This is a genomic window from Methylosinus sp. is20ea (genome assembly GCF_059718135.1).
This window is the reverse complement of sequence record NZ_AP046088.1, coordinates 395188-451768: the sequence shown is the minus strand read 5'-3', so window position 1 is coordinate 451768 and position 56581 is coordinate 395188. Positions and strand designations below refer to the sequence as shown.

Below are 56581 nucleotides of genomic sequence, written 5' to 3'. Positions count from 1 at the left end.
CGCTGCGGAGCGACCTCATGCCGGCCCGACCAGCCAACTGGTCCATCTGCTCCATGAATTGGCGGCGCGCCTCGAGAGCGCGTTGCGTCCGCATGACATAGTGGTCTTTTCGTCGCGTGACGAATGGCTTCTCCCGGAGGTCGTTCGGCGCACGGTGGCGGAGATAGACATTGGATATGCCGGGCATTCCCTATCGTTGAAATATCGGCCTTTCCGCCCCAATGTGGTCGACGCCGGACGGGAGGAATCGAGAGGCCCCTTCATCGTTCGCGCCTCGAAACTCGTCGAGGCGGGCCCCGCGATTCTCCGATTTTCGCCGCCGCCGACCGTCGGCCTGCGATTGGAGAACGCCGGCTTGCATATTCCACTCTTGTGCGAGCCCGAGCAAATGGCGTCGTTTTTCGTTCATGAGACCGCTTATCGGCGCTTCCGCAATGGCGAGTCGCCCGAGTTCTGGCGGGACATGTTGACCCGCTTGCAGAGCGGAACGGCGGATGTCGCGTCGCTCGGCCGTTTCGTCGTTCTTCCGCCGGAGAGCTGCGCGCTGCAGGGCTGGACCGGCGCGCCGCTCGCGCGCTGGATGATCGAGCTCGACGGAGCGAGCGCGGCGCGCGCCTATGCGGCGTTTGTCGACGCTCGAGCCCCGTCGCTTCGACTTTGATCCGACTGCGCCGGCTCGCGTTTCACGCGAGCAGCGCCTCGGCCGCATCGGCCACGCCAGCGGCGGTGATTCCGAAGCGCGTGTAGAGCGCATCGGCCGGCCCGCTGGCGCCGAAGCCGGTCATGCCGACGAAGGCGCCGCGCTCGCCGATCCAACGGTCCCAGCCGAGCCGCACGGCCGCCTCCACGGCGACGCGCGGCGCGGCGCCCAGCACGCGGTCGCGATAGTCTCGAGGCTGCGCCTCGAACAGCTCCCAGCAGGGCATGGAGACGACGGCCGCGCGCTTGCCGCGCGTCCACAGAAGATCGGCCGCCGCCAGCGCGGTCTGCACCTCGGAGCCGGTGGCGATCAGCGTCACCTGACGTCCGCCGCTCGGCTCGCGCAGCACATAGGCGCCGCGGGCGGAGAGATTCTCGCCGATCGGCCGCTCCAGCGTCGCCAGATTCTGGCGTGACAGGCTCAGCAGAGAAGGCGTCGTCCGCGCATTGAGCGCGATCTCCCAGCATTCGGCCGTCTCGATCGCATCCGCCGGGCGGAAGACATAGAGATTGGGCATGGCGCGCAGCGAGGCGAGATGCTCGACCGGCTGATGCGTCGGCCCGTCCTCGCCGAGGCCGATCGAATCATGCGTCAGCACATAGACGACGCGCTGGCCCATCAGCGCGGAGAGGCGGATCGCGCCGCGCGCATAATCGGAGAAGACGAGGAAAGTGCCGCCATAGGGCACGAAGCCGCCATGCAGCGCGATGCCGTTCATCGCGGCGGCCATGCCGTGCTCGCGCACGCCATAATGAATGTAGCGGCCCGAGAAATTCTCCGCCGAAACCGAGCCGAGCCCTTTGGTGATGGTGAAGTTCGAATGGGTGAGATCGGCCGAGCCGCCGATCGTCGCGCTCGTCGCCGCATTGACGACGCCGAGCACGGTCTCCGAGGATTTGCGCGTCGCGACCTTGGGCCGCTCGGCGGCGAATGTCTCGCGCAGCGCGCGCAGCGGCGCGGCGATCTCCTGCGCGATGTCGCCTTTCAGAAAGCTCTCGAATTCGTCGCGCTTGCCGGAGGCGGCGAGGCGCTGCTCCCAGGCGAGCCGCTCGCTTGTCCCACGGCGCCCCGCGGCGCGCCAGGCGTCCAGCGTGTCGTCGGGAATCTCGAAAGGCGCATAGGGCCAGCCGAGTTCGGCGCGAGCGAGCTCGATCTCCGCCCCGCCGAGCGGCGCGCCATGCACGGATTCCTTGCCCTGCTTGCCCGGCGCGCCATAGCCGATGACGCTGCGGCAGGCGATGAGCGACGGCCGCTCGTCCTGCTGCGCCTGCGCGAGCGCATCGGCGATCTCCGCCGGCGCATGGCCGTCGACGCGCTGCACATGCCAGCCAGAGGCGGCGAAGCGCGCCAGCTGATCGGTCGAGGTGGAGAGCGTCGTCGGCCCGTCGATGGAGATGCCATTGTCGTCCCACATCACGATCAGGCGGCCGAGCTTCAAATGGCCGGCGAGATCGATCGCCTCATGGCTGACGCCCTCCATCAGGCAGCCGTCGCCGGCGATGACATAGGTGCGATGGTCGACGAGATCGTCGCCGAAACGCGCCGCCTGCAGCCGCTCAGCAATGGCGAGGCCGACCGCGGTGGCGAGCCCCTGGCCGAGCGGGCCGGTCGTTGTCTCGACGCCGATCGTATGGCCGAACTCGGGATGGCCCGGCGTCTTCGAACCGAGCTGGCGGAAGCTTTTCAGATCGTCGATCGTAACGCCCGGATAGCCGAGCAGATAGAGCAGCGCATAGAGCAGCATGGAGCCATGGCCGGCCGACAGCACGAAGCGGTCGCGGTCCGCCCAGTCGGGCGCGGCGGCGTCGAATTTCACGAATTGCTGGAACAGAACCGTCGCGACGTCGGCCATGCCCATCGGCATGCCGGGATGGCCGGATTTGGCCTTCTCCACCGCGTCCATCGCCAACGCGCGAATGGCGTTGGCGGCGCGGCGCTCATCCTCGGCCGCGGCGACTTCGGCGACAGTTTCCAAAACATTCGACATCTGGTTCGTTTCCTCAGGCTTCGCCACGTTTGCGTTTCATCAGCTCCAATATCCGCGGCGTGAGTATGAGCTGCATGGCGAGATCGAGCTTATTGCCCGGAATGACGATGGAATTGGCGCGCGACATCCAGCTGCCGGCGATCATCGTCACGAGATAGGGAAAATCGACGCCGCGCGGATCGCGGAAGCGGATGACGACGATCGATTCGTCCGGGCTCGGGATCGAGCGGGCGACGAAGGGATTGGAGGTGTCCACCGTCGCCGCGCGCTGGAAGTTGATGTCCGTCTCCGAGAATTGCGGACAGATGTAATACACATAATCGTGCATCCGGCGAAGGATCGTCTCGGTCACGGCCTCGGTCGTATAGCCGCGCGTGTTGCGGTCGCGATGGAGCTTTTGCGTCCATTCGAGATTGATGACCGGCACGACGCCGATCTTCAGATCGGCGTAGCGCGCGACATTGACCTCCTCGGTCACGACGGCGCCGTGCAGTCCTTCGTAGAACAAAAGGTCCGTGTTGGCGGGCAGCTCGCACCAGGGAGTGAAGGTTCCGGGCGGCGAGGCGAGCACGGCGCCCTCGTTCGCGTCATGCACATAATGGCGATATTGGCCGGTGCCCGTCTCGCCATACTCCTTGAACAGGGTCTCGAGCTCGCCGAGCAGATTGGCCTCCGGGCCGAAATGGCTGAAATGGTCGTTGCCGCGCGCCTGCGCCTCGCTCATGGAGGCTTTCATCTGATTGCGGTCGAAGCGATGGAAGGAATCGCCCTCGACATAGGCGACCTCCACTTTCTCGCGTCGGAAAATCTGCTCGAAGGTCTGCTTGACCGAGCTCGTGCCCGCGCCGGACGAGCCGGTGATCGAGATGATCGGATGCTTGATCGACATGGCGACGCCCACCGCAGGCCGGCAACTGGTCCAGCTTTTTCGTTTGGAGCGAATTCTGATCGCTCGAACGGCTCCGTTCGAGCGGAAAGCGCCCCAGCTCACATGCGTTTCACGCGCCGGACGGTCCCTCGGGGAGCGCGGCCGGCGAAATGGCGCGACCGCATCTCTCGCCGATGCGGCCACGCTGCAATTCTCCTACAAGAAAAGGCGGGCGTTTGCTCGGTCCCCGGAAAAAAAATCTCGGGCGCCGCCCCGCGCGGCCCCAAGGGTCGCGGTGTGTTTCCGTTAAAATATATATTTCAATGAATTAGACATTTACGGCGGGGCGGCGGACGCGTTCCGGCGGCGGCGGCCGTCCGGCGTCGCCGGGGCGCGGTCGGTTGACGTCTCGGCCGCGTCGATTACAGAGAGTTTTCCGGCGCTCACGCCCCCGTTCGACAAGGTGATTTCATGACTGCGACCTATGATGTTCTCGGCGTGGGCAACGCCATTGTCGACACTCTGGCCCGCGCCGAGGACGATCAATTGGTGGCGGCCGGCCTCCACAAGGGCGCGATGCAGCTCGTCGACGAGGCGCGCGCCGCCGAAATCTACGCCGCCATGGGGCCGACGACGGTCATGTCCGGCGGCTCGGCCGCCAACACGCTCGTCGGCGTGGCCGGCCTGGGCTTCGCCGCGGCCTTCATCGGCAAGGTGAAGGACGACGACGCCGGCCGCGAATTCGCCCATGACATTCGCCAGGCGGGCGTCGCCTTCGACACGCCCTTCGCCGCCGACGGCGCCGCGACCGCGCGCTGCCTCATTCTGGTGACGCCGGACGGCCAGCGCACCATGAACACGTTTCTCGGCGCCTGCCAGGCGCTCGGCCCGCAAGATGTCGACGAGGCGCTCGTCCGCGCCTCCAAGATCCTCTATCTCGAAGGCTATCTCTGGGACCCGCCGGCCGCCAAGGAGGCGTTTCTGAAGGCGGCCAAGGCCAGCCGCGCCGCCGGCAACCGCGTCGCCCTCTCGCTCTCGGACGCTTTCTGCGTCGATCGCTATCGCGGCGAGTTCTTAGGGCTGGTGCGCGACGGCCTCGTCGATATTCTCTTCGCCAATGAGAGCGAATTGCATTCGCTCTATGAGACCGCCGATTTCGCGACCGCGGTGAAGGCGCTCGGGGCGGAGACCAATCTGCTCGGCGTCGTCACGCGCTCGGATAAGGGCGTCGTCGTCGTCGAGGGGACGAAATGCGTCGCTGTTCCCGCCTTCCCGGTCAGGGAAGTGGTGGATACGACCGGCGCGGGCGATCTCTTCGCCGCCGGCTTCCTCGCGGGCCTGGCGCGCGGCCTTCCTTATGAGGGCGGCGCCTCGCTGGGCGCGCTGGCGGCGGCGGAAGTCATCGCCCATGTCGGCGCGCGGCCGCAAAAGGATCTGCGTCAGCTCGCCCGCGACCACGGCCTGCTGGCCTGAGGGCGCCAACGTCATGGCCGCGCTTGTCGCGGCCATCCACGCCAGGACATTGCGACACCGCTGGGAGTGAAGACGGCGTTGTTCCGCGCTATTGTCGGCTTTCCGAGCCGTCGCGGCGTGGATGGCCGCGACAAGCGCGGCCATGACGCTGGAAATCGCCCTTTGGCGCTGCGTCCTTCAGCGCTTTATCGCCGCCAATTTGTCGGCCAGCGCCTGCGCCTCCTGCGCCAACGCGGCGAAGAATTTCTCCGTTTTCGCATGTTCGGCGAAGCAGCGGCGGAAGGCGGTCGAGCCTTCCTCTTGCAGCTTCGAATATGCCTCGAAATCCTTCTCGTCGGCGCGGCCGGAGGCGGAATAGGAATCCATCGCCTTCTTGGCTTTGGCCTGATGCTCGCTCCAGATTTTCTCACAGGCCGGCGAGGAATCGATCTTTGCCTTGGCCGGAGCCGAGGCGATATAGAGCCGCCCTTCGCTGGCGATGGCGACGATGATCTCGTCGGGCAGCGTTCCGCCGCCGTCGTCCTGGCTGCGCAGATCGAGGAGGGCGGTCGCCAGCGTCGCTGCGGAGGGCTTGGCGATGGGGAGATCGGCGTATTTCTCGACGCCCGCATCCGGGCTCACCGCCAGAGTGTAGAAATAGGGCGAAGCCAGCGCCTCGCCGAGCGACTGCGGCGGCTTCTCGCCCTTCAGCCAATTTTTGCGATGGGCGCGCAAAAAGGCCTCGGCGAGGCCTTGCGTGGAGACGGTGAGCTGCGATTTGTCGTCGTCGCCGGAGAAGGCGAGGCCGTCGAGCTGATCCGCGCCGACGCCCTCGAATAGCGTCTCTATGCTGTATTTGCCGAGCTTCTGAAAACCAGGAACGGAGACGGGGCCGATGATCGCCTCCATCTTCTGGCCGAGGTCCTCGAGCGTTTTCCGCTCTTGCGCCTCGGCCGCTCCGGCGGCTTTGCCGGCCGCCTCCAGCTTGCGCAGCTTGGCGGCCGAGCGATCGCGGAGGGAAAGATAGGCCTCCTCCGGCGTCGCGGCCGTGGCGGCGAGGGGCGTGAAGGCGAGAAGAAGCGCGAGCGAAGCCGTTTTCGCCATCATCGATCTCACCTCATCCAGTGAATGGCCAGCAGCGCCACCAGCACGACCGCCAGCATGAACCAGCGATCCGACCGCCGCCGCGCCCGCGCCAGCCCTTCGAGCGAATCTTCCGAGAGGCGCAAGCCCTTCGTGCCCGCGGAGGCCAGCATTTCGACGGCCGCCTCGGCGTCATTGAGCAGCTTGGGCAAGCGTGTCGTGAATTTGGCGACGTCGATCGCGGCGCGGCCGGCGTCCTCGAGCTTGGCCTTGGGGCCGAGATTATCCTCGATCCAGCCGCGCACGACGGGGTCCGAGGTCTTCCAAATATTCAGCGTCGGATCGAGCGAGCGGGCGACGCCCTCGGCCACCACCATGGTCTTTTGCAGCAGCACCAGCTCGGTGCGCGTGCGCATGTCGAACAGCGCCGTCACCTCGAAGAGCAGAGTGAGCAGCCGCGCCATGGAAATGTCTTGCGCATTCACCGTATGCAGCGGCTCGCCGATGGCGCGCAGCGCCTGCGAGAATTCCTCGACCGAGTGAATCGGCGGCACATAGCCGGCCTCGAAATGCACTTCGGCGACGCGCTTGTAATCGCGGGTGATGAAGCCGAAGAGGATTTCGGCCAGAAAACGCCGCTCCTTGAAGCCGAGCCGGCCCATTATGCCGAAGTCGATGGCGACGAGCCGTCCCTTGCGGTCGACGAAGAGATTGCCCTGATGCATGTCGGCGTGGAAGAAGCCGTCGCGCATCGCCGTGCGCAGGAAGGACTGCAGCACTTTGCGGCCCAGATCCTTCAGATCATGGCTCATGGCGGCGACGCGCGCGATGTCCGACAGCGGCGCGCCGTCGATCCATTCGAGCGTCAGCACCTCGCGGGTCGTGCGGTCCCAATCGACGCTGGGGGCGCGAATGTCGGGATCGTCGGCCACATTGTCGCGAAATTCCGAGGCCGCCGCCGCCTCCAGGCGGAAATCCGTCTCGAGCTTCACCGAGCGGGCCAGCGTGTCGACGACCTGGATCACCCGCAGCCGCCGCGCCTCGGCCGAGAAACGCTCGGCGGCGCGGGCGAGAATATACATATCCGCGAAGTCGCGGCGGAACTGGCGCTCGACATCCGGCCGCAGCACTTTCACCGCGACCTTGCGCTCGCCCTCGGCATAGGCGACGCGGGCCGGATGGACCTGGGCGATGGAGGCCGCCGCCACCGGATCGCCGAAGGACAGGAAAATCTCATCCACCGGCTTGCCGAAGGCCCTTTCGATGATCTCGACCGCGGCCTTGCGGCCGAAGGGCTCCATGCGATCCTGCAAAGCGGTCAGCGCGTCGGCGATCTCGCCGCCGACGACATCCGGGCGCGTCGCCAGGAATTGGCCGAGCTTCACATAGGACGGACCGATCTGGGCGAAGGCGCGCACCAGCGCCTGCGGCGCGCCGCCGCTGCCGGGCCTGGCGATGAGATTGCCGATGCGCAGCAGAAATTGCGCCGGGACAGGCAATAGGGCCGGATCGACGCCCTTGAACACGCCTTCGCGCGCCAGAATGAAGCCGGCGCGCGCCAGTCGGAAGAGATGCCCGAAGCCGATGAGCACGAAGAGCCGCCGTTCGTCTCGATAAGGAAAGATCAGAGCTTCCAGCCGGAATGGATCGCCACCACGCCGCCGGTCAGCCGCTCGAAGCCCGTGCGGCGGAAGCCCGCCTGACGGATCATCCGCTCGAATTCCTCCGCGCGAGGGAATCGCTGGATCGACTCGACGAGATAGCGATAGGGCTCGGCGTCGCCGGCGACGAGCTTGCCGATCGCCGGGATCACATTGAAGGAATAGGCCTCGTAGATCTTGTCGAGGCCCGGAATCGCGACCTGCGAGAATTCCAGGCACAGGAAGCGCCCGCCGGGCTTGAGCACGCGATGCGCCTCGGAGAGCGCGACATCTATGCGCGGGACGTTGCGAATGCCGAAGGCGATCGTATAGGCGTCGAAATGTGCGTCCGGAAAGGGCAGGGACTCGGCGTTGGCCTGGACGAACTCAACCTTGTCGGAGAGCCCGCGCTGGACGGCCCGGTCGCGGCCGACATCCAGCATGTCGCCATTGATGTCGAGCACGACGATCTCCGCCTCCGGCCCGGCCGCCTTGGCGATGCGGAAGGCGATGTCGCCCGTGCCGCCGGCGACGTCGAGATGGCGGAAGGGGGCGCGGCGGGAGGGCCGCACCTTGGCGGCGAACACATCTTTCCACAGCCTGTGCATACCGCCGGACATCAGATCGTTCATAATGTCGTAGCGGCGCGCCACCTTGTGGAAAACATCGTCCACGAGGCCTTGTTTTTCGTCCAATCCGACTTCGGAGAAACCGAAATGGGTCGAGGTCTCGTTTGGCGATGTCATATTCTCTCGCGTCCCGTGGCGTTCCGGGCGATATAACGCGCCTTTCGGCCCATGGCTATGGCTGGGGCCGAAAACCATCCCCCTGGGGGAGGGCTATCGCATTCACACATCTCAAAAGGCTCCAAGGTCGGCTTATAAGGCTCCGAGGTCGTCTTATAGGGCTCCAAGGTCGTCCTGGCCGGGCTCGTCCCGGCCATCCACGCCGAGCGGCCGAGATATCTTTGGAAGCGCCCGCCATCTGCAAATATCGGCTTCTTGCGTCAGGCGCCGTCGCCGCAGGGTCCCGTCAGAACGCGGCCGGAGCGCCGACGCTGCGCCAAATTAACTAGTAGAGGCAATGTCTTGGCGTGGATGGCCGGGACGAGCCCGGCCAGGACGTCGCGGGTGAGTTGGAAGATATGTGAATCTGCACGCCCCTCGAGGGGGAGGTGGCTGCGCGCTGCCCAAAACGCTCAAACGTGTTATCGATGAGGCGAGGCTCGGCTCCATCCGCCATGGAACGCGGGGGCGAGCAGGGGAGGGCGGAACGGCGTCGTATGTCAAATCAGATCAAAGTCCTCGACCATGGTTTCGTCCGCCTCGTCGACCATATGGGCTCGGACCTCTCCATCGTGCGCGCCGCCCGCGTCTCCTATGACGCCGCCTGGCGCGCGGGCGAGAACGAGGGCTCCGACAAGAAGCTCATCGATTACCTCTGGAAGAACCGCCATACGACGCCCTTCGAGGCGGTCGAGTTCCAATTCGAGGTGACGGCGCCGATCTTCGTGCTGCGCCAATGGCACCGGCACCGGACCTGGACTTATAACGAGCTTTCCGGCCGCTACCGTGAATTGCCGGAGACCTATTACCTCCCCGATCCCGAAAACATCGGCGAGCAGGCGGTCGCCAATAAGCAGGGCCGCCAGCCCGGCGGCGATCTCGAGGCGCGGCGCGCCGAGGTCGAGAAGCTGCGCGCCGGCTTCGAGGCCGCCTTCGCTGCCTATCGCGAGCTGCTCGCCGCCGGCTGGCCGCGCGAGCTGGCCCGCACGGTTCTGCCGCTGTCCACCTACAGCCATATGTTCGCAAAGGTCAACTTGTTGAATTTGCTAAAGTTTTTGTCGCTCCGCGCCGATCCTCACGCGCAATATGAGATCCGCGTCTACGCCGAGGCGATGGAGAAGCTCATCGAGCCCATCGTCCCGGTGGCCGTGGCGGCTTGGAAATCGAGCAGGCTCTGAGCGCCGATGCCCGAGCTGCCCGAGGTCGAGACAGTCCGGCGCGGCCTCGAGCCCGTCTTCACCGGATCGGCGCTCGAGCGCGTGGAGCTGCGTCGCGGCGATCTGCGCTTTCCCTTTCCGCCGGGCTTCGCCGCGCGGCTCGCGGGCCGGCGCGTCGAGGCGCTGAAGCGGCGGGCGAAATATCTTCTGGGCGAGCTGGATAGCGGCGAGACGCTCATCATGCATCTCGGCATGAGCGGCTCCTTCCGCATCGACGCCGATGACCCCGAGGGCGCCTATCATCGCGCCGTCACCACCAAGCCGGCGCATGATCATGTCGTGTTCCGTTTCACGAGCGGCGCCAGCGTCACCTATAACGACCCGCGCCGTTTCGGCTTCATGCTGCTCGTCCCGCGCGGCGAGATGGCGACGCATCCGCTGTTCAATGGTCTTGGCGTCGAGCCGCTCGGGCCGGAGCTGACGCCGCAGCGTCTCGCCGAGGAGTTGCGCGGCCGCAAGGCGCCGCTCAAAGCCGCTCTGCTCGATCAGCGGATCATCGCCGGCCTCGGCAATATCTACGTCTGCGAGGCGCTGCACCGCTCGCATCTCTCCCCCTTGCGCGCCGCCGGAACGCTCGTCGACGCCAAGGGAAAGCCCAAGCGCGGTCTCGCCGATCTCGTCGCGGCGATCAAGCAAGTGCTGGGCGAGGCGATAGAGGCGGGCGGCTCCAGCCTGCGCGACCATCGCCAGACGGATGGCTCGCTCGGCTATTTCCAGCACTCTTTCCGCGTCTATGACCGCGAGGACGCGCCCTGTCCGACGCCGGGCTGCCATGGCCATGTCTCGCGCGTGATCCAGAGCGGGCGCTCGACCTTCTTCTGCCGCGAGTGCCAGACGTGAGCGCGCGCCAGTCCTGCGCAAGCGGCGGCGCTTAAAAGCGCGCTCATGCTAGCGGATGATTCCTGCGCTCCGTCCTCGCCGATCGACGCGCCGGCCATCGGGCGCATCGGGCGAGACTTTCATGGAACAGGCTGACGTCCTCCCTCCTTTCGTCGAGCTCGCCGGGACGAGCGTCCGACAGAAGATCGTCGACATTGGCGCGCGCCATATCAGCGGCGAGCCGGTCTATGCGCCGCTGCTGCGCGGCGGCGAGGCGACCATCGTCGGCTTCGAGCCCGATGAAGCGGCGGTCGCCGATCTCAATGCGCGCAAAAATCCGGGCGACGTCTATCTGCCTTACGCCGTCGGCGACGGCGGGCGCCATACTCTGCACATATGCGCCGCGCGCGACATGACCTCGCTGCTCGCGCCCAATCCGGCGGCGATGGAGATGTTCCACGGCTTTCCGATCTGGTCGGAGGTGGTCGCGACGCAGGAGATCGACACGGTGCGGCTCGACGACGCGCCCGAGACGGAGGGCGCGACCTTTCTGGAATTGGACGTGCAGGGCGCGGAGCTGATGATCCTGCAAAATGCGATCGAGCGGCTGCGGCGCGCCTATGTTCTTCACGTCGAGGTCGAGTTCCTGCCGCTCTACCAGGGGCAGCCGTTGTTTTCGGAGATCGAGCTGTTTTTGCGCGCGCAGGGCTATGTTCTGCATCGCTTCACGCCGATGATGAGCCGCGTGCTGCGGCCGCTGAAGCTCGGCAATGATCTTTTCGCCGGCATGAGCCAGATCGTCTGGAGCGACGCGATTTTCGTGCGCGACTTCATGCGCCTCGAGCTGCTCGCCGACGACGAATTGATCGGCGTCGCGCAGATCGTGCATGATTGCTATCGCTCGGCCGATCTCGCTCTGCGTCTGCTCACCGAGCATGATCGCCGCAGCGGCCGCAATCTGGCGCGCGCCTATATGTTCGGATTGCGCCACAGCTCGTCCCGCGAGGCCGCGGCCGTGGCGTGAGCAGGCGCGGTTGATCTTGCCGGCCGAACTCGCGATAAGGGCGCGGCGAAAATCGTTGCAACCTCTCCGAGACTCGTAATGGCGTTCGACAATGGCCCCATCCTCCGCGTCACCGGCGTCTCCAAAACCTACGCCGAGACCGTGGCCGTGAAGCCGCTGAGCTTCGCGCTGCCGGCGGGCTCGGTGACGGGGCTGCTCGGCGGCAATGGCGCCGGCAAGACCACGACGATCGGCATGGTCATGGGCCTCATCGAGCCGACGACGGGAACAATCGAAATCTTCGGCCGTGATTTTTTGAAAGATCGCTATCACGCCCTCGGCCGCATGAATTTCGAGAGCCCCTATGTGGACATGCCGCATCGCTTGACCGTGCGGCAGAATCTCATCGTCTTCGGCCGGCTCTATGGCGTGCGCGGCGTCGCCGACAAGATCGAGGAGCTGGCCGCCGATCTCGCCTTGAAAGAATTTCTCGATCGCCCGAGCGGGCGCCTCTCCGCCGGGCAGAAGACGCGCGTCGCCCTCGCCAAGGCGCTCATCAACGAGCCGGAGCTGCTGCTGCTCGACGAGCCCACCGCCTCGCTCGATCCTGACACGGCCGATTGGGTGCGCGCCCATCTCGAGGATTACCGCCGCCGCCGCAATTGCGCGATCCTGCTCGCTTCGCACAATATGGCGGAGGTGGAGCGTCTGTGCGATCGCGTGATGATGCTGAAGGAGGGAAGCCTCGTCGACGACGGCTCGCCCGCCGAGCTGCTCGCGCGCTATGGCCGCGCCAATCTCGAGGAGGTGTTTCTCGATGTCGCGCGCGGCCGCGGCAATGGAGGCGCCGCATGAGCGCGGCTTTGGAATTTTCTTTCGCGCGCGTCGGCGCGATGACCCTGCGCTATTCCTATCTGCTGCGCTCCTCGCTGCCGCGCATGCTGGAGATGATGTATTGGCCGACGGTGCAGATGCTCACCTGGGGCTTTCTGCAGACCTATCTCCTGCGCGCGCCGGGCGGGCTCGCGGGCGCCGACGCTTCGACGATCGCCGCCGGCTCGCTCATCGGCGCCGTGCTGCTGTGGGACATTTTGCTGCGCGGCCAGCAGGGCTTCTCCTTCTCCTTTCTCGAGGAGATGTGGTCGCGCAACCTGCCCAATCTCTTCATGAGTCCGTTGCGGCCGGCCGAATTCGTCGCCTCCATGATGGCGATGAGCCTCATTCGCCTCTTCGTCGGCATGATTCCGGTGACGATCCTCGCAATATGGTTCTTCGGCTTCAATCTCTGGGCGCTCGGCTTCGCTTTCGTGGCGTTTTTCGCCATTCTCATCATCTTCGCCTGGAGCGTCGGCCTGTTCGTGTCGGGGCTGCTGCTGCGCTACGGATTGGGCGCGGAAAATCTCGTCTGGTCGCTGATGTTCGTCATTCAGCCGCTCGGCTGCGTCTATTATCCGGTCGCCGTGCTGCCCTCCTGGCTGCAGCCGATCTGCTGGGCCTTGCCGCCCACCTATGTGTTCGAGGGGCTGCGCGGCGTTCTCGTCGACCATGCGCTGCGCGTCGATCTCATGATTTATGGACTGGCGCTGGACGCGGCGCTGTTCGTCGCCGCCTCTTTCGCCTTCGTGCGCCTGCTCGCCGCGGCGCGGCGCGCCGGGACGCTGTTGCAGACCGGCGAGTGAGAGCGGCCGCTCTCGTCGGCGCTCGATAACACCGAAATAGCAAGTTCGGCGCGCCCGGCTCCCGGCCGGGCCAAGCGCGCAATTTCGGTTGCGGCCGAGCGCCCGGCGCTCGATAATGGATCGACAGTCCTCGCGGGGCGAGCCGTTCTGTCGAAAGTCGATGGGAACAATCGTTCGATGCGAATTCTGATCGTAGAAGATCAACCCGATATTTCCACGCTGATCGCCGATCGCGTTCGGCGAGCCGGCTATATTCCCGATTGCGTGGGCGCGCTGGCCGACGTTCCCGACGCTCTCGAGGCCTGTGATTATCCGGTGATGCTGCTGGACAGGCGCCTGCCCGACGGGGACGGCCTGTCGATCGTCGCCGAGGCGAAGCGGATTCGTCCTGGAATCCGCATTCTGGCGGTGACGGCGGCCCGCTCGATCGAGGAGCGCGTCGACGGGCTCGACTCCGGCGTCGACGATTATCTGACCAAGCCCTTCTCGCCCGAGGAGCTGCTCGCGCGCATTCGCGCCAGCCTGCGGCGGCCGGGCGGCGATCCGGCGCCGCCGGTCACGATCGGCAGGCTCTCCTTCGATCTCAATTCGGACAACGCCTCCATCGGCGGGCTTCCCTTCGTCGTGCCCAGGCGCGAGCTGATGCTGCTGGGGGCCTTGATGCGCCGCGCGGGGCGGGCGGTCACTTTCTCGACGCTGCTCGAAGAGGTGTATGGCTCGGACGAGCTCTCGCACATTGGCGCGCTGAAGATGGTCGCCATGCGACTGCGGCAGCGTTTGAACGACCAGGCCGCCGGCGTCGAGATTCATGCGCCGCGCGGCATAGGCTATCTCATCCGGGAAGCGCGCGGGGCATGAGGCTGCGGTCGCTCTCGTCGAGATTGATCGTCTATGCGATCATCGGCTCCATTCTCGGCTATCTGACTCTGCCGACGGCTTTCATCGTCGGCGTTCTCGCCATGGGCGCGCACGGAGGGAGCGAGAGCCTCGACGAATTGACGCGGCCCCGCGTGCGCGAGATGGTGGTCGCGGCGCTGCGCAAAGACGCCAATGGCGTAAGATCGATCGCCATGACCGACGGGCTGCGGAATTTTATGTCCGCCAATCCCGATTTTCATTTCGCCGCTTTCGATCCGCGCTCCGGCGTGGCGCTGTCGGGATCGGCGCCGGAATTGGCGGAGGCCTTCGAAGGCGTCGGCCGTCTGAAGCTGGTTAGATCGACCGTCGATCTGCCCGTCGGCGGCGCGACGCGCAAAGTGGAAACCGCGCTTTTCAACTCTCCGATCGGAGAGGTCGTAGTCGCGACCTATGGCGCGAAATTGCAATGGCGCGACTTTTTTCTCCTGCCTTACTATATGACCTCGCTCTATGGGGCGATGATCTTCCTGCCCCATTGGGCGTTGATGTGCCTCATCGCGCTCTTCGTCGTCAATCGCGGCCTCGCGCCTTTGCGCGCGGCCGCGGCGAAAGTCGCGAAGATCGACGTGAACTCGTTGAAGGAGCGCATCGCGCTCGAAGAGGCGCCGTCGGAGGTGCGACCCTTCGTCGAAGCGGTCAACAATGCATTCGCGCGGGTGCAGGAGGGCGTCGACCGTCAGAGGCGCTTCTCCGCAAATTCCGCCCATGAATTGCGCACGCCGATCACCATTTTGCGCGCGCGCGTCGGCAAGATGGAGGAGGGCTCGCTCAAATTCGAGATCGAGCGGGACGTGCTGCGCGTGCAGACGATCGTCGAGCAGATGCTGCTGCTCGCGCAGATCAAGGAACGCGGGCGGATCACGCCGCAGAAGTTCGATCTCTACGATGTCGTGCTGTCTGTCGCCGCGGATTATGTGCCGATCGCGATCGACAATGATTGCGAGATTCAGCTCGAGGCGCCGTCGCGCCGTGTGACGGCGCTCGGATTGCGGTGGAGCGTCGAGAGCATCGTCACCAATCTCATCGCCAATGCGGTGCGCGCGGAGCCCGCAGGCGGCGTCGTGATCGTTCGCGTGCTGTCCGAATGCGCGATCGAGGTCGTCGATCACGGGAGCGGGGTGGCCGACGCCGACCGCAATCGCATTTTCGAGCCCTTCTGGCGCAAGGATGACGCGCCCCCCGGCACGGGGCTGGGCCTATCGATCGTCCGCGAGCTCGTCGAGCTGCTCGGCGGCGAGGTCTCCGTCGAGGAGACGCCCGGCGGCGGCGCCACCTTCAAAGTGCGGCTCCCCGAGGCCGGAGCCGAGCCGGGCGAAGCGGCGGAGGTCGCCGCGGGGCGGGAGGTTCAGCTGTCGCTCGACCAGCGTTGCGAGCGGAACGCCTGAGCGATCGCCTCGGCGCGGGCCTCTGGAGTGGCGGGCTCGATCGCGGCGCAGGCGTTTCGCGCCGTCTCCAGCAGCACGGCCTTGGAATAGGCCTCGCCGGCGCGCCCGGCATGGGCGGAGAAATCGCAGCCGCAGACGCTCATCAGCCGCTCGAATATCTCCGGCGCGTCGAAGGCGCCGAGCCGCTCCAGCATTTGCGCCACGGGACCGGCGCGCACTTCCGAGGCGCGATGCACGCGCTCGCATTCGGAAAGCGCCAGCAGAGCGAGCTCGAGACAATCGGCCGGGACGCCGAAACGCGCGACGATCGCCTCTATGCGCGGGCCGCCGCGGTCGATGTGCTTGTAATGGAGCGGCAGATGCTCGCGCGGCGAATCCGCCTTGCCGACATTCATGACGAGCAGGGCGAAGCGCACGGCGAGCGGCGCGTCGATCCGCCCGGCCTCGTCGAGCGAGCGCAGCATATGCGCGCCGAGGTCGACCTCCGACTGCCCCTCCGATATTTGCGGAACGCCGAACAAAGCGTCGACTTCGGGCAGGATCGCCTGCAGCGCGCCGCAGATGCGGAGGATGCGCAAAGCCTTGCCGGGCGCCGGGCCTGACAGGCCGAAGAGCAGCTCCGGCCAGATATCGGCCGCGTCCAGGCCGGCGAGACCGCCGTTCTCGACCTGATCGGCCAAATGATTCATCGTCTCCTCGCCCGGATCATTGTCCGTTTCGGCGAGGAGGGCCGCCATGCGAAGAATGCCGAGGCCGGGGTCGGTCTGCCCGAAATCGGGCTCGGGAAAATGTTCGGACGCCATGAGATATCGCGGGTGAGAGGATCGCGGGTGAGAGGATGCCCGGAGCGACAAGCAAACAGCTTGCCGCGCCAGGGACCGTCACGCGCGGCCGGCCACGGCGGCGCCCGTCAGCCCGGCCTCGCGATCCGTCGGCGGCTGCGTCGGCGAGATTCGGCGCCGCGCGTCGGCGACCGTGCCGGCGTAGAGCGTCTCCGGCTCGTGCAGGCCGGCCGAGAGCAGCGCCCGGCGCACGCTCGGCCGCGCCCCTGCGACGCAGACCTGCGTTCCCGCCCGCCGCAATCGCGCGACAAAGGTTTCGAGCGCGCGCGCCGCCGTGCTGTCGACGAGCGGCGCATCGGTGAAATCGAAGATGAAGACGCGCGGATAGCGGCCGATCTCGTCCAGCGCGGCGCTCACCGTCGTCGAGGCGCCGAAGAAGATCGCGCCGCTGATCTTATAGACCATCACCTGCGCGTCGGAGGCGGCCGCCGGGTCATAGGCGGGGCGGTTGCCGCCGTAATCATCGGCCTGATCCTCGTCGAGGAAGCTCTCGCCCGTCTGCACTTCCACGCTTTCGGCGAGGCGATGCAGGAAGAGGAAGGCGCCAAGCGTCACGCCGACGCCTATGCCGATGGTCAGATCCTCGAAAATGGTGAGCAGAAAGGTCGCGAGCAGCACGAGAGCGTCGCCGCGCGAGGCTCTGAACAGAGCGACGAACTCCTTTTTCTCCGCCATGTTCCAGGAGACGACGGCGAGCACCGCGCCGAGCGAGGCGAGCGGGATGAAGGCCGCGAGCGGCGCGGCGACCAGCATGAAAGCGAGGAGAAACGCCGCATGCAGCACGCCGGCGATCGGACCCTTGGCGCCCGAGCGCACATTGGTCGCCGTGCGGGCGATGGTTCCCGTCACCGGAATGCCGCCGAAGATCGGCGCGACGATATTGGCGATCCCCTGCGCCGCGAGTTCGCAATTGGAGCGATGGCGCCGCCCGCTCATGCCGTCGGCGACCACGGCGGAGAGCAGCGACTCGATCGCGCCGAGCAGGGCGATGGTGAGGGCGTCGGGCAGCAGCGCGCGCAGCCGCGCCAGATCGAAGGCGGGCGCCGCCGGCGCCGGCAGCGTCTGCGGCACGCCGCCGAAGCGCGAGCCGATCGTCTCGACGTCGAGATGCAGAGCCGCCGTCGCCGCGGCGCAGAGCGCGACGGCGATCAGCATTCCGGGCCAATGCGGCCGAAAGCGCCGCAGTCCGAGAATGACGGCGAGCGCCAGCGCCGAGACGGCGATCGTCGTCGGCCGGAAGCTGCCATGCGCCTCCCATAGCGCCGCGAGCTTGGGCGCCAGCGCGGCCGGCTCATGCGGAACATCGAGGCCGAGAAGATCCTTGAGCTGGCTGGCGAAGATAATGACGGCGATGCCCGCGGTGAAGCCGACCGTCACCGGAAAGGGGATGTATTTGATGTAAGTGCCGCCGCGCAGCAGGCCGATGGCGAGTAGGATGACGCCCGCCATCATGGTGGCGAGCGCGAGCCCGTCATAGCCTTCGCGCTGCACGATGGAGAAGACGAGAACGATGAAGGCGCCCGCCGGGCCGCCGATCTGGAAGCGGCTGCCGCCGAGCAGGGAGACCAGAAAGCCGCCGACGATCGCCGTATAGAGCCCGCGGTCCGGGCTCAATCCAGAGGCGATGGCGAAGGCCATGGAGAGCGGCAGCGCGACGATCGCGACCGTGAGGCCGGCGACGGCGTCGGCGCGCAGATCGGCGAGGCCGTAGCCCTCGCGCAAAATGGTGACGAGCTTGGGCGTGAACAGCTCGATGAAGCTCGGCTGGCGAAAACGTCGATCTCTCAACATCTGCTCCTTTGTGCGAGGAGCGGCGGGATCGTCGGCGCGAAGTCGGCGGTCGTCGTCGCGGTTGTCGTCTCAGGTCGTCGGATTGGGCGGACCGGGGCGGCGCATTCTGACGCCGCGTCCGCCGCCCTCGCTGCGGGCGTTCTCGCCGATCAGCTCGACGCCGGCCACGGTCAGCGCCTCCACGACCTTGGTGAGCGTCTCGATCACGCCGCGGACATTGCCGTCGCTCGCCTCCATGCGCTGAATCGTCGGCAGGGAGACGCCGGAAAGCTCGGCCAGCTTTTTCTGATCTATGCCGAGCAGCGCCCTGGCGGCGCGCAATTGTGCGGCGGTGATCATCTCATATGCTCACGCTTTATATATTAGCAGACATGTTTTACATCGCCAAGATGATGTTTTAAACATCATCTTGGCCGTTTTGCAGCGCGGCCCCGCCCCGCGCGCGCGCCCTGGTTCTCGCCGGACCCGCGCGCATGTTAGCTTGGCGGATATGAACAAACCCGTGCAAATCGACGAGAGCTGGAAGCTGCGCCTCGGAGCGGAGTTCGAGCAGCCCTATTTCGGCGCGCTGCGCCATTTCGTGCGCGAGGAATATGCGCGAGCCAAGGTCTATCCGCCGGCCAAGCAGATTTTCCGCGCTTTCGACGAATGCCCCTTCGACGCTGTCGAAGTGGTGATCCTCGGACAAGATCCCTACCACGGCCCCGGCCAGGCCAATGGCTTGTGCTTCGCCGTCGGCCGCGACATTGCGCCGCCCCCTTCGCTGCAGAACATCTTCAAGGAGATCGAGGCCGATCTCGGACGGAAGGTCTCGCGCGATCCGGACCTCTCGCGCTGGGCGCGTCAGGGCGTGCTGCTGCTCAACGCGACGCTCACCGTGCGCGAGAGCGCCGCCGGCTCGCATCAGGGCAAGGGCTGGGAGCGCTTCACCGACGCCGCCGTGCAGGCGCTCTCGCGCGAGCGGGAGGGGCTGGTCTTCCTGCTCTGGGGCAATTACGCGCGCCAAAAAGGCGCGGGCGTCGATCGCTCCAAGCATCTCGTGCTCGAGAGCGCGCATCCTTCGCCGCTCTCGGCGCGCAATGGTTTCTTCGGCTGCAGGCATTTTTCCAAAGCGAATGCCTATCTCGTTGCGAAAGGGCGCACGCCGATCGACTGGTGAGTTCGTGTATATTATTGGAAGTTCTAATTAAATTAGCCGTTTACCGAAATGTAACCGAAGTTTGGCACCTAAGTATTCATTCGAGCGTCGGCGAAAGCCGGCATTTTCTGGGACGTTGTCGTCGTGCCTGGCGGCGCGTCCCCAAATCATTGCTATGCGCGAGTTTCGAGCATGTATTCGACGTCTCCATGCACGTCTCGTCACCTCTCCCGCCGATTTTACGATCTTTGTCTCGATCACCTGCGATCGCGTTTCGTCGCTGTTCCCTCCGCCGCCGCGCGGCTCACCTTCGCAATGGTGGCGAGCGCCTATCTCGGCGAGAAAGCGACGGGGTTGACGCTGCCTTCGTTCCCAGACCCGAGCCCTTTTCTTTTGGCGGTCGTCGCGCTGGACCTCTATTGTCGCTTCGCTTCGCCGAGCTTCGTCTCGCGCGTCGCGCCGATATTCGTCTATTCGCTGATCTATCTCGTGGCGACGTCTTTCGCGGGCATTTTCGCGAGCTATGCGACGCAGCGTCTCGCCATGCCGCTGCAGGACGAGCTGTTTCTCTCGCTCGATCGATGGCTCGGCGTCGATTGGCTCGCCTTCGTTCATTATGTCGATGATCGCCCATTGCTGGCGAAGTGGCTGGTGGAAGCCTATGCGACCATGGCGGCGCAGATCATCGCGCCGGTAATTCTGCTCGTCGCGTTCGAGCGCATCGGCGAATTGCGGATCTATCTCCTCGCATTCGCGATCGCGCTCACGGCGACGATCGTGATCGCCGCCTTTTTGCCGGCCTCGAGCGCCGTCACGCTCGTCGACGACTCTTCGTTTCACGCGCTTCACTTCGGCGGACGGACGCCGCTCGATCATCTCGCGCGGCTGCGTGAGGCCGGACCGCTGAACCTCGAGAACAGCACGATCGGCGGGCTTTTGAGCTTTCCTTCGTTTCACGCCGTGGTCGGCGCGCTGACGCCATTGTGCCTGCGCTCGGTCAGGCCGGCCTTTTATTTCTTGTGCGTCGTCGACGCCGCTCTGCTGGCGGGCACGGTGACGGAAGGCGGACATTATGCCGTGGACCCGATCGGCGGAGTCGCGGTCGCCTATCTGTCCTATCGGCTCGCGCGGCGCATAGAGGAACGACGGAGTCAATTTGCGCTCGGGCGGCGCTTGGCGAACACGCCGACGATCACCGCGCGCGCGATATGCTCGGCCATGCATTGATAGCCGAGATCGTTGAGGTGGAAATTGTCGCGCGCCATCATCTGAAGATTGGCGTGGTTCTGCGCGATGAAGCGCATCGCGTCATAGCGGCGCACATAGGCGACATTCTCCGCTGTCGCGACGCGCTGCAGCACGTTGCGTATCGCGAAATATTCCTCGTCGCGCGAGAAGCGCGAGCTGTATTGCAGGCCGACGAGAACGACGTCGATCTCATTGGCCTTGAGCCAACGGATCGTCGAGCGCACCGTATTCTCGAATTCGTCCGGCGCGACGCGCACCAATGCGTCATTGGTGCCGAGCTGCCACAGCAGCAGGTCGGGCTTCTCGCGCGTCACCTCGCTCTTGATGCGCTCGGCGGTGACGGCGGCGACCTCGCCCGAGACGCCGCGATTGGCGATGATGACGTCGACGCCCTTCATCGCGCCCTCGAGAATGGCCTCGAGCTGGGCCGGATAGCTCTTGGCTTCCGAAGAGGCGCCGACGCCCGAGGTCGAGGAGGAGCCGATGGCGAGAATGCGCGCCGTTTTGCGCTCGCGCAGCGCTTTGGCGAAATGCGGCAGCATGGCGGGCGCGGCGATATCGCCGGCCGGCGCCTCGCAGGCCGGGCTGAGCGGAGGCGGCGCCTCCGGCGGCGCGGATTCCTGAGCTGCGGACGCCTGAGCGAAAGCGAGCGACGCCGTGAGGGCCAGCGCTAAGCCGCAGGCTCTTTCGACGTTTTTGCCCGCAGCCTTTCGCGCCATTCCGAAGCCCATGCGGCCGCTCCCATCACACCGAGCCCGAACATAACGATAAAAGCGTCGCTTACAACATCTCCGCCATAGGCGAAGCGGAACACCTGTCCGGCGAGGCTCAGCAGAGAGCCGGCGCAGAAGACATTGAGCGAATTGCGGCCGAGAAGCGAAAGAAAATCGCCGAGGCGCGGCAGCGCCCGCGCGATCGCGCCGAAAGAGCCCGCGAAGACGGCGACGAGGGCCAGACTGTGCAAGAGCCGGGCCGGCGAGAGAAAGGTTTTGTCGAAGACGAAGAACAGCTTTGGCTCGGGCAGAGCGATCGGCGAGGGGTCGAAATCGGTCCGCGCCGCGACGACGCCGAGCAGCACGATGGGCAGAGCCGCCCACCAGAGTTGTTTCCTGTAGCGCCGGGCGAGGCCGCCGATCCCGTCCTCGCCGGCGAGCAGAAAGCCGAGGACGAAGATGAGCTGCCAGGCGAGCGGATCGAAGAACCAGGCGCCTTCGATCGGCCATGTCGGGAGATTCACGCCAAAAGCCAGCGCAAAGGCCCAGATGGCGAGCGAGGCCGGAAGCAAGATCGCGCGCGTGTGGCGATAGGCGAGCGCGATCAGCGGCGAGACGAGCATCAGCGCCACATAGAGCGGCAGAATGTCGAAATAGCCGAGCTGAAAGGTCAGCGCGACGAGGCCGAGATGGGCGCGCACGGGATCGCTGAAAATGGCCGAGGCGTTGTTCCAGTCGAGCAGGAATGGCGCGTCGAGCAGCAGAGAGGCGCCCGCCAGAAGAGCGATCGCCAATTGCGCGATCACCAGCTGGGCGAGATAGACCGTGAAGGCGCGGCCCTCGAGGCGCAGGATCAGATAGCGCGCCGACAGCGGCTTGGCCGGCCCGTCGACGAGCTTGCGCAGCGCCCAGCCGGCGAGAAAGACGAACAGCTCCGCCGAATCGGAGATCGAGACATTGCGGAAGGTGAAGCGCTCGAAGACGATGCCGGGAATATGGTTGATGAAGATCGTGACGAGAGCGAAGCCGCGCCAGAAATCGATTTCGTTCGGCTGCCGCATGCGCTCTTCGATCGTTGGCGTCTTCATTGCCGCCGCTCGCCCTTCGGGCCCCGGCGCGGCCTTTTCAGGGCCTCGAATTCGGCCTTTTTTAGGACCGCCGCCGATAGCGTCCAGTGAGCCTCGTTCCAGCGAGCTTTATGCCGCGCGCTCGACGCGTCCCGGGACGACGCGCAAAAGCTGCGCGCGGCCGGCGAGCGAGGCGAACACCGCCGAGTCGGCGCCCGTCATCCATACTTGCCCGCCGATGCGCGCGAGCTCGGCATAGAGCGCCTCGCGCCGCAGCGGATCGAAATGGGCCGCGACCTCGTCGAGCAGCAGCAGCGGCGCGCGTCCCGTGGTGGCCGCGACGAGGCGGGCGTGGGCGAGCACGAGGCCGGTCAGCAGCGCCTTTTGCTCGCCGGTGGAGCAGGCGCGCGCCGCCTCGTCCTTGGGGCCGTGGCGCACGGAAAGATCGCTCGCCTGCGGCCCCTCCAGCGTGCGGCCGGCGGCGGCGTCGCGCCGGCGCGAGGCGGCGAGCCGCGCGCGATATTGGTCTTCGACACGCAGCGCGGGTTCCTCGCCGAGCATGCGCTCGAGCTCGCCCTCGATCGTGACCTCGGCGAAGGGAAAGGGCGAGCTGTCGTCGCGCTCGCGCGCGATGAGGGCGCGCAGCCGCAGCACGGTCTCGCCGCGCGCGGCGGCGACGGCGACGCCGAGGGCGGCGATCTCGCGTTCCGCCGCATCGAGCCAGCGCGCGTCGGGCGCATCATCGGCGAGCAGGCGGTTGCGATTGCGCAGCGCCCGCTCGAGCTTTGCCGCGCGGGCCCCGTGCTCGGCGTCGAGGCTGAGCGCCAGCCGATCCAGAAACCGCCGCCGATCGCCGGCCGGGCCGGCGAACAGCCCGTCCATGGCGGGCGTGAGCCACAGCGGACGCAGATGATCGGCGAAAGCGCGGGCGGAGGAGACCGGCGCGCGATCGATGCGAAAGCGCCGTATCGCGCCCTGATCGCCGCGCGCCGGCTCGAGCCCATGGCCGAGCTGCGTCGTGACGCCGTCGGCGAAAAGCTCGATGGAGACGGCGAAGCCGCCGGCGCCCTGGCGGCGGGCGCAATCGGCGAGCTCGGCGCCGCGCAGGCCTCTGCCGGCCGAGAACAGCGACAGCGCCTCGAGAATATTGGTCTTGCCGGCGCCGTTCTCGCCAGAGAGCGCGACGAGCGGCGCCTCGATCGCGCAATCGAGCGCGGCGTAGGAGCGATAGTCGGCGAGCTGCAGCCGCCGCGCCATGGGGGCGAGAATCGGGGGATCGCTCGGCGTCATGCCGCACGCTTTGCCACGGGCGCGCGCGAAGGGCCAGAGTGAGGGGAGTTTTCGCGGGGGCGGCAGGGGCGGGCGCTTGTGCTCGACCAAGACCTGCTTTCTGTCGAGCTCGACCCGAATTACAAGAAATCTATGCAAAGTCCGAAGCGGCTTATTTTTCGTTGCTATTTGTGCAAAAGCGCGTGCGGAATTAGCCCAGAAAAGGCTTGCAACATGTACGGTTATACCGTACGCTGCACGCAGATGAATCTTCGCACCATCAAACACCGAGGCCTGAAGCGCTTCATCGAGACTGACGACCCGAGGGAGTTGCGCCCCGATCTGGTCAACCGAACGCGCAATATCCTCACCGCGCTTATCGCCGCGACAAATATGGACGGTGTGCAAGGCCCACCGGGTTGGCGGATACATCAGCTTTCCGGAGACAGGGCCGGGACGTGGAGCATTTCCGTTTCTGGCAACTGGCGCATCACCTTCGAACTCGATGGCGGCGAAATCATAAACCTCGACTTGGAGGATTATCATTAATGACCGACAGAGCTGTGACCATAGGCATGAGGCCGCCGCACCCCGGCGTTTTCATCCGCGAGGAAGTCCTCGAGCCACTCGACCTTTCGATCGCGCAGGCCGCCGATGTGTTGGGAGTGCGCCGCGCCACGCTGTCCGACCTCGTGAACGGCAATTCGGCCTTGTCGCCTGAAATGGCGCTACGGATCGAGAAGGCTTTCGGTATGAGCATGGAAACACTGTTGAGGATGCAGGCGTGGTTCGACGCCTGCGCCATGCGCGACCGTTCCGACCAGATCATCGTGAAGCGGTTTGTCCCGGACAGCCCTGCGCAGGGCTGAAGAATGCTGGATGATTCACGGCTATGCGCGGGTTTCGACGGGCGGCAAAGGCCGGGCCGGCCTCTCGATGCGTCACGAGCCGAAGCCCAACCGCCCCATCACCCGCCCGCTCACGCCCGCCCATAAACCTCCGCGCCGGCGAGCAGGCGCAGGCGGAAGCTGTCGGCGTCGAAGCCGGCCTCGCCGTCGGCCGCCTCGACGAGCGGCTCGGCGGCGGCGGCCTTCAACAGATCGGGGTGGACGAGATTGGCGCCGAGCTCGCCGCCGGGGCTCGTCCAGCCGCGCAGCGCGTCGGCGCTCTGCAGCCGTAACAGGGCCGTGACGCGCAGGTCTATGGCGACGGCGATGACGTCCGCCGTCTCGGCGAGCCCGCGGCGCTCCAGCAGCTCGAACAGGCGGGCGGAGCGCGAGCCGGAAGCCCAGCGCTCCTCGGCGGGAAGCGAGCGCAGCATTTCCAGCACCTCGCCGAGAAGATCGGCCGAGATCGGAATACGATTCACTCTGTCGAGATAGTCCGACATCCCCTTTCCTCGCCCTTTCCTCGCGCGCGGGCGCCGACGAATATAGACCAAGGCGTCGCGAACGGATACGGCTTTGCCGCCGTCCGGCCGGAATACGGGTCGTCGCCGCGGGCGCCCGTTCCGGGCCGGCGCGAAAAAGAGTATTCTGTCGCCCCTTCCTCGCCAGCGGAGCCGTCGCGTGGTCTTTTCCGATCCGCAGAGCCTTTCAGGCAAGCCTATTCTGCCGGGCAAGCGCATTCTGCTCGTCGTCGGCGGCGGCGTCGCCGCCTATAAGGCGCTCGATCTGGTTCGCCGGCTGCGCGAGCGCGGGGCCGGCGTGCGCGCGGTCCTCACCGCCGCCGCCGCGCGCTTCGTCACGCCGCTCTCCTTCGCGAGCCTCACCGGCGAGCGCGTCTATGAGGATCTGTTCTCGCTCGGCGATGAGCAGGAGATGGGCCATATTCGCCTGTCGCGCGAGGCCGATCTCGTCGTGGTCGCGCCGGCGACGGCGCATCTTCTGGCGCGCATGGCGCAGGGGCTCGCCGACGATCTGGCGACGACCCTTCTGCTCGCCACCGACAAGCGGACTTTGCTGGCGCCGGCCATGAATTTGCGCATGTGGCTGCATCCGGCGACGCAGCGCAATGTCGCGACGCTGCGCGGCGACGGCGCGCTGTTCGTCGGACCCGACGAAGGCGAGATGGCCTGCGGAGAATTCGGCCCCGGACGCATGGCCGAGCCGCTCGCGATCGTCGCCGCCATAGAGGCGGCGCTGCGGGAAAATACGCTTTTGCCGCTCCCCTTCGCCGCGCAGGGGCCGCTCGCCGGGCGCCATGTGCTCGTCACTTCCGGGCCGACGCGCGAGCCGATCGATCCGGCGCGTTTTCTCTCCAACCGCTCCTCCGGCAAGCAGGGCCACGCCCTAGCGGCGGCGGCGGCGCGCGCTGGAGCGCGGGTCACTCTGGTCAGCGGCCCGGTCGAGATCGCCGATCCGCCGGGCGTCGCGACGCGCCATGTCGAGACGGCGCAGCAAATGCTCGCGGCGGTCGAGGCGGCGCTTCCCGCCGATATTTTCATCGCCGCCGCCGCCGTCGCCGATTGGCGCGTCGAGCCCTCCGCGGACAAGATCAAGAAAGGCGCCTCGCGCGCGCCTCCGATGCTCGTTCTGCGCGAGAATCCGGATATTCTCGCCAGCATCGCGCAGCGTCGCGACGGGCGGCCGGCGCTGGTCGTCGGTTTCGCCGCGGAGACGCGCGACATGCTCGCTCATGCGCAGGAAAAGCTCGCGCGCAAAGGCTGCGATCTCATCGTCGCCAATGATGTGGGCGCAGCGGCCGGCGTGTTCGGCGCCGACAGCAACGAGGTTCATCTCGTCTCGCGCGCGGGCGTCCAATCCTGGCCGCGGCTGGACAAATCCGAGGTGGCGACGCGGCTCCTCGCCTATCTTTGCGAAAAGCTCGCCGCCGGAGAGACGCCGTGATGGAGACGCCGTGATGAAGATCGCCATCCGCCGCCTTCCGCATGGCGAAGGCCTCGCTCTGCCCGCCTACGCCAGCGAAGGCGCCGCCGGCCTCGACCTTTGCGCGGCGATCGCGCCGGGCGGCAAGCTGGTGCTCGAGCCTGGCGCGCGCGATCTCGTGCCGACGGGGCTCTCCATTGCATTGCCGCCGGGGTTCGAGGCGCAGGTGCGGCCGCGCTCCGGCCTCGCGCTCGAATTCGGCGTGAGCGTGCTCAACGCGCCCGGCACGATCGACAGCGATTATCGCGGCGAGGTGAAGGTTCTGCTGGTCAATTTCGGCACGCATCCTTTCGAGATCTCGCGCGGCATGCGCATCGCGCAACTCGTGGTGGCGCGCTATGAGCGCGTCGAGCTCGTCGAGGCCGCCGAGGCGCTGACGGAGACCGCGCGCGGGCAGGGCGGCTTCGGCTCGACAGGGGTGGGCGAGGGCGGCGCGGCGAGCGAGGGCCGCGTGGAATGAGCCTGTTGCCGCGTCCTGCGCGCCTCGCCGTGCTGGCGGCGCTCGACATCGCTCTGCATGGCCGTTCGCGGCCGGTGTCGTCGCGGGCGCTGGCGGCGCGTCACGATCTGCCGCCGCGGCATCTCGAGAGCATGCTGCAGGCCCTGGTGCGCGCCGGCATTCTCAAAAGCGTGCGCGGTCCCGCCGGCGGCTATGAGCTGGCGCGTGAGCGGCGCCGCCTCAATGTCGGCGAGATCGTGCGCGTCGCTCTGCGCGCGGAGGAGGGGGCGATAGACGGGGAGGGGCCGCGGCTGCTGACGCTCGCGGTCGATCCCATATTCGCCGACGCCGAGCGCCAGGCGCTCGCCAAGCTCGATAAGATCACCTTGGACGATCTGCATGGGCAGGCGGTCGCCGCCGGCCTCGGCGAGATCGAGACGAATGAAGGCGACTTCGAGATTTGACGCGCGCTTTGGCAGGGGTCCTGCATGGCCCACGCCGCCTTCGCGCGCCGAATGATCGAGGAAACAGGAGGCCTGCCTTGGATTACGAGACGATCAAGATCGAAACGCACGGACGCGTCGCGCTGCTGCGGCTCGACCGTCCCCGCGCGCTCAATGCGCTGAACGCCCGTTTGATCGGCGAGGTCGCCGACGCATTGACGCATTTCGAGGCGGACCCGGGAATCGGCTGCGTGGTGCTGACCGGCTCCGCCGAAGCTTTCGCCGCCGGCGCCGATATCAAGGAGCTGCGCGACAAGACCGTCGCCGAGGCCTATCTCGACGATTTCCTGTCGCGCTGGGACGGCGTGGCGCGCGCGCGCAAGCCGGTCATCGCCGCCGTCGCCGGCTATGCGCTCGGCGGCGGCTGCGAGCTCGCCATGATGTGCGACTTCATCCTGGCCGCGGATACCGCCAAATTCGGCCAGCCGGAGATCAAGCTGGGCGTCATTCCGGGCTCCGGCGGCACGCAGCGTCTGGTGCGCTCCATCGGCAAATCCAAGGCGATGGAGCTCGTCCTGACCGGACGGCTGATGGGCGCGGAGGAGGCCGAGCGCTGCGGCCTCGTCGCGCGCGTGCTGCCGGCGGAGCGGCTGCTCGAAGAGGCGTTGAAAACCGCGCAGACGATCGCGGCGCTGTCCCTGCCGGCGGTGCTGATGGCCAAGGAGGCGGTCGAGCGCGCCTATGAGACGCCTCTCTCGGAAGGCGTGCGTTTTGAGCGCAGATTGTTCTATTCCCTGTTCGCGACGCATGACCAGAAAGAGGGCATGACCGCCTTCATCGAGAAGCGTCCGCCGCATTTCGAGCATCGCTGAGCCGGAGCGCTCCGGCCGCATTCGCGCCGCTCGGGCGGGGCATTGACGAAACGGCGTCGGCGCGCGTATAAGGCCCTCGAACTGGCCGCGATTTCGCGGCCGCTTTGCTTTTCTGGGCGGCGACCCCGCCCGCCTCGCCTCGACCGTCGAAGGAACAAAGATGGCCAACACCAGCTCGGCCAAGAAGGCCGTCCGCAAGATCGCCCGGCGCACGGCCGTCAACCGCGCGCGTCGCAGCCTGCTGCGCACGCAGGTGCGCAAGGTCGAGGAGGCGATCGCGAGCGGCGACGCCGCGACGGCCGCCGCCGTGCTCAAGAGCGTCGCGCCGGTCGTCATGCGCGCAGTGCAGCACGGCGTCATTCACAAGAATACCGCATCGCGAAAGGTCTCTCGTCTGACCGCTCGCGTGAAGGCGCTGTCGGCCTGATCTTTTCTTACGCAAACAGCGTGTTTCGAAAGCCCGGCTCCGCCGGGCTTTTTTGCGTTCTGCGTAATTCTTCGACCACGCGGGAAAACCGACTCCGCTAGTCCCCGTAGTGTGAGATTTTTTTTCACACGCTTTTCTTGTGCGCAGCGTATATGGTTTAAAAACAGTTAATTGCCTTATAGGCTCGTTGCGCCGCCAACGCTCGGTGGGCTTGACACGCACTCTTCGCCACGGCGCGCGCCGCGGCGATGCGACGATCGTCCCGCGGCGCCCTCGTCGGCGATAGATTTTTCTGAGCGGGGAATCATGACTTTATCCGGGCGATGAGCGAGAGTGCGGCGACGTTGCGGCGTCGATCTGGGCATTCTGCGGCTCGACGATCGTTGCGTGCGCAAAAGCGGGCGTGTAGGTTCGGAATGTGGCGTGGCGTTGCGGAGCGGCGTCGCTCAGGCGGTGAGTAAAAGCATGTAGGCCTTCGGCTGACACCTTCTCTGCGAGAGATTGCCTGACGCGTTCGACGAACGCGTCGACCACACCGTGAATGCGTCGACCACATCGAGAATGCATCGGCTAAAATTCCCGCTGGGTGCGTTTCTGTCTGCGTATCTTCAGATCCGATTGTTAGGACCGCGACGAGCATTCGCTCATCGCGGATGTAGGGGTGATGTGATGGCTTTTGGGCGGCGAGCCGACACGAGAACGAGCGACGACGAAGCGCAGCGCTACGGCGCGCGCCGTCGCAGTCGAAAGGATGGGAGAAATCCGTTCGACTTCAGCGAATGTTCCGTGGGCCCCCCGAGCAGGCTGTAAGCGTCCTCGAAGCGTCGATCGCGCATATCGATCGAAACCGACCGATTCATCCGTTTCACTGTGACGACGCTGTCGAGGCGGCGCGCCTCTACTCGTCTTCAGCGCGAAAGAAAGCCATGTCCGAAATTAGCGATGACCAGTCGAAATCCAGCGAATTGTCGGCCGAGGACCGGCAAAAATGGGAGCGCGTGCGGGGGCGTTTGCGCGCCGAGCTCGGCGAGGCGGTCTATAATTCCTGGTTCGCGCGACTGGAGCTCGAGGGCGCGAAGGACGGCGCCGCATTGCTGACAGTGCCGACCAAATTCTTGAAGAGCTGGATTCAGTCTCATTACGCGGATCGCATCCGCACGCGGCTCTGCGCCGAATTCTCTTCGCTCGAGCAAATCGTCATCGACGTGCGCTCGCCGACCCGCCGCTCGCGTCCGCGCGACACGGAAGCCGCCGCCGGCGCCGCGGCCGAAAAGGCGCAGTCGCCCGCCGCCGCCGTCGAGCGCATAGAGGCTCAGCCCGCCAAGGCGCCGATGCGGGTCGCCGCGCGCGGCGACGCGGAATCTTTCGGCGGCTCGCCGCTCGATCGCCGTCTTTCTTTTTCGACCTTTCTCGTCGGACCCTCGAACCAGCTCGCCTATGCGGCCGCCTGTCGCGTCGCCGACGCCCGCCCCGGCGAGCATCCTTTGTTCAATCCGCTCTACACTCACGCCGCGGTCGGGCTCGGCAAGACGCATCTGCTGCAGGCGGTGGCGCGCTCGGCCAATGACAATCGGCGCCGCGTGCTCTATCTGACCGCCGAGAAATTCATGAGCGGCTTCGTCTCGGCGCTGTCGCAGCAAAACTCGATCGCCTTCAAGGAGCGGCTGCGCAACATCGACGTGCTGATCATCGACGATGTGCAATTTCTGCAGGGAAAGTCGATCCAGCAGGAGTTCTGCCACACGCTGAACTCGCTCATCGACGCCGGCAAGCAGGTCGTCGTCGCCGCCGATCGTCCGCCCTCCGATCTCGAGACCCTCGACGAGCGCGTGCTCTCGCGCTTCAAGGGCGGGCTCTGTGTCGACATCGGCCCGCTCGACGAAGAGCTGCGCATGAAGATTTTGGAGGCGCGCATCGCCGCAGCGCAGGAGGCGCAGCCCAATTTCCATGTGCCGCCGGCGGTCATGTCCTATATCGCCAAGACGATCGTGACCAATGGCCGCGATCTCGAAGGCGCGGTCAATCGTCTGCTCGCCCATTCGACTCTGAACGGCGCGCCGCTCTGTGTGGAGACGGCCGAGAACGCCATTCGAGATCTCGTGCGCAGCGCCGAGCCCAAGCGCGTCAAGATCGACGACATTCAAAAGCTCGTCGCCAGCCACTATAATATCTCGCGCGCCGATATTCTCTCCTCGCGCCGCACCGCCAATGTCGTGCGCCCGCGACAGATCGCCATGTATCTGTCCAAGGTGCTGACGTTGCGCTCGCTGCCGGAGATCGGCCGCCGCTTCGGCGGGCGCGATCATACGACCGTGCTGCACGCCGTGCGCAAGGTCGAGGATCTCGCCTCCAAGGACAAGAGCCTGTCCGAGGTCATCGAGCTCTTGAAGCGAATGCTCGCCGAATGAGAAGCGCATGGCCGCGCGCTCAGCGCGGCCGCCACATGCGCGTGTCGGGCTCGATCGGATAGGCGGCGTCCCAATCCGCGAGCTTGCGCTCATAGAGCGCGCGATAATCGTCGTCGCTCAGAAGCTCTATTTTCTCGAGATCGAGATCGAGCCCGATCTCGTGATAGATGTCGAGATTGCGCAGATCCGGCCGCGGCAGCTCGCCTCTCTCGTAGTCGCTCCACATGTTGCGATAGAGCGTCTCCAGCTCGCCGACGAGACGCGGCGTGTCGAACAAGAGCGATGTGTCGCGCGCCTTCGCGAGCTTGTCGCGGACGCCGGCGAGCTTGCGCCGGTCTTTGCCGAGCTCGATCGCGAGCGCGATATAATCCTCGGCCGAGGCGCAGGCGAGCTCGCCGACGCCGGCCGCGCGCACCAGGCTCGCGCAGACGCGCGAGGCGAAGCTGCGGCCGGGGAAGGTCACGATCGGCACGCCCATCCACAGCGAGTCGGCGGCCGTCGTATGGGCGCCATAGGGGAAATTGTCGAGGAAGAGATCGGCGAGCGCATAGCGCGCCAAATGCTGTGGATTGGCCATTTTATCGGCGAAGACGATGCGCTCCGGCGCGACGCCGCGCGCCTTCGCCTCCGCCCGCACGCGGTCGTTGGTCTGTTCCGTCCCGGTCAGGAGCCACAGCACGCTGCCCGGAACCGCCGTCAATATGCGCACCCAGCGGTCGAAGGTCAGAGCGGTGAGCTTCTGCATGCCGTTGAGCGAGCAATAGACGAAAGCGTCTTCCGGCAGTCTCGCCTCGGCGCGCGTCGGGCTTGTCGGAGCGACGACGCGCTTGCGGTCATTGGGCTGGTAGCAGGGCAGACGCAGCACTTTCTCGGAGTAATAGATCTCCGATCCCTCCGGAATGATCACCGGATCGGCGACGATGTAATGATGATAGGGGCTGCCCATCGTGCCGGGAAAGCCGAACCAATTGACGATGATCGGCGCCGGCCGCAGCGAGAACACCTTGGTGCGCGCGTCTTTGGTGTAGCCGTTGAGATCGACGAGAATATCGATCTCGTCGTCGGCGATTTTGCGCGCGGCGGTCTCGTCGTTCATTCCATTGATGTCGGTCCAGCGATCGACGGCGGCGACGATGCGCTCGCGCGTCGGATCATTGCGCGCGATGCCGCAATAATAGGCGTGGATCTCGAAATGCGCGCGATCATGCGACTCGAGCACATCCGTCATGGCGAAGCCGACCGCATGCTCGCGCAGATCGGAGGACACATAGCCGATGCGCAGCTTTGTTTTGGCGGGCGTTCGCTTGGGCTCCGCCGGGAGCAGGCGGCGCTCGGGCCGGCCGATGGCGCGCTTCTCGTAATGATGCGCCTTGGCGAGCTGGAACATCGGATCGTCGGAATGATTGGCGAGCGACAGCGACGATATGCCATTGGCGAGATCGATGCGGCTCACGCGTTCCGAGGGCAGCGCCACGGGCCATTTGCATTGCCGCTGGCGCAGCGCGATCCAATGCTGGACCACCTCCTGCCGCTTGGGGTCGATCTCGAGAATCTGCCGCAGCGCGTCTTCGGCCGCCTCGTCCTTGTTGAGGCTCTCGAGCACGCGCCCGGTCTGCTGCAGCGCGCTCAGTCTGTGAGCGACCGCATCGCCATTGATGGCGGCGGTCCGCTCGACCAGCGCCATCCATTGCGTGACCGCCGCGCCGATCTGGCCCGAATCCTCGAGCAGCCGACCGAGATTGATATAGGGCGGCTGGAAATCCGGCTGGATGCGGATCGCCTCGCGCAGCGCGTTGATCGCGCCGGGGCGGTCGCCCGTCTCGGACAGCGCGGTCGCATAGTTGAAATAGGCCGCATAGACGACCGGGTCGTCGGCGTTGAAGGCGATCCAATGCTTATAGAGCTCGGCCGCCCGCCGATCGAGCCCCGCCGCTTTGAGCTGCGCTGCGGCGGTGAACAGATCGGCGATGGTCAGCTTGCGCGAGAAGGATTTTTCGATCGCGCTTTTGAATAGCGCGAGGGCGGACTCCGATTCGTTCGGCTGCGTGGGCATGTCGACGTCCATTCGAGAGGGCGGCGCCCGAGCGATCCCGCCCGAAGCGCCGTTGCGGACGCGTGACGAAGGTCACCGCGTCTCGCGCCCCCCGCCGTCAGCCGATGAGAGACACGAGCGCGATAGCTTGATCCACGGACATTGCCTGAATCTGGGTTGTCGTGAAGGCGTTGCCCTGGGTCGTGGACAAAGCGGCGATATCCGTCGTCGTTATGCCGGCGATCGCCGTCGTCGTGAGCGCCGGAATGCCCGTCGTGCTGGTCAGAGAGGTGAAATTGGTCGTGCTCAGCGCGGTGAGCTGCGTCCTGGTGAGGCCGGCGACCTGCGTGCCGCTCAGGCCGTCGATCTCGGTCGTGGTCAGCGAGTTGATCGCCGTCGCCGAGAGCGCTCCGACCTGCGCCGAGGTCAGCGCCCCGACCTGGGTCGAAGTGAGATTGCCGACCGCGGTCGAGTCCAGTCCGCCGATCTGGCTGGTCGAGAAGTCGCCGGCGTCGATCGCATCCAGATAGCTCGCCGAGAGCCCGTCCAGCTGGGTGGCGGTGAGGCCGCGCACCTGGGTCGAGGTGAGGTCAGTGACTTGCGTGGTGGAGAGATTGGCGAAGGCGGTGGTGGTGAGCTTGCCGATCTGGGTGGCGGTGAGGCCGGCGAGCTGAGTGGAGGAGAAGGCCTGCACCTCGGTCGAGGTCAGCGCGCCGAAGGCGGTGGCGGAGAGCGATCCGATCTGGGTGGAGGAGAGACCGCCGACCTGTGTGGTGGAGAGATCGCCGACCGTGGCGGCGCCGAAGGCGGCGATCTGCGAGGTCGAGAAATCCGCGGCGTCGACAGCGTCGAGATAGGAGGCGGCGAGACCGCCGATCTGCGTGGCGGTGAGGCCGCGCACCTGGGTCGAGGTCAGATCGGTGACTTGCGTGGTGGAGAGATTGGCGAAGGCGGTGGTGGTGAGCTTGCCGATCTGGGTGGCTGTGAGGCCGGCGAGCTGAGTGGAGGAGAAGGCCTGCACCTCGGTCGAGGTCAGCGCGCCGAAGGCGGTGGCGGAGAGCGATCCGATCTGCGTCGAGGTGAGATTGCCGACCTGGGTGGTGGAGAGATCGCCGACCGTCGCCGCGCCGAAGGCGGCGATCTGCGAGGTCGAGAAGTCCGCCGCGTCGACGGCGTCGAGATAGGAGGCGGTGAGGCCGCCGATCTGCGTGGCGGTGAGGCCGCGCACCTGGGTCGAGGTGAGGTCAGTGACCTGAGTGGTGGAGAGATTGGCGAAGGCGGTGGTGGTGAGCTTGCCGATCTGGGTGGCGGTGAGGCCGGCGAGCTGGGTGGAGGAGAAGGCCTGCACCTCGGTCGAGGTCAGCGCGCCGAAGGCGGTGGCGGAGAGCGATCCGATCTGCGTGGAGGTGAGACCGCCGACCTGAGTGGTGGAGAGATCGCCGACCGTCGCCGCGCCGAAAGCGGCGATCTGCGAGGTCGAGAAGTCCGCCGCATCGACGGCGTCGAGATAGGAGGCGGTAAGGCCGCCGATCTGCGTGGCGGTGAGGCCGCGCACCTGGGTGGAGGTCAGGTCAGTGACCTGAGTGGTGGAGAGATTAGAGAAGGCGGTGGTGGTGAGCTTGCCGATCTGGGTGGCGGTGAGGCCGGCGAGCTGGGTGGAGGAGAAGGCCTGCACCTCGGTCGAGGTCAGCGCGCCGAATGCTGTGGCGGAGAGCGATCCGATCTGCGTCGAGGAGAGACCGCCGACCTGTGTGGTGGAGAGATCGCCGACCGTGGCGGCGCCGAAGGCGGCGATCTGCGAGGTCGAGAAGTCCGCCGCATCGACGGCGTCGAGATAGGAGGCGGCGAGCCCGCCGATCTGCGTGGCGGTGAGGCCGCGCACCTGGGTCGAGGTCAGGTCGGTGACTTGTGTGGTGGAGAGATTGGCGAAGGCCGTCGTCGTCAGCTTGCCGATCTGGGTGGCGGTGAGGCCGGCGAGCTGGGTGGAGGAGAAGGCCTGCACCTCGGTCGAGGTCAGCGCGCCGAATGCGGTGGCGGAGAGCGATCCGATCTGTGTCGAGGAGAGACCGCCGACCTGAGTGGTGGAGAGATCGCCGACCGTCGCCGCGCCGAAAGCGGCGATCTGCGAGGTCGAGAAGTCCGCCGCATCGACGGCGTCGAGATAGGAGGCGGCGAGCCCGCCGATCTGCGTGGCGGTGAGGCCGCGCACCTGGGTGGAGGTCAGGTCGGTGACTTGCGTGGTGGAGAGATTGGCGAAGGCGGTGGTGGTGAGCTTGCCGATCTGGGTGGCGGTGAGGCCGGCGAGCTGGGTGGAGGAGAAGGCCTGCACCTCGGTCGAGGTCAGCGCGCCGAAGGCGGTGGCGGAGAGCGATCCGATCTGCGTCGAGGAGAGACCGCCGACCTGAGTGGTGGAGAGATCGCCGACCGTCGCCGCGCCGAAGGCGGCGATCTGCGAGGTCGAGAAGTCCGCCGCGTCGACGGCGTCGAGATAGGAGGCGGCGAGCCCGCCGATCTGCGTGGCGGTGAGGCCGCGCACCTGGGTGGAGGTCAGGTCAGTGACTTGCGTGGTGGAGAGATTGGCGAAGGCGGTGGTGGTGAGCTTGCCGATCTGGGTGGCGGTGAGGCCGGCGAGCTGGGTGGAGGAGAAGGCCTGCACCTCGGTCGAGGTCAGCGCGCCGAAGGCGGTGGCGGAGAGCGATCCGATCTGTGTCGAGGTGAGATTGCCGACCTGATTGGTGGAGAGATCGCCGACCGTGGCGGCGCCGAAGGCGGCGATCTGCGAGGTCGAGAAGTCCGCGGCGTCGACGGCGTCGAGATAGGAGGCGGTAAGCCCGCCGATCTGCGTGGCGGTGAGGCCGCGCACCTGGGTGGAGGTCAGGTCAGTGACTTGCGTGGTGGAGAGATTAGAGAAGGCGGTGGTGGTGAGCTTGCCGATCTGGGTGGCGGTGAGGCCGGCGAGCTGAGTGGAGGAGAAGGCCTGCACCTCGGTCGAGGTCAGCGCGCCGAAGGCGGTGGCGGAGAGCGATCCGATCTGTGTCGAGGTGAGATTGCCGACCTGGGTGGTGGAGAGATCGCCGACCGTCGCCGCGCCGAAGGCGGCGATCTGCGAGGTCGAGAAGTCCGCCGCGTCGACGGCGTCGAGATAGGAGGCGGTGAGGCCGCCGATCTGCGTGGCGGTGAGGCCGCGCACCTGGGTGGAGGTCAGGTCAGTGACTTGCGTGGTGGAGAGATTAGAGAAGGCGGTGGTGGTGAGCTTGCCGATCTGGGTGGCGGTGAGGCCGGCGAGCTGAGTGGAGGAGAAGGCCTGCACCTCGGTCGAGGTCAGCGCGCCGAAGGCGGTGGCGGAGAGCGATCCGATCTGTGTCGAGGTGAGATTGCCGACCTGGGTGGTGGAGAGATCGCCGACCGTGGCGGCGCCGAAGGCGGCGATCTGCGAGGTCGAGAAGTCCGCCGCGTCGACGGCGTCGAGATAGGAGGCGGTAAGCCCGCCGATCTGCGTGGCGGTGAGGCCGCGCACCTGGGTGGAGGTCAGGTCAGTGACTTGCGTGGTGGAGAGATTAGAGAAGGCGGTGGTGGTGAGCTTGCCGATCTGGGTGGCGGTGAGGCCGGCGAGCTGAGTGGAGGAGAAGGCCTGCACCTCGGTCGAGGTCAGCGCGCCGAAGGCGGTGGCGGAGAGCGATCCGATCTGTGTCGAGGTGAGATTGCCGACCTGGGTGGTGGAGAGATCGCCGACCGTGGCGGCGCCGAAGGCGGCGATCTGCGAGGTCGAGAAGTCCGCCGCGTCGACGGCGTCGAGATAGGAGGCGGTAAGCCCGCCGATCTGCGTGGCGGTGAGGCCGCGCACCTGGGTGGAGGTCAGGTCAGTGACTTGCGTGGTGGAGAGATTAGAGAAGGCGGTGGTGGTGAGCTTGCCGATCTGGGTGGCGGTGAGGCCGGCGAGCTGAGTGGAGGAGAAGGCCTGCACCTCGGTCGAGGTCAGCGCGCCGAAGGCGGTGGCGGAGAGCGATCCGATCTGTGTCGAGGTGAGATTGCCGACCTGGGTGGTGGAGAGATCGCCGACCGTGGCGGCGCCGAAGGCGGCGATCTGCGAGGTCGAGAAGTCCGCGGCGTCGACGGCGTCGAGATAGGAGGCGGTAAGCCCGCCGATCTGCGTGGCGGTGAGGCCGCGCACCTGGGTGGAGGTCAGGTCAGTGACTTGCGTGGTGGAGAGATTAGAGAAGGCGGTGGTGGTGAGCTTGCCGATCTGGGTGGCGGTGAGGCCGGCGAGCTGAGTGGAGGAGAAGGCCTGCACCTCGGTCGAGGTCAGCGCGCCGAAGGCGGTGGCGGAGAGCGATCCGATCTGTGTCGAGGTGAGATTGCCGACCTGGGTGGTGGAGAGATCGCCGACCGTGGCGGCGCCGAAGGCGGCGATCTGCGAGGTCGAGAAGTCCGCGGCGTCGACGGCGTCGAGATAGGAGGCGGTAAGCCCGCCGATCTGCGTGGCGGTGAGGCCGCGCACCTGGGTGGAGGTCAGGTCAGTGACTTGCGTGGTGGAGAGATTAGAGAAGGCGGTGGTGGTGAGCTTGCCGATCTGGGTGGCGGTGAGGCCGGCGAGCTGAGTGGAGGAGAAGGCCTGCACCTCGGTCGAGGTCAGCGCGCCGAAGGCGGTGGCGGAGAGCGATCCGATCTGCGTGGAGGTGAGACCGCCGACCTGGGTGGTGGAGAGATCGCCGACCGTCGCCGCGCCGAAAGCGGCGATCTGCGAGGTCGAGAAGTCCGCCGCATCGACGGCGTCGAGATAGGAGGCGGTAAGGCCGCCGATCTGCGTGGCGGTGAGGCCGCGCACCTGGGTAGAGGTCAGGTCAGTGACTTGCGTGGTGGAGAGATTAGAGAAGGCGGTGGTGGTGAGCTTGCCGATCTGGGTGGCGGTGAGGCCGGCGAGCTGAGTGGAGGAGAAGGCCTGCACCTCGGTCGAGGTCAGCGCGCCGAAGGCGGTGGCGGAGAGCGATCCGATCTGGGTGGAGGAGAGACCGCCGACCTGTGTGGTGGAGAGATCGCCGACCGTCGCGGCGCCGAAAGCGGCGATCTGCGAGGTCGAGAAATCCGCCGCGTCGACGGCGTCGAGATAGGAGGCGGCGAGGCCGCCGATCTGCGTGGCGGTGAGGCCGCGCACCTGGGTCGAGGTCAGATCGGTGACTTGCGTGGTGGAGAGATTGGCGAAGGCGGTGGTGGTCAGCTTGCCGATCTGTGTGGCGGTGAGGCCGGCGAGCTGGGTGGAGGAGAAGGCCTGCACCTCGGTCGAGGTCAGCGCGCCGAAGGCGGTGGCGGAGAGCGATCCGATCTGGGTGGAGGAGAGACCGCCGACCTGTGTGGTGGAGAGATCGCCGACCGTCGCGGCGCCGAAGGCGGCGATCTGCGAGGTCGAGAAATCCGCCGCGTCGACGGCGTCGAGATAGGAGGCGGTAAGGCCGCCGATCTGCGTGGCGGTGAGGCCGCGCACCTGGGTCGAGGTCAGATCGGTGACCTGTGTGGTGGAGAGATTGGCGAAGGCGGTGGTGGTGAGCTTGCCGATCTGCGTGGCGGTGAGGCCGGCGAGCTGGGTGGAGGAGAAGGCCTGCACCTCGGTCGAGGTCAGCGCGCCGAAGCCGGCAGTGGAGAGGGCGCCGACTTGGCTTGAGGACAGGGAGGCTACCTGCGTCGTGGTGAGATTGCCGACCGTAGTGGCGTCGAGCGCGGCGATCTGGCTCGTGGTGAAGTCAGCTGCGTTGATAGCGTTGAGGTATGGGGTGGTGAGTGACGGGAATGCGGAGAACGCCGAGAGCTGGGTGGCGGTGATGCCGTGCACCTGCGTCGAGGTGAGATTGGCGACCTGGGTCGTCGAGAAGTTGGGGATGGTTGTGATGGGGAACTTGCCGATCTGGGTGGCGGTCAATCCGGCAAGCTGAGTGGAGGAGAAGGCCTGCACCTCGGTGGAGGTCAGGGCGCCGAATGCGGTGGCGGAGAGCGATCCGATCTGGGTCGAGGTGAGATTGCCGACCTGGGTGGTGGAGAGATCACCGATCGTCGCCGCGCCGAAGGCTGCGATTTGCGAGGTCGAGAAGTCTGCGGCGTCGACGGCGTCGAGATAGGAGGCGGTAAGGCCGCCGATCTGCGTGGCGGTGAGGCCGCGCACCTGGGTCGAGGTCAGGTCAGTGACTTGCGTGGTGGAGAGATTAGAGAAGGCAGTGGTGGTGAGCTTGCCGATCTGGGTGGCGGTGAGGCCGGCGAGCTGGGTGGAGGAGAAGGCCTGCACCTCGGTCGAGGTCAGCGCGCCGAATGCTGTGGCGGAGAGCGATCCGATCTGGGTGGAGGTGAGATTGCCGACCTGAGTGGTGGAGAGATCGCCGACCGTCGCCGCGCCGAAAGCGGCGATCTGCGAGGTCGAGAAATCCGCCGCATCGACGGCGTCGAGATAGGAGGCGGCGAGGCCGCCGATCTGCGTGGCGGTGAGGCCACGCACCTGGGTCGAGGTGAGATCGGTGACCTGAGTGGTGGAGAGATTGGCGAAGGCCGTCGTCGTCAGCTTGCCGATCTGGGTGGCGGTAAGGCCGGCGAGCTGGGTGGAGGAGAAGGCCTGCACTTCGGTGGAGGTCAGCGCGCCGAAGGCGGTGGCGGAGAGCGATCCGATCTGCGTGGAGGTGAGATTGCCGACCTGAGTGGTGGAGAGGTCGCCGACCGTCGCGGCGCCGAAAGCGGCGATCTGCGAGGTCGAGAAGTCCGCCGCATCGACGGCGTCGAGATAGGAGGCGGCGAGGCCGCCGATCTGCGTGGCGGTGAGGCCGCGCACCTGGGTCGAGGTCAGATCGGTGACTTGCGTGGTGGAGAGATTGGCGAAGGCGGTGGTGGTCAGCTTGCCGATCTGGGTGGCGGTGAGGCCGGCGAGCTGGGTGGTGTTCCACGCCTGGACTTCCGTCGACGAGAGGCCGGCGAAAGCGGTGGCCGACAGGGCGGAGATTTGCGCGGAGGTGAGGCCTTCCGCTTGAGTGGTGGAGAGATTGCCGGCGGCGGCGGCGTCGAGGCCGGCAATCTGGGAGGTGGTCAGATTGGCGAGATTGACGGCGATGAGATCGTTGGTGCTCAGCGCATTGAGCTGCGAGGTGGTGAGCCCGCGCACCTGCGTCTGGCTCAGCGAGGAGATTTGCGTCGTCGACAGATTGCTGATCGCCGAGGTGGTGAGCTTGCCGATCTGAGTGGCGCTGAGCGCGCCGAGCTGTGTGCCGTCCCAGCCTTGCAACTCGGTCGAGGTGAGCGCGCCGATCTGCGAGGAGGTGAGCGCGGCGACCTGTGTGGCCGTGAATTCGTCGGCCTGGGTGGTGGTCAGATTGCCGATTTGCGCGAGCGAGAGGCCGGCGATGGCGTTGGCCGAGAGCGCCGCGATCTGCGTCTGCGCCAGATATTGGAGATCGGTCGAGTTGAGGACGTTGAGCTGCGTCGATTTGAGCGCGGCCGCCTGCGTGGTGCTCAGCGCGGCGATGTCCGTCGTCGATAGATTCGATATGATCGTGGTGGTGAGCCCGGCAACCTGAGTGGCGGTGAGAGAGGTGAAGATCGAGGTCATCGGGCGCTCCGCTTCCAATGAAGCTGTTTACGAAGAAACGAAAGAGTGACGGCGTTACGGTTTTCTGCTCGAGCGCAGGGGCTCGGGCGGCATCGGGCGTGAGCGGGAGACGCAGCGAGGACGCGCGAGCGATCGCTCCGACGCGAGCGGCCGGAGGCTGTGTCTTCGTCACATAGGTTCGGGAGAACACCGTCGCGCCAGGCCGAGACCTCCGGCGGAGCCCTGTGAGCCGCGCGGGCTCGAGGGTCCTGTGCCGGGCCGGCGACGGACAGATCATCTGTCCTGTTCGGCGCGAATGCGAGGCGATCCAACATCGGAGGCTTCGCGGATCTGACAGTCGCACGCAGGTCTTAACAAACATCTAAATGAAAGAGCTAACAAAAACTTAGCTTGTGGGCGCGTCAGACGGGCGTTGCGCGCGCGCCGAAGGTCGAGCGCCCGCGCCGAGCTCCCTCTCGTCGAGCGCGACGGATTTCACCAGCGCGAAAATCTCGGCGCCCGTGGTCAGATTCATCTCGGCGACCGACAGCCGCGTCGCCGCCGACACGAGCCGGCCGCCGCCTTTCAGCTCGATCTGCACGAAGGCGAGCGGACTTGCGTCCTCGTCTATGGCGACGATGCGCCCTTCGAGCACGGTGCGGATGCTGATGTCCTGCGGCCTGCGCCGCGCCAGCGCGACATCGGTGGCGTTGATGAGCGCGCGCACTCGCCGGTCGCCATTCGTGACATGGGCGGCGATGACGATCTCGCCCGCCGGATGCTCGAGCCGCGTCACGCCATAGCGCGGATCGAAGGCGCCGACCTGCGCCTCCAGCGCGCTGACGAGCGCGAAGCGGCCGCCTTCGATGAGCCGGCTCGCGGCGGCGAGCGTCTCCGACGGGAGGCCCAGCGCGACGATGCGGCCGCGATCGAGCGAGATCACCTCGTCGGCGAGACGCAATATCTCGTCCGCGGCGTGCGAGACCAGCAGGATCGGAATGGAGAATTCGTCGCGCAGCCGCTCGATCAGCGTCATGATCTCCTGGCGCCGGTCGTAGTCGAGCGAGGCCATGGGCTCGTCCATCACCAAGAGGCGCGGCGAGCACAGCAGCGCGCGGGCGAGGCCGACGCGCTGGCGCTCGCCGCCCGAGAGAGATCCGGAGCGGCGGCGCAACAGATGCGCGACGCCGAGCGTCTCGACGACGGCGTCGAAGGGCACGCGGCGCTCCGCCTTCGGCGTGAAGAAGCGGCCGAACAATATGTTCGTTTTCACGTCGAGATGAGGAAACAGCAGCGCGTCCTGGAACACGAGGCCGATTCGCCGCTTCTCCGGCGGAACGAACAGATGTTGCGCCGTATCGACGAGCGGCGCGCCATTCACCACGATATGGCCCTCGTCCGGCGCGACGAGGCCGGCGACGAGATGGGCGAGCGTCGTCTTGCCGGAGCCGGAGGGCCCATGCAGCGCGAGGATGCGCGCCTTCGAGGCGAAGGCTGCGACGAGGGTGAAATCGCCGCGCCGCAAAGTAACGTCGACGCCGATCATTTGCCGGCTCTCGTCGCGTCGGCGCGCTTTTGCAATATTTCCGAGACGACCAGCGCGGTCACGGCGATCGCCGTCGATACGGCCGCCAGCCGCAGCGCGTCGGCGTCGCCGTCCGGCGTCTGGGTGAGGCTGTAGATGGCGGAGGGAATCGTCTGCGTCTCGCCGGGGATGTTGGAGACGAAGGTGATCGTCGCGCCGAACTCGCCGAGCGCCTTGGCGAAACCGAGAATCGCTCCGACGATGAGGCCGGGCGCGGCCAGAGGCAGCGTCACCAGGAAAAAGGTCCAGAGCGGATTGGCGCCCAGCGAGCGGGAGGCCAGAGCGAGGCGCTCGTCTATGCTCTCGAAGGAGAGGCGAATGGGGCGAATCATCAGCGGAAAGCTCATGACTGCGGCGGCCAGCGCCGCGCCGGTCCAGCGGAAGGCGAAGACGATGCCGAAATAGTCCGCGAGGAAGGAGCCGAGCGGCGTCTTGCGGCCGAGCAGCAGCAGCAGAGCGAAGCCGGTGACGACCGGCGGCATGACCAGCGGCAGATGAATGAGAGCGTTCAGCGCCGCATGGCCGGGAAAGCGCCAGCGCGCCAGCGCATAGGCGACGAAGACGGCGAGCGGCAGAGAAACGACGGTCGCCGTCCCCGCCACTTTCAGGCTGAGGGCGATCGCCGTCAGCTCCTGCGGGGAGAAGTCGAGCGAAGGCGCAAGATCCGAGAGTATCATTCCCTTGGGCTTACGCCTTCGCTCGCGTTACGTCGAGCGTTTATATAGCGGCGTTGATCCAGCGCAGCAATTCGCCTTTGGGCGCGGCGCCCACCTTCTGCGAGGCGGCCTTGCCGTCCTTGAAGATGATGAGGGTCGGAATGGAGCGAATCCCCAGCATGCCGGCGACATTGGGGTTCTCGTCGACGTTGAGCTTGACGATCTTGAGCTTGTCCTTGAGCTCGGTGGCGATTTCCTCGAGCGCCGGCGCGATGGTGCGGCAGGGGCCGCACCATTCGGCCCAGAAATCCACGACGACCGGCTGGTCGGATTTCAGAACCTCGGCCTCGAAGCTCGCATCGGAGACTTTGACGGTCACGGCAGACATGGCTTTCCTTTCGAATTGAAACATTTTTCGAAAGAGTAGGAACCGCGCGGCGCCGCGTCAAGCCGAGGCCGGCCCCGCGCAGGCGATCGGGTGAAGGCCAACAATCCTCCCCCTCATGCTGAGGAGGCTCCGTAGGAGCCGTCTCGAAGCACGAGGGGGAGCTCCAGATGGCCGCGCATGAAGGTTTCCTCGTCCTTCGAGACGCCGCTTCGCGGCTCCTCAGGATGAAGAAACCTTCACCCGATCGCCCTGGGCCCCGCCGGACGGCGCCCGACCGTTGACAGGGGCGGCGCCGAACTGGTCTATGCGGCTGCGCCGCCGCATTCGATCCAAGGAGGTTCGGCCTGTCGCTCGCTCAACTGCCGCTCGTCGCCTATGCCGCCCCCTTCGAGCGGGCCTGGCACCATAGGGAGCTCATACGCGCCGTGGTGCGGCGGGAGCTCACCTCCAGATTCCGCGGCTCGGTCCTCGGGCCGCTGTGGGCGGTGCTCGCCCCGCTGATCATGCTGCTGACCTATACTGTCTTGTTTTCCATGACGGTTCCGCAATTGTCGGCGGGCATGAGCACGACCGATTACGCCTCCGGCGTGTTCCTTGGGCTCATCGTCTTCAATTTGTTCAGCGAGCTCGCCTATCGCGCGCCGGGCCTGCTGCACGAGCATGTGACCTTCGTGAAGAAGTCGATCTTCCCCAGCGAGACGATCGCCTGGGTGGCGACGATTCGGGCTTTCGTCTATGGCGGCATCAGCCTCGGCGTCTATATCGTCCTGCGCCTGCTGACGGCCGGCGAGCTGCCCATGACAATTCTCTTCGCACCGCTGCTGATCCTGCCCTTCGCCTGCTTCATGCTGGGCGTCGTCTGGTTCCTGATGGCGCTCGGCGCCTTCACCCGTGATGTGGCGCATATCATGGTGTCGGTCGTGCCGGTGCTGATGTTCGCGACGCCGATCTTCTATCGCCTCGATCAGATGCCGCCGCATATCTCCATCTGGCTGCGCCTCAATCTCGTCGGCGACTATATAGAGATGCTGCGCGGGGCGGCGCTCGACGGGGTGCTGCCCAATCCTATCGCCTATGTCGCGCTGGTGGCCATTTCCTACGGGATATTCCTGTTCGGCTACCAATTCTTCATGCGCTACAAATCGGTCATCGTCGATGTCATCTGACCCCATCATCCGCTGCGACGGCGTCGGCAAGGCGTTCCAGCTCTATCTGCACCGCAACGACCAGTTGAAGCAGGTGCTGTTTGGCCTGTGGAAGAAATTCTACCAGGAGCATTGGGTGCTCCATAATGTCGGCTTCGAGGTCGCCAAGGGCGAGAAAGTCGGCATCATCGGCCGCAATGGCGCGGGCAAGACGACGCTGCTGCAGATTCTCTGCGGCATCACGCGGCCGACGCGCGGCGCCTTCGAGGTGAAAGGCCGCATCGCGCCAATTCTCGCGCTGGGCTCGGGCTTCGACGGTCTGCTGACCGGGCGCGAGAACGCCATGATCGGCGGCGCCATCCTCGGCCTGAAGCGCAAAGAGGTGGAGAAGCGCCTGCCGGCGATCGCCGCTTTCGCCGATATCGGCCCCTTCTTCGATCAGCCCATGCGGCTCTATTCCAGCGGCATGGTGGCGCGCGTCGCCTTCGCCATTTGCGCCAACGCCGACGCCGATATTCTCATCGTCGACGAGGCGCTGTCGGTCGGAGACGAGGTGTTCCAGGCCAAATGCGAGGCCTTCATCGCCGATTTCGCCAAGACCGGGACCATATTGATGGTCTCGCATGATCTCGGCTTCCTCTCCAATCTCTGCGATCGGGTGATCTGGATCGACGAGGGCGCGGTGCGCGAGACCGGCGCGCCGGAGGTGGTCATCCCCCATTATCGCGAGGTCGTGCTCGCGGCCGCCTGATTTGCGCGAAGGTGGAAGGAGCGCGAGCCCCGCTCTTTTCAGGCCGCTAGGCTCTGCGGCTCTGTCGCGAGCGCCTCATAGTCCGACAGTCGCCGCATCGGGCTCGTGCTCATATTGCGGCGGAAAATCAGCAGAATCGACACGCCGACTTCGAGCGCCGCCAGCGCCGCGAGCAGAAAGGCGAAGCGCGCATCGGCGCGCAGCATCGATTCGAGCGCCACCAGAAAGAAAATATGCGCCGCCGGAATGGCGATGATGACCAGGGAGCTGAGGCCGCCGCGTCGTCCGGTGACATTGCCGAAGGTCAGCACCAGCGCCATCGCCAATAGCGTATGAGCGATGGCGAGCAGCGGCACGCCGAAGCGCTTGGCCGCCTCGGCCATCCATTCGCCGGCCTGGCGCCGGTCGAGCCGGGCGACCTGCCAATTGGCGATGAACTCCGGCATCGTCAGCTCATAGACGCCGCGCCAATTGCGTGGCGGCAGCGCCTCGCTGCCCTGCATCGGCAGCGCCATGGCGTATTCGTCGAAATTGGCGATGCGCACTTCATCCGTGTCGAAGGGCTTGGTCTGTATGCTGCCGTTGGACAGCGCCACGATGACGCCCGAGGGCTGGCGACGGAATTCGGCGCGCGCCGCGGTGATCGTCTCCTCCTGGCGCTTCTCGATCGATATCTGCCGCACGAAGAGATTGACGGCGATGTCCGGCGTCTCCCAGCGCTGCAGATAGAGCGTCTTCACGCCATTGTCGAAAGTGTAGAAATGCGCCGCGTCCAGCATGCGGTGGTTCAGCGAATTGCGCACCACATTGATGACGTCCTGCAAGCCGCTGGCGTAATAGGGCGCGACGAGATTGGCGAGCCCATAGCCGAGGACGACGAGCGCGCCGGCGCAGACGATCGCCGGCCGACAGACCGACCACACAGAGAGCCGCAGCGCATAGAGCACGGCGATCATGCCCTCATTGGACATGCGCGCGAATTCGAGCGCCGTGGCGACGCCGATCGCCATGGGCAGAGTGATGAAGCCGACCGTCGGCATTGTGCCGATCAGCGCCGGAACCAGCAGGCCGGCGCGAATCGCCGCCGGCGTCAGCGTGTAGAGCAGATAGGAGAGCACGACCGGCACGATGAGCGCGAGCTGGACGACGAGCGTGCTGAACAGGATTCGCCGGGCGAGATAGAGGAATAAGAGGCGAGGCATGAGTCCTGTTCCGCGCGTCGAGAGCAAGTCGCTTGCTCTCGTTTTCCGAACCGGCGCGAATCGCTCGACCGATCCCGGTCGAGCGGCAAGCGCGCTAGAGCGACCTTCCCGAGAGGAAGGCCGCCGCCGCACGCTAGTCTCATAGCGGAATTCGTCCTATTTGCGAAATCTCGCCCAGGCGGCTTTGGAAAACTCCTTCCAGGCGGCGTCGAAAACGCCCGTCGAGGGCAAAGCGGTCGCTCCCGCCCAATGGGCGAAATAGATTTCCTTGCCGTCCGGATCGAGCGGCTTGCCGTCGGAAAAGGTGATTCCCGGCGCCTTGTAGAAGCTCTCATGCGAGGCGCGCTCGACGCAATGCGGCAAAAGCGTGATGGCCAGCCCGCGCCTATGGGTCACGAAATTGACCAGCGGCTGGGCGAAAAGCTGCCCGCGCTTGCGCACCTCATGGAAGATTTTGGCGTCGTCGCGAATCGTCTCGATGAAGTGCTCGAGCTTCAGATATTTGTTCGATGTGACCCAGAAGCCGTCATTGAACAGCAGCGCGTCGCGCAGGAAGGGGTAGTTCGCGCGCTTCTCGTTATAGACATATTCGAAGCTCGGCGAGGCGACGATGAACTCCGTCTTCTCGGCCTCGAGCCGCCCGAAGAGGGGCGCGAAATCACGAAACAGCACGACATCCACATCGACATAGGCGACCTCGTCGAGCGGCAGAGCGAGCGCTTGCAGCTTACGCAGGCGGCGGCGATTGCCGTTGAAGGGGCCGGGATAGAGCTCCGCCGCGAGTCGGTCGATCGCCTCGGGAACCTCCTCGATGAAATGCGCGCCATAGATTTCCGCCGCGCGGCGCGTCTGCGCGACATTCTCGTCATAGGGAACGAGATAGAGCGGCAGATGGGCGTTCGTCTGGGCGTAGCTCTCGAGGAAGGGGAGCAGCCAGTCGATGATTTTGTCATTGCCGACGATGGCGACGCCATAGCGCTTGCCCGGAGCGGCTCCACTCTGGTCGGGGGCGGCGCGTAGCGGGGAAAAATCTGGATTTGCGGGTCGAAGGCTCATATACCCCATCTACTTGGAAACGCCGCCGCAGGGCAAGCGGCCGGGCGCACAGGGGCTCAGGCCGGAAGACCGAACGCAACGGGAGACGCCGATAAAGTCCCTTGTTTCCAATGATGTTTCAGCCGATGAGCGGCCGCTCGCCGGTAAAACGGTCGCAGTGGTCCATGCGGCCTGGCATTCCTGCGGCAGCTATCAGGTCAATGTCGGCCAGCTCGAGGCCTATCGCGCGCTCGGCGCGCGGACGATCTCGATCGCGCTGATGGACGCGCCGGCCCCGCCGCCGCCCGAGGGCGCGCGCTGGCAGGCCTATCTCGCCGCCTCCGCCGATCTGCCGGCGGACAGGCGCTATTTCTGTGGTCCGAGCCGATGGGCCGGGCTCGCGCCTTCCTTCCTCGCTCACGCCTGGTGGCGGCTGATCCATGGCGATCAGGCGACCTGGCTCGTCGAGCTCGCCAAGATCGCCGCCCTGCCGCCGGGCCTCGCAGACGAACATATCGATCTCGTCCACGCCAATCATTACTTCACTCTGCCATTCGTTGCTCGATTGCTTCGCGGGCGAAATGTTCCGGTCATGGTCGAGACGCAGGACATACAGGCGCGTCAGTATATTCTGCGCAATCAGGGCGGATTCTTCGTGCCTCCCTATGCGACCTATGACGACATGCTGTCGATCGAGCTCGAGTGGATGCGCGCCGCGGACCTCTGCATACATCTCAACGAGGAGGAGCGGGCCGAATTCGCCCGGCTGCTGCCGCAGGCGCGGCACCGCCTCATCTATCCCGCCATAGCGCCGGTTCCCTGTGGGCCGGGCGGCGACCGCATCGTCATCGTCGCCAGCGACAATTACGCGAATTTCGTCAGCCTGCGCTGGTTCCTGCGTGAGGTCGCGCCGCTCGCGCCGGGAGTCGAGGTGGAGATCTACGGCAATATCGACGCCGGGGTGAGGAGCCGCGACAAGGCGCTCTATGACGCCAATCGGCGGCGCTTCAAGGGCCGCGTCGACGATATCGGCGCCGTTTATGCGCAGACCGCCTGCGTGCTGCTGCCGACGATCGAGGGGCATGGCCTCTCGGTCAAGGCGGTGGAGGCGACGGCGAGCGGCGCGCCGCTCATCGCCACGCGCCGGGCGTTTCGCGGCATGGCCATCGATCCCGAGCGGCTGAGCAATGTGACGCTCGCCGACGAGGCGGGTGATTTCGCCGCCGCTTTGCGTGACGCCGGCCGTCGCCGCGACGCGGGCGCGCGCGCCCAATCGGATACGCGACGTCTCTATGACGAGATGTTCAGTTCCGACGCCTATGCGCGCGCCTTGCGCGAGGCGGCTGCGCCATTGCTCGCGCAATGAACGCAACTCCTGCAATGAACTCTCCTCCCGTTCTTCCGCTCGCTGGCCGCAATGTCGCTATCGTGCATCCGGCCTGGCATTCCTGCGGCACTTATCGGGTCGTGCTGGGGCAGGTCGCCGCCTATCGCGCGCTCGGCGCGCACGTCGCGCCGGTCGCGATCTGCGATATGCCGGGCTTCACGCCGGATCGCGCCTGGCGCTGGCGTTCTTTCGTCGAGGCGACGCCTGAGCTGTCGCAGGGCGAGCGCTGGTTCGGCGGCGCGCCGTTTCACGCTTTCGCGGCGCCGCGCTTTTTGCGCGACGTGCTGTGGCCCTTTCTGCATGGCGATCAGGCGGTCATTCGCGCTGGCGTCGCCGAGCGCGCGGAGCTGGCGCTGGGCCTCACCGATCGCCGCTTCGATCTCGTCCATTGCAATCATTTCTTCCTGATGTCGGTAGCGAAGCGCCTCGCGCGCGGCGCGCCCATCCTGCTCGACAGCCATGATCTGCAGGCGCGCCAATTCGCGCTGATGAATGAGCACGCGCCCTGGCTGCCGCCGCGCGTGACCTATGAGCAAATGCTCGTCCGCGAGCTCGAGCTGATGCGCGGCGCCGATCTGCTGCTGCATCTCAATGCGCAGGAATATGATGATTTCCGCGCGCTGCTGCCGGAGAAGGAGCATGCGCTGCTCTATCCGAGCGCGCCGGAGGCGCCGCTCGGCCCCGGCGGCGAGGATATTCTGCTGGTCGCGAGCAACAATAGCGCCAATGTCGACAGCGTCTGCTGGTTCCTGCGCGAGGTTCTCGCCGGCGCGCAGATTCCGCATTTGCGCATCGTCGGTAATGTCGACGCCGGCGTGAAGGCGCGCGAGCCCGCGCTCTACGCCGCTCATCGCGCTTCCTTCGTCGGCCGCGTCGACGATCCCGGCGCCGCTTATGCGACCGCGCGTCTCGTGCTGCTGCCGACGATCAGCGGCCATGGCCTCTCGATCAAGACGGTGGAGGCTCTGGCGAGCGGCCTGCCGCTCATCACGACGAGCCACGCATTTCGAGGCATGCGCGTCGATCCGGCGAGCTTTTCCGATATGATCGTCGCCGACAGCGCCGCGGATTTCGCGCATGCGCTACGCGCCGCCGCGGCGGAGATACGCGTCCCAGATAGGGCGCAGCGCGCGGCGAGCGACATGCGGCGCTTCTATGACGCGCATTTCTCGCTCGACGCCTATCGCGCCAATCTCGCGGCGCTGGCGCCGCCGCTCATCGGCGCCGCTATGCGCGCCTGAAGGCGCGCATTCGACTCGTCAAACATAATCCAGCAGGCGCGCGAGATCGAAGCTCGAGCGCTTCCCCAGATCGTCGCCATTGCGATCGAGAAAATCCTGCGCGCGGCGCCGGCCCTCCTCGCGCAGCATGAGCAGGAAATCCCATTCCGCGATGAGCTTGGAGGAGGCGGACAGCTCCGCCGCCATATCCGTCGCAATGGCGTGAATGCGCATGGAGGCCCAGCGCGCGCCCTCGCTATGGCCGGGGTCGGCGACCTGCCGCAGCAGCGCGATCATGCGCAGCTCTTTGAGCAATGGCGAGTTGAAGGAAATCTCGTTCAGCCGGTTCAATATGTCGATCGCGCTGCGCGGCGTCTCCTTGCGCTCGATCGGGTTGATCTGCACCAATATCGTGTCCTGCGACGCGCATTCGCGCACCAGCGGCGTGATCGTCGGATTGCCGGCGTAGCCGCCGTCCCAATAGGCTTCCCCGTCGATCTCGATCGCCTGGAACATGGTCGGCAGACAGGCCGAGGCGAGCAGCGCCTCGGCGGAGAGATCGGCGTTGCGGAACACGCGCGCGCGGCCGGTGCGCACATTGGTCGCGGTCACGAAGAGTTTGATCGGCGATTTGGCGATGCGTTCGAAATCGATGGTCTCGCGCAATATGTCGCGCAGCGGATTGGCGCCGGCGGGATTGAGGTCATAGGGCGAGACCAGCCGCGAGGTCATGTCCATGGCGAGAAAGGCCGGCGAATTGTCCAGCGTCCAGCGGCCGAGCGCCATATCCAGAGGGGTGCGCTGCAGCGGGCTGAAGCGGGCCGCGCCGGCGACGCGCCGCCAAAAGCTCTCCATCGCCGCGCGTGCGCCCTCGGCGCCGTCCAGCGAAAAGCCGTGGATGAGCGCCGCGGCGTTCATCGCGCCGGCCGAGGTGCCGGAGACCCCGTCTATGCGCAGCCACGGCTCCTCGATCAGCCGATCGAGAACGCCCCAGGTGAAGGCCCCATGCGCGCCGCCGCCCTGCAACGCCAGATCGACGAGGATTTCGTTTCGCATCGCGCTTGCCCCACCCAAAATCATATCCAGGAGACATAGGGCGTCGGCTTCGCTCGCCATCCCGCGCGGCTCGCGCTGGCATTATATGCCAATTCGGGCTAGGATTTGAAAGAAGGAGCCGCATATGCCGACCCGCAATGTCGTCCTCACCGAGAGGCAGGAAAGCCTGATCGAGGCGCTCGTCCAGAGCGGGCGCTATCAGAATGCGAGCGAGGTGCTTCGGGAAGGCTTGCGGCTCGTCGAGAGCCATGAGATCGAGGAAGCGCGCAAGCTCGAAGCGCTGCGCAGCGCGGCGCGAGACGGCGCTTCGGCTTTCGACCGGGCCGAGTTCAAAGAATTCGCCGACGCCTCCTCGCTTCTCGCGCATCTCGACGCGCTCGCCGCCTCCGGGGCCTCGGAAAAGTGACAGAGGCGCCTTGGCGCATCCGCCTCGGCGCCGAGGCGGAACGCGATTTTCTGCGCATCCTGCAATATACGGCCGAAACCTTCGGGCCGCGCCAGACCGAAATCTACAAAGCGACGCTCATGGACGCCCTCGCCGAGCTGACCCAAGGGCCAAATGTGGCGGGAAGCATGGCGCGGGACGAAATCCTCCCCGGTCTTCGCACGCTCCATGTCGCTCGGCATGGCCGCCGCGGGCGGCATTTCGTCATGTATCGCGCGGCGGAGGGGAGGGTTCTCGAAGTGCTGCGCATCCTGCATGACGCCATGGAGCTCGCCCGGCATATTCCGCCCGATATCGGTTGACGCTGTGGCCAGCGCGGCGAGGAGCGCTTATCTGAAGGCCCTTCGCTCCTTCACGCAGACCGGGCTTGACCCGCGCCGCCGAGGCGCCATTCTCCTGTCATGATCCGCATGGGCCATCCAATCCCCCCGCAGCCGGGCGCGAGCTTCGCCAATCTCGGCGATCGGCCGCGCGAAATCTTTCGCCAGATCGTCGACACTTATCTGTCGAGCGGCGATCCTGTCGGCTCGCGCCAGCTCTCGCGGCTGCTGCCCATGGCGCTGTCGCCGGCCTCCGTGCGCAATGTGATGCAGGATTTGGAGGAGCTCGGCCTCGTCTATGCGCCGCACACCAGCGCCGGCCGCATGCCCACCGAGCTCGGCCTGCGCTTTTTTGTCGATTCGCTGCTGCAGATCGGCGACGTCGCCGAGGACGAGCGCGCACAGATCGAGGCGCAGGTCGAGGCCGCCTCCAAGGACCATGACCTCGAGGGCGTGCTGGCCGAGGCGACGACCATGCTCTCCGGCCTCACCCGCGGCGCCGCGGTCGTCGTGACCAGCAAGGACAATGCGCGCCTGAAGCAGATCGAATTCGTGCGATTGGAGCCGGAGCGCGCGCTCGCCATTCTCGTCGGCGAGGACGGCTCGGTCGAAAATCGCGTGCTGCAAGTGCCGCGCGACCTGCCCGCCTCCTCGCTGATCGAGGCGGCCAATTATCTCAACGCCCGCATTCGCGGCCTCACGCTCGGCCAGGTTCGATCGGAGATAGAGGACGCGCGCAAGGCGGCGCAGAACGAGCTCGACGAATTGACGGCGCGGCTCGTCGACGCCGGGCTCGCGAGCTGGGGCGGCGCGGCGACGGAGCATCGCCAACTCATCGTGCGCGGTCAGGCCAATCTGCTCGAGGATCTGACGGCGATGGCCGATCTCGATCGCATCCGCCTGCTGTTCTGCGATCTCGAGACCAAGACCGAGGTCATCGATCTTCTGGAGCGCGCCGAGACGGGGGAGGGCGTGCGCATTTTCATCGGCTCGGAGAATCGCCTGTTCTCGCTCTCCGGCTCCTCGATGATCGCCGCGCCATTGCGCGACGGCAATAAGCGCATCGTCGGCGCGCTCGGCATCATCGGCCCGACGCGGCTCAATTACGCGCGCATCGTGCCCATGGTGGATTATACGGCGAAAGTGGTGGCGCGCGTCGTGGGCGGTTAGAGTGTTTTCGAGCGAAGTGGGAACCGGTTCGCGTGAAGAAAACACGACCGAACAGGGAAATCCAGAGTCATTCCGGTTCAATCTGAACCGGAATGACTCTGGCGCTCGCGCGTCCATTTCGGATCGGAGATTTTCATGCTTCAGTCCCGCGACGCATTCGATGCGGCGGAGCATTTCGACGAGATTTCGGCGACACGATACGATCGCAGAATTCGATCGTTCTGCCCGAGCTACGACGCGCTGCACCACATGACGGCGGCTTGGTTCGAGCGTCTGCCGGAGCGAACCGAATTTCTGTCGGCCGGCGCGGGGACGGGAGCGGAAGTTCTCGCTCTCGGTCGCCGCTTCCCCTTGTGGCGCTTCACCGCCGTCGATGTCTCGCGCGACATGTCGAACGCTTGCCGTGATCGCGTCGCCGCGGCCGGAATGGCGGATCGGGCCGCCTGCTTCCATGGACCATTGCAGGAGTTTCGATCGGCGACGCCATTCGATGCGGCTTCGTCCATATTCGTCTCGCATTTCATCGCGGGGCGTAACGAGAAGCTCGCCTATTTCCGCGCCGTCTCGTCCCTTCTGAAACCCGGAGCGGCCTTCGTTCTCGCCGATCTTTTCGGCGATAGAGCATCGCGCGAGTTCGGCTCTCTGCTGGAAGCCTGGCTCACGTCCTACGCGTCTCGAGGCGTCGAAACGCGGGAGTTGGAGAAGGACCGCGCTCATATCGACCATGACGTCGCTTTCGTTTCCGAGAGCGAATTGCTCGATTTGCTGAATGAAGCGGGATTCGACGCGCCCATCCGCTTCTATCAGACATTCCTTTTCGGCGGCTGGGTGATGACGAAACGATCGTGAGCGCAAAAGCGTCGGCGCGCGGCGGCGCACAAAGAAAAACGGCGCCCCAGAGGGACGCCGTTTCCGTTTTCCGCAGATGAGCGGCTGCGCTCATTAGTTGTAGGCGCGCTCGCCGTGCTCGGCGATGTCGAGGCCTTCGCGCTCCTGGTCCGGGGCGACGCGCAGGCCGATCACCACATCGACGATCTTGTAGAGGATCGCCGAGCCGATGCCCGAGTAGAGGATGGTCGCGCCGACGGCGGTCGCCTGCGAGATCATCTGTTGCGCCATGTCGTATTTGCCGGCGAAATTCTCGCCGATGTTGGTGTAGTCGGTGATGCCGACGCCGCCGAGGTCCGGGCTCACCAGAATGCCCGTGGCCAGAGCGCCGGTGATGCCGCCGATCGCATGCACGCCGAACACGTCGAGCGAGTCGTCATAGCCGAAGAAGTTCTTCACCTTGGACACGAAGAACAGGCTGATCGGCGAGACGATGAAGCCGAGCGCGATGGAGCCGATCGGACCCGCGAAGCCCGAAGCCGGCGTCACCGCGACGAGGCCGGCGACCGCGCCCGAGATGAGGCCGAGCAGCGAGGGCTTGCCCTTCAGCGCCCATTCCGCCAGCAGCCAGGAGAGCGCCGCCGCGGCGGTCGCCACCATGGTGTTGACGAAGGCGAGCGCCGTCGTGCCATTGGCCTCGAGGTTGGAGCCGGCGTTGAAGCCGAACCAGCCCACCCACAGCAGCGAAGCGCCGACCATGGACAGCGTCAGCGAGTGAGGCGGCAACGCCTCCTTGCCGTAGCCGATGCGCTTGCCGAGCATCAGCGCGCCGACGAAGCCCGCTATGCCTGCGTTGATGTGGACGACGGTGCCGCCCGCGAAGTCCAGCGCGCCCACGCCCTTCATCCAGGGCGCGAGGCCGCCGGCGATCCAGCCGACCGAGGCCGTGAGGCTGTCGATCTCGCCTTGAGCCGCGGTCTTGGCTTCATCCGTGGTCGCAGCGGCGAGCTTGGTCGCCGCGTCCACGATAGCGTTGGGATCGGCGACGCCCCACACCCAATGGGCGATCGGGAAGTAGATGATCGTCACCCACAGCAGCACGAACACGAAGGCCGCCGAGAATTTGATGCGCTCGGCGAAGGCGCCGATGATCAGCGCCGGCGTGATCATGGCGAAGGTCATTTGGAACACGAAATAAGCGTATTCCGGAATGACATGGCCGGGCGTGAAGGTCGGCGCGTTGGAGGAGGCGTCCACGCCCTTCAGGAACAGCTTGCCCAAGCCGCCGATATAGGCGTTGAGCGAGCCGCCGTCGCCGAAGGCGAGCGAATAGCCGTAGAGCGTCCAGACGACGCCGACCAGCGCGACGATGGCGAAGGTCTGCGTGAGCACAGAAAGCATGTTCTTCGAGCGCACCAGGCCGCCATAGAAGAGCGCGAGGCCGGGGATGGACATCATCAGCACCAGCGCCGAGGAAATGAGCACCCAGGCCGTGTCGCCAGGATTGGGCGTCGGCGCATTGCCGGCGGCGAGGGCGGGATCGGCGAGGCCCACGGCGATCGCCGCGCCGACGAGGATCGAAGCCACAGACAGGCTCCGAGGCAGACGAAGTCTCATTGGGAACTCCTGGTGATTTTTCATTTGGGGGTCAGAGCGCGTCGGCGTCGCGCTCGCCGGTGCGGATGCGGATCGTCTGCTCGAGGGGAAGAACGAAAATCTTGCCGTCGCCGATCTGCCCGGTATGGGCGGCGGTCGTGATCGCTTCGATGGCCTTGGCGACGAGTTCCGACGTCACCGCGACCTCGATTTTCAGCTTCGGCAGGAAGCTCACGGCGTATTCCGCGCCGCGGTAGATCTCGGTGTGGCCCTTCTGACGCCCGTATCCCTTGACTTCTGTCACGGTGAGACCGTGGACGCCGATGTTCGTCAGCGCGTCTCGGACCTCATCGAGCTTGAAGGGCTTGATGATCGCTGTCACGATTTTCATCTGCCTATCCTGTTGTTCTGGACCTTCATGGCTGTGCGGCTCGTCCTGCGAGACAGCGCCCAATGTGGCGAGGGCCATGATGAGCACCGTTGTGCTCAGGCCGTGAGCTTTCAAATGCCGTGCCAGCCCTCGCGCCGTCTCGCGGACAGACACAAAGCAGAAAAGAACAGCAAATAAAATCAAATCCGTGGCGAAGCGCCGCAGGAAGCCGGGGGCGTGTAGTGGAGCGCAGGACAAGGGTTTGCCGCCCCGCGCCGTCACTGCGGCTCAGCAGGTGGGTGAAAGAAAAGGCGCCTGGAAAAAGGCGGCAGGCGCCTATTAAATGATCAGCGTTCTGCTCGAGATTCGAGTGAATGATCGCGGATGAGGCCTTCCTGCGCGACCGAGGCGATCAGACGTCCGTCCATGGAGAAAATCATGCCCCGCGCGAGCGTGCGCGCGCCGGCGGCGGTCGGGCTGTCCTGCGTGTAGAGCAGCCATTCGTCGACGCGGAACGGCCGATGAAACCACAGGGCGTGATCCAGGCTCGCGACCTGCAGCCGCTCGTCGAAAATCGAGAGGCCATGCACGACGAGTGCGGTGTTCAGCAGCGTCATGTCCGAAAGATAGGCGAGCAGGGCCTGATGCGTCGCCAAATCGTCGCCGACGCGATCGACGACCCGGAACCAGATATATTGCCGCACGTCCGCCGTCGCCGTGTTCAATAAATAAGCGCGTGGATCGACGACGCGTATATCC

At 65.9% G+C, this 56581-nt stretch carries 50 protein-coding genes (2 of these 50 running past the window's edge); 27 read left to right on the top strand and 23 right to left on the bottom strand.

Features of this window, described 5'->3' with window-relative positions:
- Window positions 1-661 carry the 3' end of a hypothetical protein gene (locus tag AC6IY7_RS02205; RefSeq protein ID WP_497781384.1) on the top strand. 1499 nt of this gene lie to the left of the window's left edge, so only the last 661 of its 2160 coding nucleotides appear in the window; its start codon lies off the left edge, out of view; it ends in the stop codon at window positions 659-661.
- A gap of 22 nt (window positions 662-683) precedes the next feature.
- On the opposite strand, the gene tkt is transcribed toward AC6IY7_RS02205, so the two are convergent.
- Both tkt and AC6IY7_RS02195 read right to left on the bottom strand, forming a co-directional pair.
- Window positions 684-2687 (bottom strand): transketolase, encoded by a 2004-nt coding sequence (gene tkt / locus AC6IY7_RS02200; protein WP_497781383.1) that lies wholly within the window; start codon window positions 2685-2687, stop codon window positions 684-686.
- Between the two features lie 13 nt (window positions 2688-2700).
- Window positions 2701-3576, bottom strand: a complete 876-nt coding sequence (locus AC6IY7_RS02195; RefSeq protein WP_497781382.1) for a phosphoribulokinase — start codon at window positions 3574-3576, stop codon at window positions 2701-2703.
- 450 nt (window positions 3577-4026) lie between these two features.
- Here AC6IY7_RS02195 and AC6IY7_RS02190 point away from each other — a divergent pair, with 450 nt between their 5' ends.
- Window positions 4027-5028 (top strand): adenosine kinase, encoded by a 1002-nt coding sequence (locus tag AC6IY7_RS02190; protein WP_497781381.1) that lies wholly within the window; start codon window positions 4027-4029, stop codon window positions 5026-5028.
- Window positions 5029-5205: 177 nt separating this feature from the next.
- On the opposite strand, the gene AC6IY7_RS02185 is transcribed toward AC6IY7_RS02190, so the two are convergent.
- The 3 genes from AC6IY7_RS02185 to ubiE are packed head-to-tail and all read right to left on the bottom strand — an operon-like array spanning window position 5206 to window position 8476.
- Window positions 5206-6114, bottom strand: coding sequence for a hypothetical protein (locus AC6IY7_RS02185; RefSeq protein WP_497781380.1), 909 nt, complete (start codon window positions 6112-6114; stop codon window positions 5206-5208).
- Window positions 6115-6119: 5 nt separating this feature from the next.
- Window positions 6120-7682, bottom strand: a complete 1563-nt coding sequence (gene ubiB / locus AC6IY7_RS02180) for a 2-polyprenylphenol 6-hydroxylase (RefSeq protein ID WP_497781379.1) — start codon at window positions 7680-7682, stop codon at window positions 6120-6122.
- 32 nt (window positions 7683-7714) lie between these two features.
- Complete coding sequence (gene ubiE, locus AC6IY7_RS02175) at window positions 7715-8476, bottom strand: bifunctional demethylmenaquinone methyltransferase/2-methoxy-6-polyprenyl-1,4-benzoquinol methylase UbiE (protein WP_497781377.1); 762 nt, start codon at window positions 8474-8476, stop codon at window positions 7715-7717.
- Window positions 8477-9012: 536 nt separating this feature from the next.
- Between ubiE and thyX the strand changes: the two genes are divergently transcribed.
- The 7 genes from thyX to AC6IY7_RS02140 all read left to right on the top strand — a co-directional run bounded on the left by thyX (window position 9013) and on the right by AC6IY7_RS02140 (window position 15536).
- Window positions 9013-9693 (top strand): FAD-dependent thymidylate synthase, encoded by a 681-nt coding sequence (thyX, locus tag AC6IY7_RS02170; protein ID WP_497781376.1) that lies wholly within the window; start codon window positions 9013-9015, stop codon window positions 9691-9693.
- A gap of 6 nt (window positions 9694-9699) precedes the next feature.
- Entirely contained in the window at window positions 9700-10572 is an 873-nt protein-coding gene (mutM, locus tag AC6IY7_RS02165) for a bifunctional DNA-formamidopyrimidine glycosylase/DNA-(apurinic or apyrimidinic site) lyase (RefSeq protein ID WP_497781375.1), read from the top strand.
- Window positions 10573-10693: 121 nt separating this feature from the next.
- The gene (locus AC6IY7_RS02160) at window positions 10694-11575 is read left to right on the top strand and encodes an FkbM family methyltransferase (protein WP_497781374.1); all 882 of its coding nucleotides are present in this window, start codon (window positions 10694-10696) and stop codon (window positions 11573-11575) included.
- A 78-nt stretch (window positions 11576-11653) separates the two neighbouring features.
- Window positions 11654-12409 carry an ABC transporter ATP-binding protein gene (locus AC6IY7_RS02155; RefSeq protein ID WP_497781373.1) on the top strand — a complete coding sequence of 252 codons (756 nt, stop codon included), beginning with the start codon at window positions 11654-11656 and terminating at the stop codon, window positions 12407-12409.
- Entirely contained in the window at window positions 12406-13233 is an 828-nt protein-coding gene (locus AC6IY7_RS02150) for an ABC transporter permease (protein ID WP_497781372.1), read from the top strand. The genes AC6IY7_RS02155 and AC6IY7_RS02150 overlap by 4 nt, the downstream gene beginning before the upstream one ends.
- A 177-nt stretch (window positions 13234-13410) precedes the next feature.
- On the top strand, window positions 13411-14091 hold the full coding sequence (locus tag AC6IY7_RS02145; RefSeq protein ID WP_497781371.1) for a response regulator transcription factor: 681 nt from the start codon (window positions 13411-13413) through the stop codon (window positions 14089-14091).
- Window positions 14088-15536: a sensor histidine kinase gene (locus tag AC6IY7_RS02140; protein ID WP_497781370.1), complete on the top strand. Its 1449-nt coding sequence runs from the start codon at window positions 14088-14090 to the stop codon at window positions 15534-15536. The genes AC6IY7_RS02145 and AC6IY7_RS02140 overlap by 4 nt, the downstream gene beginning before the upstream one ends.
- Here AC6IY7_RS02140 and AC6IY7_RS02135 read toward each other — a convergent pair.
- From AC6IY7_RS02135 to AC6IY7_RS02125, 3 genes are all read right to left on the bottom strand, one after another.
- On the bottom strand, window positions 15497-16339 hold the full coding sequence (locus AC6IY7_RS02135) for a tRNA nucleotidyltransferase (protein ID WP_497781369.1): 843 nt from the start codon (window positions 16337-16339) through the stop codon (window positions 15497-15499). The genes AC6IY7_RS02140 and AC6IY7_RS02135 overlap by 40 nt on opposite strands.
- A gap of 78 nt (window positions 16340-16417) precedes the next feature.
- On the bottom strand, window positions 16418-18169 hold the full coding sequence (locus AC6IY7_RS02130) for a SulP family inorganic anion transporter (RefSeq protein ID WP_497781368.1): 1752 nt from the start codon (window positions 18167-18169) through the stop codon (window positions 16418-16420).
- 69 nt (window positions 18170-18238) lie between these two features.
- Window positions 18239-18508: a helix-turn-helix domain-containing protein gene (locus tag AC6IY7_RS02125; RefSeq protein WP_497781367.1), complete on the bottom strand. Its 270-nt coding sequence runs from the start codon at window positions 18506-18508 to the stop codon at window positions 18239-18241.
- 151 nt (window positions 18509-18659) lie between these two features.
- Between AC6IY7_RS02125 and ung the strand changes: the two genes are divergently transcribed.
- Together ung and AC6IY7_RS02115 are read left to right on the top strand one after the other, a co-directional pair.
- Window positions 18660-19328, top strand: coding sequence for a uracil-DNA glycosylase (gene ung / locus AC6IY7_RS02120; RefSeq protein ID WP_497781365.1), 669 nt, complete (start codon window positions 18660-18662; stop codon window positions 19326-19328).
- A 171-nt stretch (window positions 19329-19499) separates the two neighbouring features.
- Window positions 19500-20534 (top strand): phosphatase PAP2 family protein, encoded by a 1035-nt coding sequence (locus AC6IY7_RS02115; protein ID WP_497781364.1) that lies wholly within the window; start codon window positions 19500-19502, stop codon window positions 20532-20534.
- Here the strand turns inward: AC6IY7_RS02115 and AC6IY7_RS02110 are convergent.
- The 3 genes from AC6IY7_RS02110 to recF all read right to left on the bottom strand — a co-directional run bounded on the left by AC6IY7_RS02110 (window position 20459) and on the right by recF (window position 23625).
- Entirely contained in the window at window positions 20459-21097 is a 639-nt protein-coding gene (locus AC6IY7_RS02110) for an SGNH/GDSL hydrolase family protein (RefSeq protein WP_497781363.1), read from the bottom strand. The genes AC6IY7_RS02115 and AC6IY7_RS02110 overlap by 76 nt on opposite strands.
- A 128-nt stretch (window positions 21098-21225) precedes the next feature.
- Window positions 21226-22329 carry an OpgC family protein gene (locus AC6IY7_RS02105; RefSeq protein ID WP_497782762.1) on the bottom strand — a complete coding sequence of 368 codons (1104 nt, stop codon included), beginning with the start codon at window positions 22327-22329 and terminating at the stop codon, window positions 21226-21228.
- Between the two features lie 135 nt (window positions 22330-22464).
- Window positions 22465-23625: a DNA replication/repair protein RecF gene (gene recF, locus AC6IY7_RS02100; RefSeq protein ID WP_497781362.1), complete on the bottom strand. Its 1161-nt coding sequence runs from the start codon at window positions 23623-23625 to the stop codon at window positions 22465-22467.
- 213 nt (window positions 23626-23838) lie between these two features.
- On the opposite strand from recF, the gene AC6IY7_RS02095 reads away from it, so the two are divergent.
- Both AC6IY7_RS02095 and AC6IY7_RS02090 read left to right on the top strand, forming a co-directional pair.
- The gene (locus AC6IY7_RS02095) at window positions 23839-24153 is read left to right on the top strand and encodes a type II toxin-antitoxin system RelE/ParE family toxin (protein WP_497781361.1); all 315 of its coding nucleotides are present in this window, start codon (window positions 23839-23841) and stop codon (window positions 24151-24153) included.
- A complete protein-coding gene (locus tag AC6IY7_RS02090) occupies window positions 24153-24473 on the top strand; it encodes a HigA family addiction module antitoxin (RefSeq protein WP_497781360.1) in 321 nt (106 codons plus the stop codon). The genes AC6IY7_RS02095 and AC6IY7_RS02090 overlap by 1 nt, the downstream gene beginning before the upstream one ends.
- 110 nt (window positions 24474-24583) lie before the next feature.
- Here AC6IY7_RS02090 and AC6IY7_RS02085 read toward each other — a convergent pair whose 3' ends face one another.
- Window positions 24584-24994 carry a hypothetical protein gene (locus tag AC6IY7_RS02085; protein ID WP_497781359.1) on the bottom strand — a complete coding sequence of 137 codons (411 nt, stop codon included), beginning with the start codon at window positions 24992-24994 and terminating at the stop codon, window positions 24584-24586.
- Window positions 24995-25172: 178 nt separating this feature from the next.
- Between AC6IY7_RS02085 and coaBC the strand changes: the two genes are divergently transcribed.
- The 6 genes from coaBC to dnaA all read left to right on the top strand — a co-directional run bounded on the left by coaBC (window position 25173) and on the right by dnaA (window position 31081).
- Complete coding sequence (coaBC, locus tag AC6IY7_RS02080) at window positions 25173-26453, top strand: bifunctional phosphopantothenoylcysteine decarboxylase/phosphopantothenate--cysteine ligase CoaBC (RefSeq protein ID WP_497781358.1); 1281 nt, start codon at window positions 25173-25175, stop codon at window positions 26451-26453.
- Between the two features lie 13 nt (window positions 26454-26466).
- Window positions 26467-26952, top strand: a complete 486-nt coding sequence (gene dut, locus AC6IY7_RS02075; RefSeq protein ID WP_497781357.1) for a dUTP diphosphatase — start codon at window positions 26467-26469, stop codon at window positions 26950-26952.
- Window positions 26949-27395: an RrF2 family transcriptional regulator gene (locus AC6IY7_RS02070; protein WP_497781356.1), complete on the top strand. Its 447-nt coding sequence runs from the start codon at window positions 26949-26951 to the stop codon at window positions 27393-27395. The genes dut and AC6IY7_RS02070 overlap by 4 nt, the downstream gene beginning before the upstream one ends.
- A gap of 77 nt (window positions 27396-27472) precedes the next feature.
- Window positions 27473-28246, top strand: a complete 774-nt coding sequence (locus AC6IY7_RS02065) for an enoyl-CoA hydratase (protein ID WP_497781355.1) — start codon at window positions 27473-27475, stop codon at window positions 28244-28246.
- A 160-nt stretch (window positions 28247-28406) separates the two neighbouring features.
- Window positions 28407-28673, top strand: coding sequence for a 30S ribosomal protein S20 (gene rpsT, locus AC6IY7_RS02060; protein WP_331937779.1), 267 nt, complete (start codon window positions 28407-28409; stop codon window positions 28671-28673).
- Window positions 28674-29599: 926 nt separating this feature from the next.
- Window positions 29600-31081, top strand: coding sequence for a chromosomal replication initiator protein DnaA (dnaA, locus tag AC6IY7_RS02055; RefSeq protein ID WP_497781354.1), 1482 nt, complete (start codon window positions 29600-29602; stop codon window positions 31079-31081).
- Window positions 31082-31100: 19 nt separating this feature from the next.
- Here dnaA and AC6IY7_RS02050 read toward each other — a convergent pair whose 3' ends face one another.
- From AC6IY7_RS02050 to trxA, 5 genes are all read right to left on the bottom strand, one after another.
- Window positions 31101-33134, bottom strand: coding sequence for an O-linked N-acetylglucosamine transferase, SPINDLY family protein (locus AC6IY7_RS02050; protein ID WP_497781353.1), 2034 nt, complete (start codon window positions 33132-33134; stop codon window positions 31101-31103).
- Between the two features lie 97 nt (window positions 33135-33231).
- Window positions 33232-40689 (bottom strand): hypothetical protein, encoded by a 7458-nt coding sequence (locus tag AC6IY7_RS02045; protein WP_497781352.1) that lies wholly within the window; start codon window positions 40687-40689, stop codon window positions 33232-33234.
- A gap of 385 nt (window positions 40690-41074) precedes the next feature.
- Complete coding sequence (gene modC, locus AC6IY7_RS02040; protein WP_497781351.1) at window positions 41075-42214, bottom strand: molybdenum ABC transporter ATP-binding protein; 1140 nt, start codon at window positions 42212-42214, stop codon at window positions 41075-41077.
- Entirely contained in the window at window positions 42211-42930 is a 720-nt protein-coding gene (gene modB, locus AC6IY7_RS02035; protein WP_497781350.1) for a molybdate ABC transporter permease subunit, read from the bottom strand. Before modB ends, modC begins: the two co-directional genes overlap by 4 nt.
- 40 nt (window positions 42931-42970) lie before the next feature.
- The gene (trxA, locus tag AC6IY7_RS02030) at window positions 42971-43297 is read right to left on the bottom strand and encodes a thioredoxin (protein WP_196409123.1); all 327 of its coding nucleotides are present in this window, start codon (window positions 43295-43297) and stop codon (window positions 42971-42973) included.
- 425 nt (window positions 43298-43722) lie between these two features.
- On the opposite strand from trxA, the gene AC6IY7_RS02025 reads away from it, so the two are divergent.
- Both AC6IY7_RS02025 and AC6IY7_RS02020 read left to right on the top strand, forming a co-directional pair.
- Window positions 43723-44463 carry an ABC transporter permease gene (locus AC6IY7_RS02025; RefSeq protein ID WP_497781349.1) on the top strand — a complete coding sequence of 247 codons (741 nt, stop codon included), beginning with the start codon at window positions 43723-43725 and terminating at the stop codon, window positions 44461-44463.
- Window positions 44453-45193 (top strand): ABC transporter ATP-binding protein, encoded by a 741-nt coding sequence (locus AC6IY7_RS02020; RefSeq protein WP_497781348.1) that lies wholly within the window; start codon window positions 44453-44455, stop codon window positions 45191-45193. The genes AC6IY7_RS02025 and AC6IY7_RS02020 overlap by 11 nt, the downstream gene beginning before the upstream one ends.
- Window positions 45194-45231: 38 nt before the next feature.
- On the opposite strand, the gene AC6IY7_RS02015 is transcribed toward AC6IY7_RS02020, so the two are convergent.
- Both AC6IY7_RS02015 and AC6IY7_RS02010 read right to left on the bottom strand, forming a co-directional pair.
- Window positions 45232-46395, bottom strand: coding sequence for an LptF/LptG family permease (locus AC6IY7_RS02015; protein WP_497781347.1), 1164 nt, complete (start codon window positions 46393-46395; stop codon window positions 45232-45234).
- A 156-nt stretch (window positions 46396-46551) separates the two neighbouring features.
- The gene (locus tag AC6IY7_RS02010) at window positions 46552-47451 is read right to left on the bottom strand and encodes a hypothetical protein (protein ID WP_497781346.1); all 900 of its coding nucleotides are present in this window, start codon (window positions 47449-47451) and stop codon (window positions 46552-46554) included.
- A 157-nt stretch (window positions 47452-47608) separates the two neighbouring features.
- Between AC6IY7_RS02010 and AC6IY7_RS02005 the strand changes: the two genes are divergently transcribed.
- Window positions 47609-48796: a glycosyltransferase gene (locus AC6IY7_RS02005; protein ID WP_497781345.1), complete on the top strand. Its 1188-nt coding sequence runs from the start codon at window positions 47609-47611 to the stop codon at window positions 48794-48796.
- Between the two features lie 14 nt (window positions 48797-48810).
- Entirely contained in the window at window positions 48811-50058 is a 1248-nt protein-coding gene (locus AC6IY7_RS02000; protein WP_497781344.1) for a glycosyltransferase, read from the top strand.
- An 18-nt stretch (window positions 50059-50076) separates the two neighbouring features.
- Here the strand turns inward: AC6IY7_RS02000 and AC6IY7_RS01995 are convergent, their stop codons facing one another.
- Window positions 50077-51093, bottom strand: a complete 1017-nt coding sequence (locus AC6IY7_RS01995) for a patatin-like phospholipase family protein (RefSeq protein WP_497781343.1) — start codon at window positions 51091-51093, stop codon at window positions 50077-50079.
- 124 nt (window positions 51094-51217) lie between these two features.
- Here AC6IY7_RS01995 and AC6IY7_RS01990 point away from each other — a divergent pair, with 124 nt between their 5' ends.
- The 4 genes from AC6IY7_RS01990 to AC6IY7_RS01975 all read left to right on the top strand — a co-directional run bounded on the left by AC6IY7_RS01990 (window position 51218) and on the right by AC6IY7_RS01975 (window position 53877).
- Window positions 51218-51499, top strand: a complete 282-nt coding sequence (locus AC6IY7_RS01990; protein WP_497781342.1) for a type II toxin-antitoxin system ParD family antitoxin — start codon at window positions 51218-51220, stop codon at window positions 51497-51499.
- Window positions 51496-51840, top strand: a complete 345-nt coding sequence (locus AC6IY7_RS01985; protein ID WP_497781341.1) for a type II toxin-antitoxin system RelE/ParE family toxin — start codon at window positions 51496-51498, stop codon at window positions 51838-51840. Before AC6IY7_RS01990 ends, AC6IY7_RS01985 begins: the two co-directional genes overlap by 4 nt.
- 99 nt (window positions 51841-51939) lie before the next feature.
- Window positions 51940-53028, top strand: a complete 1089-nt coding sequence (gene hrcA / locus AC6IY7_RS01980) for a heat-inducible transcriptional repressor HrcA (protein WP_497781340.1) — start codon at window positions 51940-51942, stop codon at window positions 53026-53028.
- A gap of 135 nt (window positions 53029-53163) precedes the next feature.
- Window positions 53164-53877: a methyltransferase gene (locus AC6IY7_RS01975; RefSeq protein WP_497781339.1), complete on the top strand. Its 714-nt coding sequence runs from the start codon at window positions 53164-53166 to the stop codon at window positions 53875-53877.
- 93 nt (window positions 53878-53970) lie between these two features.
- Here AC6IY7_RS01975 and AC6IY7_RS01970 read toward each other — a convergent pair whose 3' ends face one another.
- The 3 genes from AC6IY7_RS01970 to AC6IY7_RS01960 form a co-directional block, all read right to left on the bottom strand.
- Window positions 53971-55473, bottom strand: a complete 1503-nt coding sequence (locus AC6IY7_RS01970; protein ID WP_497781338.1) for an ammonium transporter — start codon at window positions 55471-55473, stop codon at window positions 53971-53973.
- Window positions 55474-55504: 31 nt separating this feature from the next.
- Entirely contained in the window at window positions 55505-55843 is a 339-nt protein-coding gene (locus AC6IY7_RS01965) for a P-II family nitrogen regulator (protein WP_003610684.1), read from the bottom strand.
- Between the two features lie 326 nt (window positions 55844-56169).
- On the bottom strand, window positions 56170-56581 hold the 3' end of the coding sequence (locus tag AC6IY7_RS01960) for an acyl-CoA thioesterase (protein ID WP_497781337.1). The gene runs 476 nt beyond the window's last position; only the last 412 of its 888 coding nucleotides appear in the window; the start codon falls outside the window, past its right edge; its stop codon occupies window positions 56170-56172.

Bases quoted from the DNA above. Each gene is read 5' to 3' on its own strand.
- tkt (WP_497781383.1), bottom strand. From the start codon at position 2,687: ATGTCGAATGTTTTGGAAACTGTCGCCGAAGTCGCCGCGGCCGAGGAT.
- AC6IY7_RS02195 (WP_497781382.1), bottom strand. From the start codon at position 3,576: ATGTCGATCAAGCATCCGATCATCTCGATCACCGGCTCGTCCGGCGCG.
- AC6IY7_RS02190 (WP_497781381.1), top strand. From the start codon at position 4,027: ATGACTGCGACCTATGATGTTCTCGGCGTGGGCAACGCCATTGTCGAC.
- AC6IY7_RS02185 (WP_497781380.1), bottom strand. From the start codon at position 6,114: ATGATGGCGAAAACGGCTTCGCTCGCGCTTCTTCTCGCCTTCACGCCC.
- ubiE (WP_497781377.1), bottom strand. From the start codon at position 8,476: ATGACATCGCCAAACGAGACCTCGACCCATTTCGGTTTCTCCGAAGTC.
- thyX (WP_497781376.1), top strand. From the start codon at position 9,013: ATGTCAAATCAGATCAAAGTCCTCGACCATGGTTTCGTCCGCCTCGTC.
- mutM (WP_497781375.1), top strand. From the start codon at position 9,700: ATGCCCGAGCTGCCCGAGGTCGAGACAGTCCGGCGCGGCCTCGAGCCC.
- AC6IY7_RS02160 (WP_497781374.1), top strand. From the start codon at position 10,694: ATGGAACAGGCTGACGTCCTCCCTCCTTTCGTCGAGCTCGCCGGGACG.
- AC6IY7_RS02155 (WP_497781373.1), top strand. From the start codon at position 11,654: ATGGCGTTCGACAATGGCCCCATCCTCCGCGTCACCGGCGTCTCCAAA.
- AC6IY7_RS02150 (WP_497781372.1), top strand. From the start codon at position 12,406: ATGAGCGCGGCTTTGGAATTTTCTTTCGCGCGCGTCGGCGCGATGACC.
- AC6IY7_RS02145 (WP_497781371.1), top strand. From the start codon at position 13,411: ATGCGAATTCTGATCGTAGAAGATCAACCCGATATTTCCACGCTGATC.
- AC6IY7_RS02140 (WP_497781370.1), top strand. From the start codon at position 14,088: ATGAGGCTGCGGTCGCTCTCGTCGAGATTGATCGTCTATGCGATCATC.
- AC6IY7_RS02135 (WP_497781369.1), bottom strand. From the start codon at position 16,339: ATGGCGTCCGAACATTTTCCCGAGCCCGATTTCGGGCAGACCGACCCC.
- AC6IY7_RS02130 (WP_497781368.1), bottom strand. From the start codon at position 18,169: ATGTTGAGAGATCGACGTTTTCGCCAGCCGAGCTTCATCGAGCTGTTC.
- AC6IY7_RS02125 (WP_497781367.1), bottom strand. From the start codon at position 18,508: ATGATCACCGCCGCACAATTGCGCGCCGCCAGGGCGCTGCTCGGCATA.
- ung (WP_497781365.1), top strand. From the start codon at position 18,660: ATGAACAAACCCGTGCAAATCGACGAGAGCTGGAAGCTGCGCCTCGGA.
- AC6IY7_RS02115 (WP_497781364.1), top strand. From the start codon at position 19,500: ATGTATTCGACGTCTCCATGCACGTCTCGTCACCTCTCCCGCCGATTT.
- AC6IY7_RS02110 (WP_497781363.1), bottom strand. From the start codon at position 21,097: ATGCTGCCGCATTTCGCCAAAGCGCTGCGCGAGCGCAAAACGGCGCGC.
- AC6IY7_RS02105 (WP_497782762.1), bottom strand. From the start codon at position 22,329: ATGCGGCAGCCGAACGAAATCGATTTCTGGCGCGGCTTCGCTCTCGTC.
- recF (WP_497781362.1), bottom strand. From the start codon at position 23,625: ATGACGCCGAGCGATCCCCCGATTCTCGCCCCCATGGCGCGGCGGCTG.
- AC6IY7_RS02095 (WP_497781361.1), top strand. From the start codon at position 23,839: ATGTACGGTTATACCGTACGCTGCACGCAGATGAATCTTCGCACCATC.
- AC6IY7_RS02090 (WP_497781360.1), top strand. From the start codon at position 24,153: ATGACCGACAGAGCTGTGACCATAGGCATGAGGCCGCCGCACCCCGGC.
- AC6IY7_RS02085 (WP_497781359.1), bottom strand. From the start codon at position 24,994: ATGTCGGACTATCTCGACAGAGTGAATCGTATTCCGATCTCGGCCGAT.
- dut (WP_497781357.1), top strand. From the start codon at position 26,467: ATGAAGATCGCCATCCGCCGCCTTCCGCATGGCGAAGGCCTCGCTCTG.
- AC6IY7_RS02070 (WP_497781356.1), top strand. From the start codon at position 26,949: ATGAGCCTGTTGCCGCGTCCTGCGCGCCTCGCCGTGCTGGCGGCGCTC.
- rpsT (WP_331937779.1), top strand. From the start codon at position 28,407: ATGGCCAACACCAGCTCGGCCAAGAAGGCCGTCCGCAAGATCGCCCGG.
- dnaA (WP_497781354.1), top strand. From the start codon at position 29,600: ATGTCCGAAATTAGCGATGACCAGTCGAAATCCAGCGAATTGTCGGCC.
- AC6IY7_RS02050 (WP_497781353.1), bottom strand. From the start codon at position 33,134: ATGCCCACGCAGCCGAACGAATCGGAGTCCGCCCTCGCGCTATTCAAA.
- AC6IY7_RS02045 (WP_497781352.1), bottom strand. From the start codon at position 40,689: ATGACCTCGATCTTCACCTCTCTCACCGCCACTCAGGTTGCCGGGCTC.
- modC (WP_497781351.1), bottom strand. From the start codon at position 42,214: ATGATCGGCGTCGACGTTACTTTGCGGCGCGGCGATTTCACCCTCGTC.
- modB (WP_497781350.1), bottom strand. From the start codon at position 42,930: ATGATACTCTCGGATCTTGCGCCTTCGCTCGACTTCTCCCCGCAGGAG.
- trxA (WP_196409123.1), bottom strand. From the start codon at position 43,297: ATGTCTGCCGTGACCGTCAAAGTCTCCGATGCGAGCTTCGAGGCCGAG.
- AC6IY7_RS02020 (WP_497781348.1), top strand. From the start codon at position 44,453: ATGTCATCTGACCCCATCATCCGCTGCGACGGCGTCGGCAAGGCGTTC.
- AC6IY7_RS02015 (WP_497781347.1), bottom strand. From the start codon at position 46,395: ATGCCTCGCCTCTTATTCCTCTATCTCGCCCGGCGAATCCTGTTCAGC.
- AC6IY7_RS02010 (WP_497781346.1), bottom strand. From the start codon at position 47,451: ATGAGCCTTCGACCCGCAAATCCAGATTTTTCCCCGCTACGCGCCGCC.
- AC6IY7_RS02000 (WP_497781344.1), top strand. From the start codon at position 48,811: ATGAACTCTCCTCCCGTTCTTCCGCTCGCTGGCCGCAATGTCGCTATC.
- AC6IY7_RS01995 (WP_497781343.1), bottom strand. From the start codon at position 51,093: ATGCGAAACGAAATCCTCGTCGATCTGGCGTTGCAGGGCGGCGGCGCG.
- AC6IY7_RS01990 (WP_497781342.1), top strand. From the start codon at position 51,218: ATGCCGACCCGCAATGTCGTCCTCACCGAGAGGCAGGAAAGCCTGATC.
- hrcA (WP_497781340.1), top strand. From the start codon at position 51,940: ATGATCCGCATGGGCCATCCAATCCCCCCGCAGCCGGGCGCGAGCTTC.
- AC6IY7_RS01975 (WP_497781339.1), top strand. From the start codon at position 53,164: ATGCTTCAGTCCCGCGACGCATTCGATGCGGCGGAGCATTTCGACGAG.
- AC6IY7_RS01970 (WP_497781338.1), bottom strand. From the start codon at position 55,473: ATGAGACTTCGTCTGCCTCGGAGCCTGTCTGTGGCTTCGATCCTCGTC.
- AC6IY7_RS01965 (WP_003610684.1), bottom strand. From the start codon at position 55,843: ATGAAAATCGTGACAGCGATCATCAAGCCCTTCAAGCTCGATGAGGTC.